Below are 55703 nucleotides of genomic sequence, written 5' to 3'. Positions count from 1 at the left end.
CGAGGTGCCGCGCGTCGGAACCCAGACGGCGCTTCGCGAGCTCGGCGTGCTCTCGGCCGCCTTCGGCTTCGCGCACCGGGAGCACAAGCTCCTCTATCCCGTGGTGGTCACGCTGCCCGACAAGGCACCGCCGCGCGATCGCTGGCTCACCCGATCCGAGGCCGCGCGCCTGCTCTGGGCGGCGCTCGGCTTTCGCCACGTCGCCTCGGATTTCAGGACGAGGCGGGAGATCTGGCGGCGCCCGCGGGATGCCGAGGGCGAGGCCTACGACAAGGCACGGCACGTCGCGCGCTTCGTCCTGACCGGCCTCTACACCGGCACCAGGCACCAGGCGATCCTGAGCCTGCGCTGGCTTCCAACCACGGACGGGGGATGGGTCAACCTGCGGGCCGGCATGGTCGCGCGCCGCGGTACCGGCGAAGATGAAAGCTCGAAGCGGCGCACGCCGGTCCCGCTCTCGCGCCGGCTACAGGCGCACATGGTCCGCTGGAAGAAGGACAGCGTGACCAACGTCATCGAGTTCGAGGGCCTGCCCGTCAAACAGGTGCGCCGGTCCTGGAAGACGATGCGGAAGGCGGCCGGCCTCGGGCCGGAGGTCACGCCCCACATCCTGCGCCACACCTTCGCGACCTGGGCCGTCCAGGACGGCGTGCCCTTCGGCCTGATCGCCGGCGCCATGGGCACCACGGAGAAGGTCATCGAGACGGTCTACGGGCACCACTCGCCGGAGCGGTTGCGCCGGGTGGTCGAGAGCGTCTCGCGCCAGCGCCGGTGAACAGGACGGCAACCGCCCCCAGATATCCCCCGGGTTGAACCCCGAAAATCCCTGGAAAACCCCGCCGATCCCAAGGTTTCACGAAGAGGATCGGGAGCGCGCCCGAGTAGGACATCTCTTTTACACGGAGAGGGTCGGCGGTTCGAGCCCGTCACCGCCCACCGGATTTTCAACAGCTTAGCCTCGGTCTCAGTTTGAACTGCACGCCGGGATCATCAGTGGAGGCGCACTGGGGGTGCATCCCATCTTGAGTGAAGCACGTAGGGATTGTAAGCACTGGAGCCCTCACCCGGCGTCACCGCCGCAAAACGTGAGGATTGAAGTCGGGGCTGTAAGGCGGGAGCTTGTGGCTTCGATCGCCACCCGCACGGCCGGACACTTGTGGCTGCCGAGGTTGTCCATGACGACGATGTCGCCGGCGATGAGTTCGAGCACCAGCACCCGATCAAAGGAAGCTTGGCGGACGCCCAATGCTTCGCTCCTCGTCCAGAGCGATCCGTGCTTCAGCCTGCAGCCCCTCCTGAACCCCACCCCCTCGACACAGCCCAAGAAGCCGCGCGCACGGATCTCGATTTCGAACGGACTCTAAGGCGCCTTGTCGTCAGCGAAAAAGGTTGGGAGGTACCGGCAGGCTCGCATTGAGCAGAGTGATCGTCACCCGTCGGTTCGGCGCGAGGTAGGGGTTGTCGGGAAACATCGGCTCGGTGTCGGCCTTGCCGGTGACCGAGGCGAAGCGGTCGTCGGGGACGCCGCTGCCCGCCAGGGTCTCGCGCACGCTGATCGCCCGGTTGGCCGAGAGCTCCCAGGGCGGGGCCGGCGGGCGCGTGCCGGGCCGCGGCGTGGCGGTGTAGCCCGTGACCGCGACGCGGTTCGGCATCTTGCGGATCACCGGCGCCAGGCGCTCCAGCAGGCGGCGGGTGCGGTCGTTCGGCCGGCTCGAGCCTTCGGGGAACATCGAGCTGCCGTCCTCGTCCACGAGGGAGACGTTCACGCCCTCATTGGTCGGCTCGATCCGGATGTTGCGCGACAGCTCGGCAATTTCGGGCATGTCCTGTATTGCCTGCCGGAGGCTAGCTATGGCGCTGTGGTTGGCCTGCGCGCCGGCGGCCGGGCGGCTGGCATCGAAATCGCTGGGCTGACCCGGACTGGTCGGGCGCGCTCGGTCTGCCTGCTCAGCAACTCCCCTCGCTGCGTCGCGCGGCGTGGACGACTTGTTGCCTGAAGTATCCAGGGCGGTGCCGTACAGCATTCCGCCAGCGCCACTGGTTGCAGGGCTCAAAGCCGCCGGCGCGAAGTATTCCGCCAAACCGTTCTTCTGCTCCTGCGTCGTCATGCTGATCAGCCACATCAGCAGGAAGAACGCCATCATGGCGGTCACGAAATCCGCATAGGCGATCTTCCAGGCCCCGCCGTGGTGTTCGTGAGCGGCCTTCTTGACCTTTTTGACGATGATCGGCCTGAGGGCCATAGCCATCGAGTCCTTGCTCGAGATTGCGTCAGATCTAGGCGGGCAGAGCGGCGGTTGCCGTCTCCACTTCGTCGAAGGTCGGGCGGACGTCGCTCATCAGAGCCTTGCGGGCAAATTCTACCGCCATCACCGGCGGCTGGCCGGCGATGTGGGCGAGGAGACCCGCCCTGAGTGACGTGTAATACTTGGATTCGGCCTCGAAGAGGCTCTTGAGCGACTGCGCCATGGGCCCGAAAAAGCCATAGGCGATGAAGACGCCGAAGAAGGTGCCTACAAGCGCGCCGCCGATGAGATGTCCCAGCACCTCAGGCGGCTCTTTGATCGCCCCCATCGTCTTGATCACGCCGAGCACGGCGGCGACGATGCCGAGCGCCGGCGTACCGTCGGCGAGTGCCTGCATGGACGAAACGACACGCGCCTGCTCCTGGTGGTGCGTCTCCAGTTCCGCATCCATGAGAGCTTCTATCTCGTAGGGGTTGTCGACGCCCATCGTCACCATGCGCATGTAATCGCAGACGAACTCAACCGCGTGATGGTTCGCCGCAAAGGTCGGAAAGGCGTTGAACAGGGTCGACTCGCTCGGATTTTCAATGTGCGGTTCGAGCGCCATCAAACCCTTCTGCTTCACGAGTTTGTACAGCGAATACTGCATCCCCAGCAGCTCGACATAGCATTGCTGCTTATATCTTGGACCCTTCATGAGCATGCCCAGCATGGCGGGCACGGCCTTGAGCACCGGCCCGGTGTTGGCGATGATGAAGGCACCGATCGCTGCACCGAGGATGATGACAAACTCCCACGGCTGCCAAAGAACATGCAGGTGGCCGCCCATTGCCGCGTAGCTGCCGAAGACGCAGGCGAAGACGATTATTGCGCCGATGATCAGCCGCATAATTTGCCATCCATGAGCGGCGGCAGGTACAGCCCGCGCCAAGCCACTAATGATCCGAAATTACTGATGAAGGTTAACGGCGAGTTTAGAGCTGCGGCCGGAGGATCATCACAGCGTTTTTCGTTTGAGCTGGTACCAAGCCTCGTTGAGTAGGACGCACGCTGGGTTAGCGATGGGGCACAGGCTGTCTTCCAGTCCTCGGGTTTGAAGCCTGAGGAAGGTAGTATGGCCGCTCCCGCACCGTTGCGATCGGACGTCGATGCAGGGGTCCTGCGGGCGCTGCAAAATGCTCGCGCGACCGAATCGGACTCGCCGCCTGCTTGCCTTGTCTGCGATCTACACGGGCAGCTCACGCGCGGAAGCTGCCGCGCTGGGCGGGGGTGGACTGCGGACGGTGCGGGACTAGGTCCTAGCTTTCGACGCCAACGGCGCGGACGTTGATCGGCGGCAAGGCCCCGTTTCGCGCCCGCGTCTGAATGCCGAGCAGTGCGAGGTGCTGCGTGCTCTCGTCGAGCAAGGGCCGATACCGGCGGCGCAAGGAGTGTTGCGCTGGCGGCTGGTCGATCTGGCTCAGATCCTGTTCGAGGGTCCCAGCGTCTCGGTTTCCGAGCGGACGTTGAGCCGGGTTCTGCGGATGATGAGCTACAAGAAGCTCTCGGCCAGTGCCCGCCATCATGCCCAGGGCGCAGTTCGGGGTGCAGAGCGTGCAACACACGCTCCCTCTTGCCCCATCCTGCATCAACCCGTGACAGGGTACTAGAGCGAGATGATCGCTCTAGGTGCACTCCCGACGTCCCTGTCGTTACAAGGCTTCTTTTACACGGAGCGGGTCGGCGGTTCGAGCCCGTCGGCCCAATAGGCCCTCCAGTGCAGGAGCCATGTGCGGCTGCGTGCCCCAGCGCGAAATCGCCTGCGTGACGGGGCCTTGGCCATGGCTGCCCGCTCGTGGCATAAGGGCGGGATGAGCGATACAATGACGAACACCTATCCCTACACTCTCGAGCTTCTGGCGCCGAGCGCGCCCGGGGGTCTCTACCATTGGGCGATCCGGAAGAACGGCAAGCTCGTGCAGCGTTCGGACCGCAACCACCCGACGGAGTCCAAGGCCCGAGAGAACGGCCTCGCTCAGATCGAGAAGCTTCTCTCGGGCGCGGGGGACCGCTGAGCGGGGCCTCGTCTCGGTAACCGATCGTTAACCACGTTCTGGGTATGTTTCCCTACAAGGAGAGGCCATGCCGAAACGTGATTTCGATCGCCTGAGCGAGGCTCAACTCATCGCCGGCCGCACGGAGACGCGCCGGGTTCATGTCGATCCGCTTGTGGAGAAGGCCAAACCCAAGCGGGTCGCCGACCTTCTGGACGCCATCGATCAGGTCGCCGAGGCCGCGGTGGGAGAGCGCAGCTTCCTGCACCTCAGGCCCGGAAGGATGGGAGGGTCCGGCCCCGTCCGGACCTGAGTGGAACTCAAAGCTTCCGGACACTGACGTCCGAGGCGGTCCGATCCCCGGGACCTCGTCCAGGCGAGCCCCTCAGCCGCCCGCCATCATCAGCGCCCAGAACCGCTTGTAGCGCGAGCCCGGCGCATCGACGCGGGCGATGCCGACCCGCTTCAGCTGCGGGATGAGCATGTTCTTGTTGTGCTCCGGCGAGGCCTTCCAGCGCGCCAGGGCCTCGTCGAAGGTGCTGGCGCCGGCACCGAGATTTTCCGAGCCGTGGACCCTGCCGTAGCCCGCCTCCGCCATGCGTGCGTTGAAGGTGCCGCCGATCTCGTGGCTGAGCCGGCCGGCCTGCGCGTTCGAGCGCGCCTGATAGGAGGCGGCCCGGACGAGGCTCGGATCGAGGATGACGGGGCCGAGCCCGTGCTGGGCGCGGTAGCGGGAGATCGCCGCGGCGGCAGCCTGCTCGTCGAGGACGACGGGGCTCGTCGGCAGGTCCGCCTCGCTCAGGATCGTCGGGGCGCCGCAGCCTGCGAGCGCGAGGAGCGTCAGCGCGACGGCGAGGAGGGGCAAGGTGCGGCGCGGGCGGGATGGCGACATCGGTGCGAGCTTGGGTTTCAGGATGGCGATCCTCACGCCATCCCGGCCCGATGCGGCGAAAACGCGGCATCACTTCACGTCGCGATAAGCCGGTGAACCGCTGTGCCCGCCAGGCAACGCTCAGATCCGCGTGCCCCGGTCCCGCGGGGGCGAGCCGCAGCGCCAGGCGGCGATGCGATACTCGGGATGATCCCCGATCCAGCGCGCAAGCTGCGGCTGGGCGACGTGGATGCAGCCATTGGCGTCCAGCACGTCGAGGGCCAGACGGCGCGCCTCGCAGGTGTCGGGCGAACTCGCCATGCAAACCGTGAAGTACAGGAAGTAGAAGCCGCTCATCCCGCGCCCTCGCAAGGTCGACGCGAACAGCGGGCCCGTCCGGGGTGCCGCCTCCTGCGCCGGCAAGGCAACAAGAAAGCCCACCCTTTTGTTTCGGCGGCCAAGTTTTGCGGAAAGTAAGACGGATTGAACCGTGGCGCGGGCGACGGGGCTCGAACCCGCGACCTCCGGCGTGACAGGCCGGCACTCTAACCAACTGAGCTACGCCCGCGTGGCGTTCCGCGCAAACGCGGTGTGGGCCGGGGTTTAGGATCGGGGCCGGGGGCTGTCAACCGGAAGATCGCGTTCGGCCCCCGATCAGTCGCAGGGCGCGAGGTCCCCGATGCGGAGCTGCGCCCGCTCGCTGCCGCGCCAGCTGTCGCAGCTGAGGGTGCCGGCGACATGGAAATCGCGCCCGATCCCGCTCAGGAGCGCCCGACCGACCGGACCTTCGGCCGAGCGGAAGGCGATGGCGGCGAGAACCTGCCCGTCGCGGCTGCGCAGCTTGGCGCTGACATGGCCGTTGCCGACGATCCGGGCATCGGCGATGCGGTGGCGGGGCAAGGCGAAGACGGGCTCGGGCGCGCCCTGGCCGAAGGGACCGGCGCGCTGGATGAGGCGCACCATCTCGGCCGTCGCGCCACCGGCATTGACCGTCCCGTCGATGAGGAGGGCCTCCACGGCAGTGGCCCGGGCGACGTCATCCGCCAGCCTGTGCGCCATGTCCTCGCCGAACCGCGCGAGGTCGATGCCGGCGAGGGTGGCGCCCGCGGCCATGGCATGGCCGCCCCCCTTGGCAATGAGGCCGGCCGCGACCGCCTCGCGGACGGCTCGGCCGATATCGGCACCCGGAATCGAGCGCCCGGAGCCGACGGCGCTGCCGTCCGGCCGCAGGGCGAAGGCGAAGGCAGGACGGCGGAACCGCTCCTTGAGCCGGGCCGCGATGAGTCCGACGATCCCGGGGTGCCAGTCGCCGGAGCCTGCAACCAGGACCGGGCGATCCGGGTCTCCCGCGAGCTCGCGATCCATCGCCGCCTCGGCCTCGGCGACCGCCTCCGCCTCGATGACCTGGCGCTCGCGATTGAGCCGGTCGAGCTCGGCCGCGATCCGCGCTGCCTCCGCCGGATCCTCCGTGCCGAGGAGGCGGGCACCGAGAGCGGCGTCGCCGATACGGCCGCCGGCATTGATGCGCGGGCCGACGAGATAGCCGAGGTGCCACGCCTCCGGCGGCTCGCTCAAGGATGCGGCGTCGAGGAGGGCGGCCAGCCCCTTGCGGCCCCGCGCCCGCATCACGGTGAGGCCCTGGACGACGAAGGCGCGGTTCAGGCCGACGAGCGGCACCACGTCGGCCACGGTGGCGAGCGCAACGAGGTCGAGGGCGCCGGTCAATTCAGGGAGGTCCAGCCGCCCTCGTGCGCGCAGGCGGCGGTTCAGTGCGACGAGGGTGAGGAAGACGACGCCCGCCGCGCAGAGATGGCCGAGGCCCGAGAGGTCGTCGAGGCGGTTCGGATTCACGATCGCCCGGGCGATGGGCAGGGCCTCGGGCGCGCCGTGATGGTCGAGCACGATGGTGTCGAGGCCGAGCGCCGCCGCGTGCGCCAGCGGCTCATGCCCGGCCGTCCCGCAATCGACGGTGACGAGGAGGGTCGCGCCCTCGCCCGCCAAGGCCGTCACGGCCGCGACGTTGGGCCCGTAGCCCTCCGTGATCCGGTCGGGGATGTGGACATGCACGGGCACGTCCAGCGCCCGCAGATGCCCGGCCAGGAGCGCGGCGCTGGCGGCGCCGTCGACGTCGTAATCGCCGAAGATCGCGACGGTCTCGCGGGTCTCGACGGCACGGGCCAGGCGCTCGGCGGCGGCCTCCATGTCGAGGAGGCAGGCGGGGTCCGGCATCAGCTCGCGCAAGCGCGGGCGCAGGTAGGCCTCGGCCTCGCCCGGACGGATGCCGCGGGCAGCGAGCACCCGGGCCAGGAGGTCCGGCAGACCATGGGCCTGGGTCATCGTGGCCGCGTAGGCCTGGGTCGCGGCATCCGCGCAACGGTCGCGCCAGGGGCGGCCGAGGATGGAGCGCTGCACGTCGAGGAAGGCGCGCGGGGAATCGAGGAGCGTGGCTGACACGAGGGCGAGTGTAGCCTGATCGGCGCCACGAGGCTGCTGCGCGATTGCGACAGGCGAGGCACCTTCCCTCCCCCTTGTGGGGAGGGACCGAGGGTGGGGGTGGCTGGGTGACCCTCGCGCGGAGGCTAGCGGAACCACCTCCAACTCCTCCCCACAAGGGGGAGGAGAGCATTAGTCTCAGAGGTTCTTGAGGATCGAGTCGACGACCTTCTTGGCGTCGCCGAACAGCATCATGGTGTTGTCGCGGAAGAAGACCTCGTTCTCGACGCCGGCATAGCCAGAGCCCATGCCGCGCTTGATGAAGAGCACGGTCTTGGCCCGCTCCACGTCGAGGATCGGCATGCCGTAGATCGGCGAGGCCTTGTCGGTCTTGGCGGCCGGGTTGGTGACGTCGTTGGCGCCGATCACGAAGGCGACGTCGGCCTGCGGGAACTCGCCGTTGATGTCCTCGAGCTCGAAGACCTCGTCGTAGGGCACGTTGGCTTCCGCCAGCAGCACGTTCATGTGGCCGGGCATACGGCCCGCCACGGGGTGGATAGCGTATTTCACATCCACGCCCTCCTTCTTGAGAAGGTCGGCCATCTCGCGCAGGCTGTGCTGAGCCTGGGCCACCGCCATGCCGTAGCCCGGCACGATGATGACGCGCTCGGCGTTCTTCATGATGTAGGCGGCATCGTCCGCCGAACCCTGCTTGACCGGCCGGGTCTCGACAGCGCCACCGGCTCCTGCGGCGGCACTGTCGCCGCCGAAGCCGCCGAGGATGACCGAGATGAACGACCGGTTCATCGCCTTGCACATGATGTAGGACAGGATCGCGCCGGACGAGCCGACGAGCGCGCCGGTGATGATCAGCGCGAGGTTGCCCAGGGTGAAGCCGATGCCGGCCGCGGCCCAACCCGAGTAGGAGTTCAGCATCGAGACGACGACGGGCATGTCGGCGCCGCCGATCGGGATGATGAGGAGCCCACCGAGCACGAAGGACAGGATCACGATCAGCCAGAACAGCGCCTTGCTCTCGGTGCCGATGAAGACGGCGATGAGGCCGACGAGCGCGATGCCGAGCGCGATGTTGATGGCGTGGCGCTGAGGCAGGATGATCGGCTTGCCCGACATCCGCCCGGAGAGCTTGGCGAAGGCGATGACCGAGCCCGTGAAGGTGATCGCGCCGATGGCGACGCCGAGCGCCATCTCGAACAGCGATTCCTTATGGATGTGCCCGTTCTCAAGGATGCCGACCGCCTGGGGGGCGTAGAGCGTGCCCGCCGCGCCGGCCACGGCCGCGAGGCCGACCAGCGAGTGGAAGGCCGCCACGAGCTCGGGCATGGCCGTCATCGGCACGCGCTTGGCGATGACGGCGCCCAAGCCGCCGCCGATCCCGAGCCCGAGAAGCACCAGGAACCAGGCGCCGATCCCCGCCGGCGGATGGCCGATCAGGGTGGTGAGCACGGCCAGGCCCATGCCGACCATGCCGTAGAGGTTGCCCTGCCGCGACGTCGTCGGGTGCGAGAGCCCCCGCAGCGCCATGATGAACAGGATGCCGGCGACGATGTAGAGCAGGGATGAGACGTTCTCGGACATCGTCTCAAGCCTTCTTCTTGTACATGGCGAGCATGCGTTGCGTGACGAGGAAGCCGCCGAAGATGTTCACGCTGGCGAAGACGATGCCGATGAACCCGAAGAACCGGGCCCAGCCCGTGCCCTTCTCGATGAGCGGAACGCCGGCCGCGAGGATCGCGCCGACGATGATCACGGAGGAGATCGCGTTCGTGACCGACATCAGAGGCGTGTGCAGCGCCGGGGTCACCGACCAGACGACGTAGTAGCCGACGAAGATCGCGAGGACGAAGATCGCGAGCTGGAAGACGACGGGATCGATGGCGCCGCCGGTGACCGCGGCGACGCCGTGGCCGAGGCTGTCGGCGAGGCTCTGGGCCTGGTCGGCATGACCCTTGGCGATGTCGGCGGCGGTGCGGGCCGCGGCCGCGGCGGCGCGCGCCTGCTCTGCCGCCAGATCGGATGGAAGCGTGGCCATTCTAGGTCCTCCGGCGGGGATCAGGCTTTGGGCTGGAAGGAGGGGTGGACCACCCCGCCGTCGCGGGTCAGGTTCGTGGCCTTGACGAGTTCGTCGTCCCACTTGATCGCCAGCGATTTCGTCTCCTTGTCCACCAGCGTCTCCACGAAGGCGTAGAGGTTGCGGGCATAGAGGCTCGACGCCGTCGCCGCGAGGCGGCCCGGGACGTTGAGATGGCCGACGATCTTGACGCCGTTCTCCGTCGTGACGACCTCGCCGGGCTTGGCGCCCTCGACGTTGCCGCCGCGCTCGACCGCGAGGTCGATCAGCACGGAGCCGGGCTTCATGGTGGCGACCATGGCCTCGGTCACGAGCTTGGGCGCGGGCCGGCCCGGGATCAGCGCCGTCGTGATGACGATGTCCTGCTTGGCGATATGGGTCGCGACGAGCTCGCCCTGCTTCTTCCGGTACTCGGCCGACATCTCCTTGGCGTAGCCGCCCGCGGTCTCGGCCTGCTTGAACTCGTCGTCCTCGACGGCGACGAACTTGGCGCCGAGCGACTCCACCTGCTCCTTGGTCGCCGGCCGCACGTCGGTGGCGGTGACGACCGCGCCGAGACGCCGGGCCGTGGCGATGGCCTGGAGTCCGGCGACGCCGACGCCCATCACGAAGACGCGGGCGGCGGGCACGGTGCCGGCGGCGGTCATCATCATCGGCATGGCGCGGCCGTACTCGGCGGCGCCGTCGACGACCGCCCGGTAACCGGCGAGGTTGGCCTGCGAGGAGAGCACATCCATCACCTGCGCGCGGGTGATGCGCGGCATCAACTCCATGGCGAAGGCGCTCAAGCCGGCCTCGGCGATCGCCGTCAGTTCGGCCTCGTGGCCGTAGGGATCCATGATCGCGACGACGGCCGCGCCGCGCTTGAGGGCGCCGAGCTCGGCCGCCTCGGGCCGGCGGACCTTCAGGACGAGGTCGGCGTCCCGGGCCGTCTCCTCGACGGAGACCGCGATGGTGGCGCCGGCCGCCTCGTATTCCGCGTCGGGCACTCCGGCCGCCTTGCCGGCGCCCGCCTGCACCACGACCTCCGCGCCGAGAGCTTTGAACTTCTTCACGGTCTCGGGCACCGCCGCGACCCGCGGCTCCGCGGAATCCGTCTCGGACAAGACAGCAACGCGCATTCAGGAACTCTCCCTCGGTCGGAACGGCTTCGCGCTGGACGGTCGTCTCAGCCGAAGAAGAGATACAGGAGCAGCAGAACGGCGACCGCGGTGGGCGCCTTCCATCCGATGGCCGGGGAAAGAGCGCCGAGCGCTCCGGCCGCGCCCGAGACGATCACGCCGAAGATGGCGGTGAGCCAAGCCTCATGGACGCCGCCGATCGCGAGGGCGAGCACCCAGCAGATCACAACGGTGGTGCCGATTTCGACGAAACGAACGAAGCCGCGATAGGTCTGCTCGTGAGTTTTCTGGTCCATCGCCGGGCTGTAGTTCAAACCGGACACGGTCTTCGTATCGGCCATTTCGTCGTCGTCCCCTGGGCACGCTCTTGATTGCTTCCCAGCGGACTTAGCGCAAGCATCGGCGGCTCGCAATCGAGATGCGCGCGAGACATGGGGCGGAGAAAATCGCTCAACGCCTTTTGTCAGACCGGCTGGGGAAGCCCCGCGACGGTCAGCGCTTCGGCCTGCCGGCCCGCCAGCGCGTCGAGGGAGAAGCGCTCGATCTCGGCCTCGAACAACCGGTGATAGTTCAGCTCCGAGCGCAAGTGCAGGAACACCGCGCCGAGGCCGACCGCCGCCCGGTCCATGAACACGAATTCCTGCGGCACCGTCACCGGCCCGCGCTCCTTGAGCGCCTGATGCACCTCGAAGGCCTGGCGGCGGCCGTAATCGCCGGGCTTGACCCCGTCCGCGACGGTGCGGGTGCGGTCCTCCAGCAGCGGGCCATAGATGAAGCGTGCCCAGATGTTGAGGATGTCGATCAGCTCGCCGTTGAGGTTCTTGAACCCCCAGGTTTCGTAGGCGTGAACGACGCGGTCGCGGTCGTCGTCGAGGAGGCCGCGGTAGAGGTCGACGACACCGCCGACGAAGCGCGGATGGAAGATGCGCACGCAGCCGTAATCGAGGAGATTGATGCCGCTCGGCTCCCCGCCCTCGGAGAACACGGTGTAATTGCCGAGATGGGGGTCGCCATGGATCACGGCGGCGCGGCTGAAGGGGTGCCACCAGGCCTTGAACATCGCCTGGGCGAGGCGGTTGCGCACTTCGATCGGCCCATCCGCGAAGGTCAGGATCTTCTCGCCCTCCAGCCAGCCCAGCGTCAGCAGGCGCTTCGTCGAAAGATCGTGGTGGATCGCCGGCACTCGAACGGCATCGATGTCGCGCAGGACGTTGCCGTAGAGGACGGCGTGCTTGGCCTCGCGCTCGTAGTCGAGTTCCTCGCGGACCCGGGCCCCGATCTCCTTGGCGATCTCGCGGGTGTCGAGCCATGAGCTGAGTCGGCGGTGCAGGGAGAAGGCGAGCTCAAGCTGCTTGAGGTCGGCCTCCACGGCCGATTGCATGTCCGGATACTGGAGCTTGCAGGCGAGCGCAGTCCCATCGAGGCTGGTCGCCTTGTGGACCTGACCGAGGGAGGCCGCAGCCGCGGGCTTCAGGTCGAAGCTCGCGAAACGGCCCTGCCAATCCGGGCCGAGCTCCGCCATCATCCGCCGCTTCACGAAGGCCGCCCCCATCGGAGGCGCGTCAGCCTGGAGCTTCTGCAGCTCGGCCGCGTATTCGGGCGGCAGCAGGTCGGGAACGGTGGCGAGGAGCTGCGCCACCTTCATGATCGGCCCCTTGAGGCCGCCGAGCGCCTGGGCCAGCGCGGCCGCATTCGTCGGCGTCTCGCCCTTGAAGCCGAACAGCTTGGCGCCCGCCATCCGTGCGGCCACGCCCCCGACATTGGCGCCCACTCGCGCGTAGCGGCTGGCGCGGGCGGAGAAGCGGTTGGCTTCGCTGTCGAAATCGGCCATCGGGCTCAACGGGTTCGCGTCGGGATGCTCCCGAGATAAGCCTTCGCTGCGCGCTTGCTAGGCCGTGGGTCCGTGGGTCGCGGCCCGGCTCAGGCCTTCGGCCAGTTGTCGCGAATCCAGCGGGTGAGGCCGGATTCGTCCACCTCGCCGGCAGCAAGCCCTCGGATCATCACGACGGCCTCCGCCTCCTCGACGAGGAAGTCGATATCGTTGAGGCCCAAGAATGTTACGAGTGCCAGCAGCGCCGCACGCTTGTTGCCGTCGACGAAGGGATGGTTCTTCGCGATCCCGAATGCGTAGGCTGCCGCGAGTTCCGCGAGATCGGGCTCACCGTAGGCCGCTCGATTCATAGGCCGCCCCAGCGCGGATTCTAGCGCGCCCGCGTCGCGCAGACCGGCGGGCCCGCCGAAAAGCTTGAGTTGATGCGCGTGGATGGCCTGGACCAGATCGCTCGTCAGCCAGACGATTTCGCTCATTTCGCGAGTTCGGCGAGGGCATTGCGATAGGTCTTCATCGCCTTCTCGGCGATCTTCATGCCTTTCTCGAAGGCAGGATCGTAGGGCGAGAGGCGCACCGAGCCGTCGGCGCTCTCCGTGACATACAGCCAATCGCCCTGTGCGAGGTTCAGGTTGGCAAGGAATTCCTTCGGCAAGATCAGCCCGGTGGAGTTGCCGATCTTCTTCACTTCAAGCTTCATGACGTCCCCACAGAATGTTGTACAGCGCGTATAACATCCCGTAGGCCGTCAGTCAGCAGTGACTTGCGAAGATCACCCCTCCATCGCCTCCAGCTCCACGATGATCCCCTCGATCATGTTGAGCCCGATCTGCCAGAAGGCCGGGTCGCGGGCATCCAGACCGAATGGCGCCAGCAACTCGCCGTAGGGCTTCGAGCCGCCGGCCGAGAGGAGCGCGAAGTAGCGGTCGACGAAGCCGTCCTCGGCCTGCGCGTAGACGCCGTAGAGCGAGTTCACGAGGCAATCGCCGAAGGCGTAGGCGTAGACGTAGAAGGGCGAGTGGATGAAGTGCGGGATATAGGCCCAGAACGGCTCGTAGCTCGGGTCGAGGGCGATCGCCGGGCCCAAGCTCTCGGCCTGTACCGACATCCAGAGCGCGTTGATCTGGTCGGCCGTCAGCTCGCCCTCGCCGCGCGCCAGATGGACCTTCCGCTCGAAGCTGTAGAAGGCGATCTGGCGCACGACCGTATTGATCATGTCCTCGACCTTGGCCGCGAGCATGGCGCGGCGCTGCTGCGGATCGGTGATCGCGGCGAGCAGGCGGCGGAAGGTCAGCATCTCGCCGAACACGCTCGCGGTCTCGGCGAGCGTCAGCGGCGTCGGCGCCATCAGGGCGCCATTGGGCGAGGCCAGCACCTGGTGGACGCCGTGGCCGAGCTCGTGCGCGAGCGTCATCACGTCGCGCGGCTTGCCCTGGTAGTTCACCAGCACGTAGGGGTGCGCGGACGGCACCGTCGGATGCGCGAAGGCGCCGGGCGCCTTGCCCGGGCGGGTCGGCGCATCGATCCAGCGCCGGTCGAAGAAGTCGCGGGCGATCGCGGCCATGCGCGGCGAGAAGGCGCCGTAGGCGTCGAGCACCATGTCGCGCGCCTCGGTCCAGGGGATCGTGCGCTGGTCGACCCGCGGCAGCGGCGCGTTGCGGTCCCAGTAGGGCAGCGATTCGACGCCGAACCAGCGCGCCTTCAGTCGGTAATAGCGGTGCGACAGGCGCGGGTAGGCGGTTTGCACCGCCTCGACGAGGGCCGCGACCACCTCGGGCTCGACCCGGTTGGCGAGGTGGCGGGCGTCGGCGACGTCCTGGAAGCCCCGCCAGCGGTCGGAGATCTCCTTGTCCTTGGCGAGCGTGTTGGTGATAAGCGTGAAGGTGCGCAAGTTCGCGCGAAACACCTCGCTCAGCGCGGTCGCAGCCTCCTTGCGCACGGCGCCGTCCGAATCCTGTAGACGGTTCAGGGTCGGCTCCAGGGTCAGCTGCTCGCCCTGGACCGGGAAGCGCAGGGCCGCGATGGTGCCGTCGAACAGGCGGTTCCAGGCGGCGCGGCCGGTCACCGACTTCTCGAGGAACAGCTTCTCGGTGCGGTCATCGAGCTGGAAAGGCTTCTCGCGGCGCAGATCCTTGATCCAGGGGCGGTAATGCGCGAGCGGTCCCCCGCTCATGGCGGCATCCATCACCGCATCGTCGACGCGGTTGAGTTCGAGGGTGAAGAACAGGAGGTGGCCCGAGGCCGTGGTCAGGCGCTCCTGCGTGTCGCCGTAGAACTTCTCGCGGGCCTCGTCCGTGGTGTCGCCCGAATAGACGAGGCCAGCGAAGGACATCAGCCGGCCGAGAAGGTCCTCGATCCCCTCGTAAATCTTGACCGCCGCCCCGAGCCGCTCCGAGGCATCGGGCGCAGCCGCGAGTTCGGCAACCTTGCCCGCGTAATCCTCGGCGAAGGCCGCGCAGGCGGTTACGGCCCGGGCGAGGTCGGCCTGGAAATCCGGCGCGTCGATCCCGGAGTAGAGGTCGCTCAGGTCCCATTCGGGCAGGGCGCCGAGGTCGACCGCACGGGCGGCGGCCCGGGCCGCACTGGGCACCTCCGAATTCCTGCCCTCGGCGACGCGGACGATGCGCGAAGGGCGAACGACGGCTCGGCTCGACATGGTGTCCTGATCCTCTGCGGCATCGATGCGCCGCGCCCCTGTTCCGGCGCGCCGGCGCCGAGGGCCATGATATCGAGCGCAAGGGGCTCGCGATCAACCGAGGCGACGCATTCCGGCGCCGATCATCGGGTCGCAGGAACGTGAAGCACGACGCGAGGGCTGCCCATCGTCGTTAAGCGGAGCTTTACGCTCTTTCGGCAACGTGCGGTTCGAAACGAAACAGTCACCGACCACGGCCATCTCGCGTCGAGACGGCCCGGCATCGGGCCGGCGAAACCCAAGGCGCACCGCATGTCGACAACCGTGCTCATCGTCGACGACGATCCGGTGCAGCGCCGCCTCGCGGAAGCGATGGTGCGCCGCCTCGGCTTCGAGGCGCGGGTCGCTGAGAACGGCGAGTCGGCCCTGGCGGCCCTGCGCGGCGGCGATGCGATCGACGTGGTGCTCCTCGACCTCGTCATGCCGGGCGGCCTCGACGGCCTCGGCGTCATGGCCGAGATGCGCAAGAGCGGCCTCGACACGCCCGTCATCGTCCAGACCTCGAACGGCTCCATCGACGCGGTGGTCACCGCCATGCGCGCCGGCGCCACGGATTTCGTGGTGAAGCCCGCCGGCGCCGAGCGGCTGCAGGTCTCGATCAAGAACGCGCTGAAGGTCGATCAGCTCGAGGAGGAGGTCCGGCGGATGCGCCGGCGCGCCTCGGGCTCGCTCACCTTCAAGGACCTCACCTCCAAGAGCCCCGACATGGAGCGGGTGATCCGCCTCGCGGAGCGCTCGGCCAAGTCGAACATCCCCGTCCTCATCGAGGGCGAGTCCGGCGTCGGCAAAGAGGTGCTGGCCCGCGCGATCCAGGGCTCGGGCGAGCGCCGCGGCAAGCCCTTCGTCACCGTCAATTGCGGGGCGATCCCCGACAACCTCGTCGAGTCGACCCTGTTCGGGCACGAGAAGGGCGCCTTCACCGGCGCCACCGAGCGCCACATGGGCAAGTTCGTCGAGGCGTCCGGCGGCACGCTCTTCCTCGATGAGATCGGCGAGTTGCCCCTCGATGCACAGGTGAAGCTCCTGCGCGCTCTCCAGGAGAGCGAGGTCGATCCCGTCGGCGCCAAGCGCAGCGTGCGCGTCGACATCCGCCTGATCTCGGCGACGAACCGCTCGCTCCTCGACCTCGTGAAACAGGGCCGCTTCCGCGAGGACCTCTACTACCGCCTCAACGTCTTCCCGATGACCCTGCCCCCACTGCGGGCGCGCCGCGAGGACATCCCCGACCTCGTGCGCTCGTTCTGCGCGCGCTTCGCGGCCGAGGAAGGCAAGCGGGTGCGGGCCATCGCGCCGGAGGCGATGGCGCTACTGACCCGCTACGGCTGGCCCGGCAACGTCCGCCAGCTGGAGAACGCCCTGTTCCGGGCGGTGGTGCTGGCCGATGGCGACGAGCTGACCGTGGCCGAGTTCCCGCAGATCGCGGCCCAGGTCGAGGGCTTCGACGTGCGCATCCCGGCAGCACCCAGTCAGCCGATGGTCTCCGCCGGCGCCCCGGAGCCGGTCCGCGAGATCGTTCGCGTCGAGGTGCGCGATCCCCACGCCATGTCGCTCGTCAATGACGAGACTGGCGAGATGAAGACGATGGAGGGTCTCGAGGCCGAGATCATCCGTTACGCGCTGCAATTCTACCGCGGCCGGATGTCCGAGGTGTCGCGCCGCCTCGGAATTGGCCGATCGACGCTCTATCGCAAGCTCAAGGACCTCGGCCTGGAGGGCGATGAGAAGCCCGACGAGGCCGCCGCCTGACGATTCGAGACCGGCGGGGCCGTGCTGTTGCGCACGGTCGCGCTTGAGCCGATGATCTTAGTCACAAGGGCAGGCTCTTCGAGCCGATCCTGGGAGTTTCGCCATGGGCGCTTCGCGCTCCGCCTCCGTCGCCATCGCCGCCCTTCTCGCGGGATGGGCGGGCCATGCCCTCCCGCTCCGCGCGCAAGTCGCGACCGAAGTGGCGAGTACGGCGCCTTCCGCGCCCGATCCGGTCGCGCAGACCGACGCGATCGCGCCCGCCGCCCAACCGATGCCGCAGGATGCGCCCGCTCCGCCCGAGGCGAGCGCTCCGAAAGCCGAGGCCCCGCCTTCGACGACCGAGACGACGGTCGCGGCACCGCCAGCGCCCGTGCCGACCGATCCGCTCGCCGCAGCCGTCGCGGCCCGCCTCGCCGACCCGGCCCCGCTGCTTCCCCGCCTCACGACGAAGGACCGGGAGGCGATGCAGGCCTTCTACGCGCTCGGCGCCTTCAAGCCGGTCTGGGTGCAGGACGGTGCCTTCACGCCAGCTGCCAAGGCCGCCGCGGCGCGGCTTGCCCGCGCCGGCGAGGACGGCCTCGACCCCTCGGCCTACCCTGTTCCCGTTCTCGGCACGACCAAGCTGAGCGAGGCCGACGTCGCCGCGGCCGACATCAAGATCTCGGCGGCCGTGGCACTCTATGCCCGCGACGCCCGCGGCGGGCGCATCAATCTCGCCAACCTCTCGCGCCTGATCACCCCGACCCTCGACCTGCCCGCTGCAGACGTGGTGCTCGGCCGGATCGCCTCGGCGGGACCGGGGGCCGGCGACCTGCTGCAGCGCTACAATCCGAGCCAGCCCGGCTACCTCGCCCTCAAGGCCCGCCTGAACCGGAACGAGGCGCCCGTCGCCGAGGCGGCAGCGCTGCGGCTTCCGGACGGGCCGGTGCTCAAGCTCGGGATGCGCGACCCGCGCGTGCCGCTGCTGCGCAACTATTTCAGCCTGGAGACCCGCACGGCGGGCACCCTCGACGCGCCGCCCGGCGAGCCGGACGCCTACGACGCGGAGGTGGCCGCGGCGGTCAAGGCGTTCCAGCGCCGGCGCGGCCTGCCGGCGACGGGCAACCTCACCGCGCCGACCGTCGTCGCGCTGGCGGCGCCCGAGACGGCGCCCCGCCACGAGGAATCCGACGGGACGCTCCTCGTCAACATGGAGCGCTGGCGCTGGTTGCCGGCCGACCTCGGCCGCGACTACGTGCTGGTCAACATCCCCGAGTTCCGCCTCCGGGTCGTGCGCGACGGCCGCCAGCGGGACGAGACCCGCGTCATCGTGGGCAAGACCGAGAGCCCGACGCCGATCTTCTCCGGGCTGATGGACCACGCCGTCGTCAACCCGTCCTGGAACGTGCCGCCCTCCATCCTCAAGAACGAGTTCCTGCCCGCCTTGGCCCGCGACCCCGGCTACGCCGCGCGGCGGGGCTACGAGGTCGTCTACCGCAACGGCAACATCTCGGTGCGCCAGCCGCCCGGCGAGCGCAACGCGCTCGGCTTCATCAAGTTCATGTTCCCCAACAACCACGCCGTCTACCTGCACGACACGCCGAACCGCTCGCTGTTCTCCGCCTCCCAGCGCGCGCTCAGCCACGGCTGCGTGCGCGTCGACGACCCCTTCCGGTTCGCCGATTCCGTGCTGCCGGCCGAATGGCCGAGCGAGCGCCTCAAGAAGATGATCGGCAAGGGCGAGCGCACGATCCGGCTCAACGAGAAGCTTCCCGTCCACCTCGCCTATTTCACGGCCACGACCGACGAGTTCGGCGGCTATCGCACTCTGCCGGACCTCTACGGCCACGACGCGCGCATGAAGGCGGCGCTCGGCCTGCCCGGCGGTGCCGCCGCGGTCGCCAAGCTGCCGCCCGAGCCCAAGCGCAAGCCCGTCCGCATCGCGCGCCCGGCCCTCGATCCGCTGCGCGCCACGGCGAGCCGGGCGCCGGCCGAGGCCTATGCGGAGCCGAACCCATGGTTCCCCCGCGAGACGCGCCAGTCGCGAGGCTGGTGGTAGGAAGCGATCTCCCCTCTGCGGGAGGGGTTCCCGCTCACACCTTCGCTCGTCTGAGCCGCAGCGCGTTGCCGATGACGAAGACGCTCGAAAGCGCCATGGCGCCGGCCGCGAGGACGGGCGAGAGCAGCGGCCCGCCGAAGGGGTAGAGCAGGCCCGCCGCGACCGGGATCAGCGCGACGTTGTAGGCGAAGGCCCAGAACAGGTTCTGCCCGATGTTGCGCATCACCGCCCGCGACAGGGTGATGGCCGCGACGACCCCTGAGAGCGCGCCGCCCATCAGGACGACGTCGGCGCTCTCGACGGCGATATCCGTGCCCGTTCCAATGGCGATCCCGCCATCGGCCTCGGCCAAGGCCGGGGCGTCGTTGATGCCGTCGCCGACGAAGGCGACGGGGCCGTACTTGCCGCGAAGCGCCCGGATCGCCTCGGTCTTGCCGCCGGGCAGCATCTCGGCCGCGACCTCCGCAATGCCGAGCTCCCGCGCGACGCCCCTGGCTGCGGCGACCCCATCGCCGGTCACCATCGCGACGATGAGCCCGCGGGCCTGAAGCGCCGCCACCGCCCCGGCGGCGCCTGCCTTGACCGGATCGGCGACGGCGATGAGCCCGGCCAAGCGCCCGTCGACGGCGACGAGGAGAGGATTGCGACCTTTCCCCTCCAATCGTTCGGCCTCCGCCGTCAGTGCGTCGGTCGCGATGCCGAGCCGGTCCATGTAGCGGCGCGCGCCGATCGCGACGGCGTGGCCCTCGACCCGGCCGGAGACACCGTAGCCCGGCGTCGCCTCGAAGGCGTCGACCAGGGCCACCCGCAGGCCCCGGTCGCGGGCGGCCTCGACGATCGCCAGGGCCAGGGGATGCTCGGAGCGCGCTTCGACCGATGCCGCCAGGGCGAGCACGGTGTCGCTCCCGAACCCCGGCGCGGGGACGAGGTCGGTGAGCGAGGGTCGGCCTTCGGTGAGGGTTCCCGTCTTGTCGAAGGCGACGACCCGCACGTCGCGCAGGGCCTGGAGGGCCGTGCCGTTGCGGAACAGGACGCCCGCCTCCGCGGCGCGGCCCGTGCCCACCATGATCGAGGTCGGCGTCGCGAGGCCCATTGCGCAGGGGCACGCGATGATGAGAACCGCGACGGCGTTCACGAGGGCAAGCCCGAGGGCGGGGCTCGGCCCCAGGACGAGCCAGGCGAGAAAGGTCAGGACGGCCGCCGCGATGACCGCGGGCACGAACCATTCCGTCATGCGGTCGACCAGGGCCTGGATCGGGAGCTTCGCCCCCTGCGCGGCCTGGACCATGCGCACGATCTGCGCGAGCACCGTGCCCGCGCCGACCTGCCCGACTCGCAGGTCGAAGCCACCCGTGGTGTTGAGCGTACCGCCGACCGTCGCGTCGCCGGGCGCCTTGCGCACCGGAACCGGCTCGCCCGTGATCATGCTCTCGTCGACGAAGCTCGACCCCGCGACCACCGTGCCGTCGGCGGCGACCCGCTCACCCGGCCTGACCCGAACGATGTCGCCGACCCGGAGGGCGGCGAGCGCCACCGCCTCCTCCCGGCCGTCGCGGATCACCCGTGCCATGCGCGGCGCGAGGCCGACGAGCCGGGTGATGGCCGCACCCGTCCGCCCTCGCGCCCTGGCCTCCAGGGCCCGCCCGACCAGGATCAGGGTGACGATCAGGACCGCCGCCTCGAAGTAGAGATGGGCCGTCCCCGGCGGCAGCGTGCCCGGCGCGAGGGCCGAGACCAGGGAATAGAGGTAGGCGGAGCCGGCGCCGAGCGCGACGAGGGCGTTCATGTCCGGGTGCCCGCCGAGCAGGGTCGGGAGCCCCTGGCGGAAGAAGCGCCGTCCTGGCCAGGCGAGGACGAGGGTCGCCAGCACCGCCTGAATGGCGACGTTCGCGGCAGGACCCAGCGCGTGATGAAGCGCCGCGCCGAAGCCGAGGATGAGATGCCCGCCCATGTCGAGGAGGACGATCGGCGCCGCGAGGGCAGCTGAGAGAACGGCGTCCCCGCGCAGGGCCGTGGCCTCCCGCTCGGCGCGCCCGTCGCGCTCCGTATCCGCCGCGTTGTCGGCCGCGCCGGCCTCATAGCCGGCCCCGCGCACGGCTTCCACGAGAGTGTCGGGCGGGACGACACCCTCCGGGTGACGGATGACGGCCCGCTTTGTGGCGAGGTTGACCGTGGCGCCGGTGACGCCGGGCACGCGGGCAAGCGCGCGCTCCACGCGTCCGACGCAGGAGGCGCAGGTCATGCCCGTGACCGCGAGCGTCGTATTCGCCTCAGGAACCGTGTAGCCCGCCTCCCCGATCGCTTGGGCCGCGAGGGGGATCGCACCGGGATCGCCAAGGGCGAGGCTCGCCCGGCCGGTCGCGAGGTTGACGGCGACCTCCGAGGCGCCGGGAACCGCCCTCAGCACCCGCTCGACCCGGCCGACGCAGGAGGCGCAGGTCATGCCCTCGACGGGTATGCTGAGCCGGACGGGTGAAGGTGCGGCAGGGGCGCGGAGGGCGGCAGTGGCGTCCATGCCGTCTGATATGGGTGCCGCCCGGCGCCCCGTCCTCCCCGAAAGAGAAGGTCGTTCAGGCGAAACGCCCGATCGACCCGCTACTTCTTGGTCTTCCCGCCCTTCTTGCCGAGCTCGGCCTGGGCGGAGGAGGACTGGCGCGGGTTGTCCTTGCCCTCCTTGCTGGCCTTGGCGTTCGCCTTCTGGGCGGTCGGACTGCCCTTACCCTTCGCCTCGGTCATGATGGCCCCCAAACGAATTCCGGAGCGGGAATGCCGGACACAGGGTTCCGTTCCTTCCCCATCCGAGGTGCTTCGCCCCAGGGGCGAGCGGTCGGACCAGCGCGCTACGCCATCCCGAGCGCCTGCATGTAGAGTTCCAGGATCGCCTCTTCCTCCTGGCGCTCGGCATGGTCCTTCTTGCGCAGCGACACGATCTTGCGCAGCGCCTTGATGTCGAAGCCGGTGCCCTTTGCTTCGGCGTAGACGTCCTTGATGTCGGAGGCGAGGCCCGCCTTCTCCTCTTCCAGGCGCTCGATGCGCTCGATGAAGCTCTTGAGTTGATCGGCGGCGACCGAGGAGGGGTCGACGGCGGGTGCGGCGGAGGCGGCCATGTCTTGCGGTGTCCCTGATCTGTTGGTTCGCGTCGCGAGCGGCTTCGTAATCGCTCAAGCTTACCGGATCATGAGTGCGGCTGCGCCTTGGCGAAGGCAGCCTGCTGCTCCGGGTTCGCCTCGGCCTGGTGCAGCCGCTTCCACGCCTCGTAGGGCATGCCGTAGACGTGCTCGCGGCTGGCGTCCTTGCTCAGCGGGATGCCCTTGGCGTCGGCGGCGTCCTTCAGCCAGTTCGAGAGGCAGTTCCGGCAGAAGCCGGCCATGTTCATCAGATCGATGTTCTGCACGTCGGTGCGCCCGCGCAGGTGCGACACGAGGCGGCGGAAGACGGCGGCCTCGAGTTCCGTGCGCGTGGTCTCGTCGATCTCGGTCATGATCCGCTCCTCAGGTTGGAGCCGAGAGGTCGTCGTCCGATCGGTCCGCGTCAAGCCGCCCGTCGGATCAGCGGCCGCAGCAGCTTGGCGAATCGCTCCGCCCACTCGGCCTGACCCGCCTCGGCCGCGATGAGGTCCTGCCGGATCTCGACGAGGGCGTTGGGCAGGCCGCGGACCCGCGCGTGCCGGTCGACCGTGTCGCCGGGCAGTCCGCCGCCATAGGGCTCGTTGTCCCCCACCGTGAAGCCGGCCGGGTCGGCGCGAAGGCCCGCGACTAGAGGCACGCTCATCCGGTCGTCCCGGTCGTAGAGGATGCCGACCTGCCAGGGCCGCGGGACGCCGCGCCAGTAAGGCGTGAAGCTGTGGATCGTCACGATGGCGGGCGGCGCGCCGGCCTCGTAGGCGGCCTCGACGGCGGCGTCGATCGCCCAATCGTAGGGGTCGTAGAAGCGGCGGATGCGCTCGGCGACACCGTCCGGGCCGATCCGCGCATTGCCCGGCACCACGGCGCCGTCGGAGAGGCGCATCACCAGTGTCGGGTCGTCGCGGCCTCGGTTCGGATCAATGATGAGGCGCGAGAAGGTGGTCAGGATGGCGGGCGCCTCGAGCAGCGCCGCGAGGCGCCGGGTCACGCCGGCCGCGCCGATGTCGTAGGCGATGTGCCGGGCGAATTCCGGGTCCGGCACGCCGAGACGCCCGAGATCCTCCGGCACGTGGTTCGAGGCGTGGTCGCAGAGCAGGAGGATGCCGCGGGCGGGATCGCCCTCGATGCGTTCGACGGGCTGCAGCGGCTTGTCGGTGCTCGGGACGAGCATGGGCTGGGGGACACTCCGGTTCCAGGGACGGCATGCAAGCGGCCGGCCGCTTGCATGCCGGCCTGGCGAAGCTCGCGCTTGCCCGCGCGGCGGGGCTCGGGCACAGCACGTATCGCGGATCGCGCCGCCGCAGCAACAATGGGCTGTCAGCCCGGCGCGATCGTCCAAGATTTCAGACGGACCCCGTATGACCGCGCCCTCCCCCGCCCTCGCGAATGCCCGCACCCTGCTCCTCGGCTTCCTCGACGAGGCGATCGCCGCGGCCCACCCCACGCGTTGCCTGGTGCCGCACCTGCCCGCTCCGGGGCCCGGCCGCCTCATCATTCTCGGGGCGGGCAAGGCCGGCGGCTCCATGGCCGCGGTGGCGAGCCGCTTCTACCGCGAGCAGCACGGGCTCGGCGCCGACCGCATCACCGGCCTCGCGGTGGCCCGCCACGGCTACGGCGAGGAGGCGCCCCTGATCCGCATGGTCGAGGCCGGCCATCCCGTGCCCGACCAGGCCGGCATCGACGCCACCATCGAGGCCCTGCGCATCGCGGGCGAGGCCGGCCCGGAGGACGACGTGCTCGTGCTCCTCTCCGGGGGCGGCTCAGCCAACTGGATCGCGCCGGCCGGCGACCTGACGCTGACCGAGAAGCAGGCGATCACCAAGGCGCTGCTGCGCTCCGGCGCGCCCATCGACGAGATCAACGCCGTGCGCAAGCACCTCTCGCGGATCAAGGGCGGCCGCCTCGCGATGATGGCGCGCAACGCCCGCTCCATCCTGACGCTGGCGATCTCCGACGTGCCCCGCGACGATCCCGCCGTCATCGCCTCCGGGCCGACCGTGCCGGATCCCTCGACGCTGGCCGAGGCCCGCGCCATCTGCGAGCGTCGCGGCGTTCTCCTGCCCGAGAGCGCCCGGGCCCTCCTGAACGATCCTGCCAACGAGACGCCAAAGGCGGGCGATCCTGCTTTCGCCCGGGCCGAGTACCGCATCATCGCCCGGCCGATCGACGCGCTCGAGGCCGCGGCGGCGGCAGCCCGAGGCGCCGGCTACGAGCCGGTGATGCTCGGGCCCGATGTCGAGGGCGAGGCGCGCGAGGTCGCGGCCGATCATGCCCGCATCGCACGTGAGATGCTGGAGGCGGGCCGGAAGGTTGCGATCATCTCCGGAGGCGAGCTCACCGTGACCATCCGCGGCGAGGGAAATGGGGGTCCGAACCAGGAATACGCGCTGGCGCTCGCCATCGCGCTGGACGGCCATCCCGGCATCCTCGGCATCGCGGCCGACACCGACGGCACCGATGGCGGCCGCGGCGAGGCGACGGACCCGGCCGGCGGCCTCGTCGACCCGACGACGCTCGCCCGCGCCCGGGAGGCGGGGCTCGATGCGGCCGGGATGCTCGCGGACAACGATTCGACGAAGTTCTTCGCGACGATCGGCGATCTCGTCCAGCCAGGCCCCACGCGCACCAATGTCAACGATTGCCGCATCATCCTTGTCGGTTGAGACGCCGCGGCGGGCGCTGTCCCCTCCCCGTTCTGAGGGGGGAGGGTTGAGGGTGGCGATGGCGGGGCTAGCCCTGCTCCTGCTCGCCGCCGTGCCCGCCCGGGCCGACCTGCGGATGTGCAATCAAACGAGCAGCAAGGTCGGCATCGCGCTGGGCTACCGCGACACCCAGGGCTGGGTCACGGAAGGATGGTGGGAGATCACGCCCAAGGGCTGCGAGACCCTGCTGAAGGGCGCGCTGTCGGCGCGGTTCTACTACGTCTTCGCGGTGGACTACACGCGCGGTGGCGAGTGGAGCGGCCGCTCGATGATGTGCACCAAGGACAACGAGTTCACGATCCGCGGCGTCGAGGATTGCCTCGCCCGCGGCTTCGACCGCAACGGCTTCTACGAGGTCGATACCGGCGAGCAGAAGAGCTGGACGATCCAGCTCACCGATCCGAGTCGCCCGACGGGCAACGGACCCTGATGCGAAGCGGGCGGCTCTGTCGCCCATGCGCGCTCAGGTTTGACGCGCCACGGTCCACGGACCGCGCCAGCTCATCCGGGCAGGAAGCCTGCGGCGTGGCAGCGTGACGGCGAGGAGGTTTGCCTCTCAGAAGTGGCTGAACGAGCCCGCCGCGAAACGCCGCTCGGTCCCGTCGCTCATCGTGAAAGCCGGCGCGTCGCCGTCCGCGGTGACCACGCCGATGGCGCTCAGGGACACCCCCGCCGCCCCTGCCTCGGCGAGGGCATCATCGACCCGGTCCGGCGGCACCGCGCAGAGAATTTCGTAATCGTCGCCGCCCGTGAGGATCGTGTCGATCAGGCCGGGTGCCTCCCGCAGGGCGGCGTGGGCCGCCTCGGACAAAGGTAGGATTGGGACGGAGACCCACGCGCCGCGCCCTCCGCCCCTGAGCATCTTGGCCAGGTCGCCGGCGAGCCCGTCGGACACGTCCATCGCCGCCCGGGCGTGGCGGCGCAGGATCGGCGCAAGGGCGAGGCGAGGCCGGGGATGGCGGTAGCGGTCGATGAGGTGGGCACGTGCCTCTTCATTGAGGCGCGCCGTCCAGGTGTCTACGCCCTGCAGCACCCGCAGGCCCAGCGCGCCGTCGCCGATCGTGCCGCTGACACAGATCCGGTCGCCGACCTGCGCCGCCATCCGGGGGACCATGCCACCCGCTGGCACCTCGCCCAGAGCCGTGACGCCGACGAGGGTGGCGCCCGCCGCCCGCACGGTGTCGCCGCCGAGGAGCGGGCAACCGAGGGCCGTGCTCGCCTGGCCGAGGCCTCGCGCGAACTCGGCAAGCCAGGCTTCGGTCCAGTCATCCTGCAGAGCGAGCGTGAGAAGAAACCCGCGCGGCGTCGCACCCTTGGCCGCGAGGTCGGAGAGGTTCACGCCGAGCGCCTTGCGCGCGATCGAGGCCGGAGGATCATCGGCGAGGTAATGGACGCCCGCGACGATGGCATCGGCGGTCAGAACGAGGTCGTGCCCGGGGCTCGGGCTCAGCTGCGCCGCGTCGTCGGCGAGGGCCAGACCGCCCGGGCCAGCCAGCGGCGCGAAGTAGCGCGCGATCAGCGCCTCCTCGGAGGCACGCGGCGCGGGTGCGCTCACCCCCGGATCGAGGCCGGAAGGCCGTCGAACTCGGCGGGCCTCACGCCGCGGGCCACCTTGTCGAGGACCCCGTTGATGAGGCCGGGCTCGTCGCCGCCGTAGAAGCTGCGCGCGACGTCGACATATTCGGAGATCGCGACCCGCGCCGGCACGTCGGGCCGGAACATCAGTTCGTAGGCGCCCGCCCGCAGGATGGCGCGCAGCACCGCCTCGATCCGCTTCAAGGGCCAGCCCTGGACCAGCGCCTTGTCGAGCTGAGGATCGATGGCGCGCTGTTCCTCGACGACGCCCCGGAGCAGGTCGCGGAAGAACGCGACCTCGGCGGGAGGATGGTCGATGCCCTCGACCTCGCGGCCGATCCAATGCGCCTCGAACTCGGCCAGCGCCTCGATCACGCCCTTGTCCGAAATCTCCATCTCGTAGAGGGCCTGGACCACCGAGAGCCGGGCCCCGCTCCGCTCGTTCGCCTTCGCCATGTCCGGGCTTAATCCTCTCCGACCGGCGCGGCCGAGGCCGCCCGCTTCAGCGCCAGCACCGTGAGCGCGGCCTCCACCGCGCCGCCGCCCTTGTCTCCCTCGGTGGTGCGGGCGCGGGCGAGCGCCTGCGCCTCGGTTTCGACGGTCAGGATGCCATTGCCCAAGGGAAGCCGCAGGGCGATCGAAAGGTCCATCAGGGCTCGCGCGCTCTCGCCGGCCACGATGTCGTAATGTCCGGTCTCGCCACGGATGACGCAGCCGAGCGCCAACGCGGCGTCGTAGGACTGGCCGGCGCGCGCCGCCGTCTCGACGAGAATGGCGATAGCGGTGGGGATCTCAAGCGCGCCGGGCACGGTGACGATTGTCGCCTCGGCGCCGACCCTGTCCAGAACGGCCCGAGCGCCGGCGAGCAGCTCGTCGGCGATCGTGTCGTAGTAGCGCGCTTCCACCACGAGCACGCGCGCGCCGCGCAGGGCGGCATAGTTCGTGGTGTGAGAGGTCGTGCTTCGTCCGGACATGGCGCCTATCGTCGAGGAAATCGTCGCGTGGGAGATCCCTCTTGCGAGAGACCGCGCCTTGTGCTTGAGGTCGCCACCCGGGGCCCGCCGGGTTCGCCGGCTCGTTGTCGGCGCCCGTACGGCAGTCGCCGCCGCTCCGGGCCACGAGCACTAGACCGAAGGGCGGAGCCGGATCAAGCGCCGCTGACGCGGCTCTCGCTGAGCCGGGCCGCGTAGCGCGCGATGAGGTCGACCTCCAGGTTCAACCGGTCGCCAGCGCGGCGTTCGCCCCAGGTCGTGACCGCCAGGGTGTGCGGGATGAGCAGCACCGAGAACAGGTCGCCATCCACGAAGTTGACCGTCAGCGAGGTGCCGTCGAGGCAGATCGAGCCCTTCTCCGCGATGAAGCGCGAGAGGCCCGGGGGCGCCCGCAGGACGAAGCGGTCGCTCGGGGCCCATTGCGGATCGCCGCTTCCGCCGGTCACGGCTTCGCGCGCCACGATCTCGGCGAGCCCGTCGACGTGCCCGGTGACGAGATGGCCGCCGAGCTCGTCGCCGATCTTCAGGGAGCGTTCGAGGTTGATACGCCGGCCTTCGATCCAATCGCCCACCGTGGTGCGGGCCAGGGTCTCGGCCGCCGCGTCGACGGAGAAGACGCAGCCCCCCTCCGCCGGCTCGACCGCGACGGCGGTGAGGCAAGGCCCCGAGCAGGCGATGGAGGCGCCGAGCGCGATGCCGGCGGGATCGTAGCCGGAGCGGATCGCGATGCGCTTCAGCTGCGGGCCGCCGCCGACCGCGACGACGCGCCCGACATCGGTGACGAGACCGGTGAACATCTAGGCGCTCCGCTCGTAGGTGACGGCGCGATCGGGGCCGAGATCGCGGGTCTCGATCGCCGTCAGATGGCCGCTCGCGATGCGTCCGCCAAGGTGCGGCCCGACCGCAGGCAGGCCGCCGCCCTCGCCCAAGGAGGTCGAGCCGGTGATGAGGGTGAGCACGTCGACGAGGTCGGCCTGCGCCAGCGCATCGGCGAGCCTGGGACCGCCCTCGCTGCAGATCCGCGTCAGGCCCCGTTCCGCCAGGGCTTCGAGGGCAGCGCGAAGGTCGACGCGGCCGGCGGGATCGGCCTCGACCGTGATGACCTCGACGCCGAAGGAGGCGAGCATTCTCTTGGTGTGGACCGGCGCGCTGCGGGTCGTCATCACCAGAGTCGGGATGTCGCGCGCGCCGCGCACGAGGTGGGCCGAGGGCTGCAGGCGGAGCTTGGAATCGAGCACGACGCGCAACGGCGAACGCTCGGAGAGGCCGGGCAGACGCACGGTGAGCGCGGGATCGTCGGCGCGGGCCGTGTCGATCCCGACCATGATCGCGTCGGCATGGGCCCGCCAGAGATGGACGGCGCCGTTGGCGATGGGACCGGTGATCTGCAGGCGCTGGTGGGGCGATCCGGCCGCGAAGCCGTCCTGGGTGCGGGCGAGCTTCAGGTGCAGGCTCGGCCGGCCGTGAAGGGTGCCGGTGACGTGGCCGATATGGTCGCGGGCGGCCTCAGCGCGCAGGATGCCGGTGGTCAGCCGGATGCCGGCCTCCGCCAAGCGTCGATGCCCCCGACCGGAGACGCGCGGGTCCGGGTCCTCCAGGGCGGTCACGACCCGGGCGATCCCGGCCCTGATGATCGCATCGGTGCAGGGCGGGGTCTGGCCGTGATGCGAGCAGGGCTCGAGGGTGACGTAGAGGGTCGCGCCCCGCGCCGCCCCGCCTGCCATGGCGAGTGCCTCGGGCTCGGCGTGCGGTCGCCCACCCGGGGCGGTGACGCCCTGCCCGACGATGCGCTCGCTCCCCGGCTCTCCGGCGACGACGACAGCCCCGACGGAGGGGTTCGGCCGGGCTCGTCCGAGGTTGCGCCGCCCGAGGGCCAGCGCGAGGCGCATGGCGCGGTGATCGGCCTCGCTCATTGGCGCGGCCGGGCCGCACGCTTGCCGCGGATCGGCGTCACCGTGTCGGACGCGGCTTCGTCCGGCGGCAACTCCTGCCCACCGCCGAGGGTGCCGAGCAGGGCCTTGAAGTCGCTGGCCTCGCGGAAGTTCTTGTAGACGGACGCGAAGCGGACATAGGCGACATCGTCGAGGCCCTTAAGGCCCTCCATGACCAGCTCGCCGATCGCCTCGCTCGCGACCTCGCCCTCGCCGCTGCTCTCGAGCTGGCGCGTGATGCCGCTCACCAGCCGCTCGATCCGCTCGGGATCGACGGGGCGCTTGCGGACCGCCACGTCGATAGAGCGCTCGAGCTTGTCGCGATCGAAGGGCACGCGCTTGCCCGACCGTTTCACGACGACGAGCTCGCGCAGCTGGACGCGCTCGAAGGTGGTGAAGCGTCCCCCACAATCGGGGCAGACGCGCCGCCGCCGGATCGCCGCGGAATCCTCGCTCGGGCGCGAATCCTTCACCTGGGTGTCGGGACCGCCGCAATAGGGACACCGCATCGGGTCGACTCGCCTCTGGCCATCAGGAAACACGAACGGCCACGGATCGATGATCCGCGGCCGTCGAATGGGTGTCGTCGGGGCCGGACGGGCGCAGCCCGACCGGATGGGGATCAGCCGTAGATCGGGAAGCGGTCCGTCAGGGCGTGGACCTTCTCCTTCACCCGCGCCTCCACCTCGGCATCGCCACCCTCGCCCTTGGCGACGAGGCCGTCGAGCACCTCGATGATGAGGCCGCCGATCTGCTTGAACTCTGCGACGCCGAAGCCGCGCGACGTTCCGGCAGGGGTGCCCAGGCGGATGCCCGAGGTGATGGTCGGCTTCTGCGTGTCGAAGGGCACGCCGTTCTTGTTGCAGGTGATGTCGGCCCGCGACAGCGCGGCCTCGGCCGCCTTGCCGGTGAGGCCCTTCCGCTGCAGGTCGACCAGCATCAGGTGGTTGTCGGTGCCGCCCGAGGTGATGTCGTAGCCACCCGAGATCAGGGTGTCGGCGAGCGCACGCGCGTTCTCGACGACCTGGCGGGCGTAGATCTTGAACTCGGGCTTCAGGGCCTCGCCGAAGGCCACCGCCTTGCCGGCGATGACATGCATGAGCGGGCCGCCCTGGAGGCCAGGGAAGATCGCGGAGTTGAACTTCTTGGCAAGCGCCTCGTCGTTGGTGAGGATCAGGCCACCGCGAGGACCGCGCAGGGTCTTGTGGGTCGTCGTGGTGGCGACATGGGCGTGCGGGAAGGGCGAGGGATGCACGCCCGCCGCGACGAGGCCGGCGAAGTGGGCCATGTCGACGAAGAAGTAGGCGCCGACCGCGTCGGCGATCTCGCGGAACTTCGCGAAGTCCCAATGGCGCGGATAGCCCGAGCCGCCCGCGATGATCACCTTGGGCTTGTGCTCGTGGGCGAGCGCCTCGACCTGCTCCATGTCGATGCGCTGGTCATCCCGGCGCACGGTGTAGGAGACGGGCTTGAACCACTTGCCCGAGATGTTCGGCGGGGCGCCGTGGGTGAGGTGGCCGCCGGCGGCGAGATCGAGGCCGAGGAAGGTGTCGCCCGGCTGCATGAGGGCGAGGAACACGCCCTGGTTCGCCTGAGAGCCGGAATTCGGCTGCACGTTGGCGAAACCGCAATCGAACAGGCGCTTGGCGCGCTCGATGGCGAGGTTCTCGGCGATGTCGACGAACTGGCAGCCGCCATAATAGCGCCGGCCCGGATAGCCTTCGGCGTACTTGTTGGTGAGCACCGAGCCCTGAGCCTCGAGCACCGCCCGGGAGACGATGTTCTCCGAGGCGATCAGCTCGATCTCGTGCTGCTGCCGGCCGAGCTCCTGGCTGACCGCGGCGGCGATCTCGGGATCGGCATCGGCAAGAGAAGCCGCGAAGAACGTGTTGGAGAAGTGCTTGTCGGCAGCGGTACCGGCGCTCATGGAAGCCCTCGATTGTTGTACGAGCAGACGCACCCGTTATCCGTCGGCGTGCACGGACGGGTGTTCGAAGGCCGAATTACTACACGGGGGCCAGCGCGAGGCCAAGCACAGCGATTTTTTCTGGCGGCGAACAAAAAATTTGATCGCTCTGCGCCGCGGTGGTTTCGAGAGTTGCGCCTGCCCGTGTCCTGAAGTCGCAGTTCGATCCCGACAAGAAAAGCCTGCGTCTCGGAAAGACGCAGGCTCCAGGACCGCTAGGCCGTTAGGGTTTTATCGCCCGTGGACCTTAGTTTTCCTCGTCTCCCGGCTCGAAAGTCCGTTGCGACATCGTGTCGGCGCTCGCCACCGGGGTCGGCTCCATCAGCGTCGAGGGCACGTTGACGCCGTCGCGCTTGTAGATGTCGTCGCGGAACTGCACGAGGCCGTCCGGGGTCGACCAAGCGGTGATGTAGGTCCAGTAGACCGGCACCGGGCTCGTCATCCGGGCGTCGATGCGCTTGCCGCTCTCGATGGCCTGCTCGACCTGCTCGCGGCCCCAGCCGGGCGTCTCCTTGAGCAGCCAGGTGATGTACTCGCGCACGTTCTGCACCCGCACGCAGCCCGACGAGATGAAGCGGAAATCGTCGCCGAACACGCCCTTCGTGTTGGTGTCGTGCATGAACACACCGTGGGGGTTCGGGATGTTGATGCGCACGATGCCCATCGAGTTGAAGTCGGCGCCGGAATCCTGGCGGTAGGTGTAGCGGGTGCCCTCGTCCGAGAACCAGTTGATCTGCTTGGGCGAGATCTCGCCGCTTCCTGAGAGGATGCGGATCTTGTTGTCCGTGAGGTAGTTCGGATCCTTCTGCATCTTCGGGATCAGGTCCTTCTTCACGATGGAAGCCGGGACCGTCCAGGTCGGGTTGAAATTGATCTCCACCGCCTTGGCGTTCATGATCGGCGACTGGCGGTCGATCTTGCCGACGCCCGCGGCGTGGAGCGTCACGACCTGCCCGTTCTCCACCGTCTGGACCAGCGCGGCGGGAATGTTGGTGATGACGAAGCGGTTGCCGAGGTTGCCCGAGTAGGAGCGCAGGCGCACCGCGTTGATCTCGAGCTGCTTCAGGCGCACGTCGGCCGCCACGTTCATGGCCTGCTGGGTCGTCATGCTCATCGCGCCGGTCTGGCTGAGGCCGTGCCGCGCCTGGAAGCGCTTCACCGCGGCCGCGACGTAGGAATCGTAGACGCCCGAGTTGCCGGAATTGGCGTCGATGTCGCCGGTCACCGCGAGGCGGGCGCGGAGCGCCGCGACCGCCGGCCCCTTCGAGCCGACGCGCAGCCGGTCGGCACCGGAGACCGGCCGCCAGCCGCCCCGGGCAACGATGTCGCGGTAGCGCTCGACCATCTGCTCGGTGGCCGCCGTCGTCTGGGGCGAGAGGATCGGCGTTGAGGAGCGCTGAACCTGCATCTGCGCGGGGGCAGCGTAGTCCTGCGCCCATTCGGCCTGGGCGAAGCCGGCATCGCGCGCCGCGGCAGGCCCTGAGGCGGCGACCGTGGCGAGGAGCGCGAGAGCGAGCGTGCGGGTGGAGACGGCCTGGTTCAGCATCGACGGGACTCTGACCTGCTCTTGTGGTGCGGCATGCGAGACCTGGGTACTCCGCGTTCCTAGCGGAGCATCCCCGATCGCTTCGGCCGCGAAATTGTCGGGCTACGGTTAAGAACTCATGCCCTCCGGGCCACAATGTGGCGCCCCTCGGGCGATGATGTGCCCGCGCGCACCTGCGGCGTGGGCGCAACAGCGCGCCGATGCCGCTTGGGGCCCTAATGGTCGGGACCCCGCGAATCGGCTATCGCCCTGGAATGGCTCGGATCGGCCCCTCGCGAAGCGTCCTGCGCGCGATCACTGCGGTGGTCGCGCTCTACGCATTCATGCTGCAGGCCTTTCTCGGTACAATGCTGCCGGCGGCGGCGATGGCCCATCCCGGCGTAATCTGCGCACCAGAGGCTGGGCTGGCCGAGGGCGAGGCGCCGGGCACGCCGCATCATGCCGACCACGCCCAGTGCTGCATCGCACCGTCATGGGCGGTGCAGGCCGAGGCGCCCGCATCCGCTGCGTCGGCCCTCGCCTGGCCCTCCCGCCCCGTCCTCCAGTTCGCCTGGGGAGTCGAAGCCGCCCATCCCGCTCGGTCGCCGCCGCGATCGATCGCCCATCCCAGAGGTCCGCCCGCAATCTGAACCGATCGCCTCTCCGATCCCTTCAGACATGCGGACCCTGATCCATGAATCCGATTCCCCGGGCCGAGCTCTTCGCCGCCCTCTTCCTCACCCTGTCAGCCACCGCCGCCCTCTCGCACGCCACCCTCGAGCGGGGGCAGGCGAGCCCGAACGCGAGCTACCGCGGTGTCGTGCAGATCCATCACGGCTGCAAGGGCGAGCCGACGACCCGCGTCAGCGTCACGATCCCCGAGGGTGTGATCGGCGCCAAGCCGATGCCGAAGGCGGGTTGGCAGGTCGCCGCCGAGCGGGGGCCCTATGCCCGCGCCTATCCCTACTTCCACGGCGACGTCAGCGAGGGCGTGAAGCGCATCACCTGGAGCGGCGGCAGCCTCGCCGACGATCAGGTCGACGAGTTCACCTTCCTCGCGCGGATCACCGACGCCTTCGCGCCGGGCAGCACCGTCTACTTCCCCGTCGAGCAGGATTGCACGAGCGGCAATCACCGCTGGACGGATATCCCGACGGCGGGGGCGGCCAAGCTGAAGTCGCCGGCGCCCGGCGTGACGATCGTGGCCGGCCCGGCTCCGAGCCCCGCTGCCAAGGCCGCCGACGTCAGGGCCGAGACGCCTTGGATGCGGGCGACGCCCGGCGGCGCCAAGGTCGCCGGCGGTTACGTGCGGATCGTGAATTCCGGTACTCAGGCCGACCGCCTGACCGGCGGCTCGGTCCCCTTCGCAGGCAGCGTGTCGATCCACTCGATGTCGATGGATGGCGGCGTCATGCGGATGGCGACCGTCGAGGGCGGCCTCGTCGTGAAGCCGGGTGAAACGGTCGAGCTGAAGCCCGGCGGCTACCACCTCATGTTCGAGGATCTGAAGGGCGCTACGCCCAAGGCCGGAGAGACGGTGCAGGGCACCCTCACCTTCGAGCGCGCTGGAACCGTGCCGGTGATCTTCACCGTCGCGCCGATCGGCGCCAGCGGCCCGGACGCGAAGTCGTCGGCCGCCCCGGCACCGGCCGGCGGGCACCACCACCACTGAACGCGCCTCCGGTCGATCGGGACCGGTCGCGGTTAGCGCGCGGCTCTCCCCATGCGGGGAGGGAGGCGTGTCCCGGCCCATCGATCCACCGGCAACGTCAACCTCCATGAGGACGCGCTGACGCGCCGCGAGAGACCGCGGCTGCGAGGCGCGAGCCGGAGCCCTGGACCATGCCCTCGTCCCTGATCCGTGGGAGCGCAGTCGCGCTCGTCCTGGTCCCCTTGCAAACGGCCTACGCCGAGAGCACGCCCTCCACGAGTCTCGCGGAACTCGCCGTCGAGGCGGCCGCGGGCTCCCTCACGGTGCCGAGCGTCGCCCGCCAGCGCGAGATCGTTCAAGCCACCGTGGGCTCGGTCGCCTTCGTCGATGCCAAGGACATCCAGGACCGCTACACCAACACCCTGCGCGACGTCCTCAGGGACACGCCCGGCGTCTTCGTCCAGCCGCGCTACGGCCAGGAGCTGCGCCTCTCGATCCGCGGCTCGGGGATCAGCCGCGGCTTCCACCTGCGCGGCATCGAGCTCCTGCAGGACGGCATTCCCCTCAACCTCGCCGATGGCAGCGGCGACTTCTACCAGGTCGACCCGCTCACCCTCCGTTCGATCGAGATCTACAAGGGCGGCAACGCCCTCACCTTCGGCGCGACCACGCTTGGCGGCGCGGTCAACGTCGTCACGCCGACGGCCTATACGGCGCTCAGCCCCACCATCCTGCGGATCGACGGCGGCAGCTTCAACACGCTGCGGGAGAGCTTCCAGGTCTCGCGGGTGATCGGGCCGCTCGACTTCTTCGTCGGCGGCACTCTGACCAATGCGGACAATTTCCGCGATCACGAGACGCAGATCACGCGCAACTTCAACGCCAATGTCGGCTACCGCATCGCGCCCGGCATCGAGACGCGCTTCTACGCGGGCGTCTACCTGACGAACCAGAAGCTGCCCGGCACGCTGAGCCTTTTCAACGCGCTCAACAACCCGACGCTCGCCAACCCGACCGCGATCACGGGCAACCAGTCCCGCAAGGTCGAGACGGAGCGGATCGCCAACCGCACCTCCTTCGCCCTCGACGTCGGCACCCTCGACATCGATTCCTGGGCCATCCACAAGTCGCTCTACCACCCGATCTTCCAGGTGATCGACCAGGACGGCTGGACCTACGGCATCGCCCCGCGCTGGTCTGGCAGCTTCGATGTCGCGGGCTTCCGCAACGACACGATCCTCGGGCTTCGCGCCTTCGCCGGCCAGAACTCGGCCCGGCAATATGTCAACGTCCGCGGCAATCGCGGCGCGCAGACGCTGGAGGCCCTGCAGAGCGCCGCGAACTACGAGGCCTATGGCGAGAACCGCCTCTGGTTCCTGCCGGACGTCGCCCTGATGACCGGAGCGAAGCTCTTTTCCGCCAACCGCACCTACAGCAACAAGGGCGGGTTCTCAGGAACCAACCGGCTCCCGTCCTTCGCCAACGAGACCTACACGGGCGTGAACCCGAAGGTCGGGCTTCTGTGGCAGCCCTTGCCCGAGATCCAGGTCTTCGGGGACGTGGCGCGCTCGCGCGACGTGCCGGACTTCTCCGACCTCGTCCAGACGAACACGCTCGGCACCACCTTCGTGCCCCTCCGGGCCCAGCGCGCCTGGACCTACGAGGCCGGCGCCCGCGGCCGGATCGACCGGGTCGCCTGGGACGTCACCCTCTACCGCGCGGAGATCCGGGACGAGCTCATCAACTTCGCGGTCAATCCGGCCCTCGCCATTCCGGCCGCCACCTTCAACGCGCCGCGCACCCGCCACCAGGGCGTCGAGGCAGCCCTCTCGGTCGAGATCCTGCGCGATCTCGGCACGACGGGCGACCGGCTCAGCCTCGCAGGAATCTGGACCCACAACGACTTCCGCTTCCGGTCCGACCCGGTCTTTCGGGACAACCGCATCGCCGGCGTCCCCGACGACGTGCTGCGGGCAAGCGTCACCTACGCTCACCCAAGCGGTCTGCGCCTGACGCCTTCCATCGACTGGGTGCCCACGGGCGCCTTCGCCGACCACGCCAACAACCTGCGGGTCCCCGGCTACGCGCTGATCAACCTTGAAGCGGGCATCGATTTCGCCCATGGCGTCACGCTCTTCCTCGACGCCCGCAACCTCGCGGACAAGCGCTACGTCTCCGACATCTCCGTCGTCACCGACGCCCGGACGGCTGGAGGATCTGGCCTCGCCGCCTTCTACCCAGGCGTCGGGCGGAGCTTCTTCGGCGGGGTTCGGGCATCGTTCTGAAGGCTGCTCGTCGCACGGTGCCAGCCGAGACCTTCGCCGGCGAGAGGGCTGCATCACCTGCGCTTTCCGTCTACCAAGCGCCCATGCGATCCGATGCTCCAGCCCCCGAGGCGCCCCATCCCGACGTTTATGTCGGGCGGGACGGCTGGCTGTTTCTGACCGGGGGGAGCAACCGGGTGCTCGCGCAATACGGAGTGCCCGGCTTCTCACGGGCGGCCCTGTGGCGCTGGCGGCGGCTTCTCGAAGATCGGGTTCGGCGCTGCAATCGGCTCGGCATCCGCTTCGCCCACGTCGTCGCGCCCGAGAAACTCTCGGTCCAGCTCGACGCTCTCGACGGGCTGGAGTTCGACCCCGACCGCGCCCCTGCCCTGCGGCTGGCGCGCTGGCTGCGCCTCTCGATCGCGCAGGGCGCCTGGATCGACCTTGTCGGTCCGTTCCGGGCGAGGGCCCGCGCGAGCGCGCTCTACCGGCGCACGGACTCGCACTGGACCTTCGCCGGCGGCCTGCTGGCCTACCAGGCGATCTGCCGGCATCTCGGCGTGGCTCCGCGCGAGGATTTCGAGGCACGCCGGACAGGCTCGGACGACCTCATGAACACGGGCGACCTCGGCCTGAAGCTCGACCCGCCGCGCGCCGAGGTCGCGGAGAGCTGCGTGTTCGCCTCTGAAGCGCGCCGTGTCCACGCCAACCGCCTCCTCCTGGAGCTGGAGGCCAAGGGCCGCGGCTACGACGCGCATATCGGGGCGCAGGCCGTGTTCCGGAACGCGGCCGCGCCAGACCCGCGGCGCCTCGTCCTGTTCGGCGATTCCTACGCGCACCACACGCCGAACCCGCGAACCGGCACCCTGACGCCGCTCCTCGCCGACACCTTCGCCGAAGTCCACATGCTGTGGTCGACGAGCGTCGACTGGGCCTACCTGGAACGGGTCCGGCCGGATTTCGTCGTCACCGAGATCGCCGAGCGCTTCATGATCGACCTGCCCCAGCGAAACTTCTCCATCGAGCGGCTGGCGGAACTGGCGATGGCGCGCAAGGGCGTCTGATCCGGGCCGGCGGGTCTTACGCGGCGCGGCTTTTCCCGGCGTGAATCTCTGTCGCGACGGTGTCGAGAACCTCGCGACAGGCGGCTGCGACGGCGCGATGCGCGAAATCCGCTGGGTCACCGGCTTCGATCGCCCGCTCCAGGTCCTTGCACAGGCTGGACAGCCTGGCGAAGCCGAGGAGGCCGGCGGAGGAGACGAGCGCGTGCGCCTCGCGTTTCAGGACGTTCGGCTCCCAGGGTCCGGGGCCGATCAGCGCGCCACCTTCGATCTGCTCGGCGAGGCGAAGGAGGAGGGAATGGACCGTGGAGGGCGAGAGCATCTCGGTGAGCTCGGCCAGCGTCTCGCGGTCGAGCACGGGTTCCGATGCGACACGGACCGCGTCCGTCGCGGCGCTCCGGTCGGTCAGACATGTCGCGGCACCCGGCTCCGCCGCGGCAAGCACCTGATCGACCGCGGCCAGAAGCTCCTCGCGCTTGAAGGGCTTGCCGACATGCCCGTTCATCCCGGCCTCCAGAAGCGCGGCGACCTGAGCCGGCAGCACGTTCGCCGTCATCGCGAGGACGGGCACGGTCCCGTAGGGCGACGGCAGGCTGCGGATCTGCCGCGTCGCCGTGATCCCGTCGATCACGGGCATCTGCACGTCCATCAGGACGAGGTCGTAGGCCGTGCGCTCGACCGCCGTGATGGCGTCGGTCCCGTCCGTCGCCTCGTCCACCGCGTGCCCCGCCGCCTCCAGCACCGCCCTGGCGATCTCGAGGTTCATGGCGATGTCATCCACGACGAGGATTCGTCCCCTCCGCCCCGTCCTCTGACCCGCCACGCGCTCCAATGCGGGCGGCGCGAGCGCCGCCGGCGGCAGCGGCACGGCGAAACGGAAGGTCGAGCCACGACCCTGGACGCTCTCGACGCCGATCTCGCCGCCCATCAGCTCGACGAGCTGCTTGCTGATGGCGAGGCCGAGCCCGGTGCCGCCGAACTCGCGCTGCACGGAGCTGTCGACCTGGCTGAAGCGCTGGAACAGCCGCCCGAGCTTGTCCTCGGGGATACCGACACCCGTATCGGCCACGGCGACGCGCAGGCTCGCGGCGCCCTCGACGACCGGGCAGCCGACGGTGACCGTGACTTGGCCGCGGCGGGTGAACTTCACGGCGTTGTTCAGCAGGTTCAGCAGCACCTGCCGCAGACGGTCGGCATCGCCCGACAGGCCCGGCGGGAGATCGGGGTCGAGGGCGACGGTGATCGTGGTGCCGTTGGAATCAGCATGCCTGCGCAGGATCGCCACCGCCTCCTCGACGAGGGAGGCAGGCGAGAAGGGTCGCGGCACAAGCTCGACCTCGCCCGCCTCGATCTTCGAGAAATCGAGGATGTCGTTGACGATCGTGAGCAGGGACGAGCCGGAGCTGCGGATCAGCTCGACCTGCCGGCGCAGGTCGGCCGGCAGATCGGTCCGGTCGAGGATCAGGCCCGTGAAGCCGATGACGCCGTTGAGCGGCGTGCGGATCTCGTGGCTCATCGTCGCCAGGAACTCAGTCTTGGCGCGGCTGGCCAGCTCCGCGGCATCCTTGGCGGCCTCGATCTCGGCCTGATGCCTGCGCCGCTCGCGGATGTCGCGGAAGGTCGCGACGATGGTCGGCGCGTCGCCCGTCGCACCCGGGATCCGCCGGAAATTGCCCTCCACCCAGCTCCAGCCGTCGATCTTGTGCAGGCTGCGGTAGGCAACCGCGACCTGTGTTTCGCCCCGGCCGAGCCGTGCCGTCGCTTCGTAGAGGATCTTCAGGTCGTCGGGATGGACGTAGTCGCGCAGGCGCATGGCGGCGAGTTCGTCCGGCGCGAAACCCAGCAGCCGCTCAGAGGCGGGCGAGATGTAGGAGCGCCGGCCGTCGTCGCGGCCGAGCATGATCAGCTCGCTGGTGTTCTCGGCGAGCACCCGGAACCGGGCCTCGCTCTCGGCAAGCGCCCGTTCCCGGCCCTTGCGCTCGGAGATGTCCTGGATGAAGGCGTTGAAGGCCCTGTCCGCACCGGTGCCGGTCGCGGAGACGGTGACCTCGACGGGGAACGCGGTGCCGTCGCGACGGCGGGCGATCCGTTCGACGCGCTTGCCGGCTGACTCGCCCTCTCCGTCCGGCAGGAACGAGCCGGCGTCCGAGGCTGAGAACGTCTCGGAGGCGGGCCGGCCGATCACCTCGGCCGCAGGCCAGCCGAACATCCGCTCGGCGGCCCGGTTCAGGGCCGTGACGAGGCCGGACCCGTCCAGGGAGACGAAGGCGTCGTTGGCCGAATCCAGGATCTCGCGCTGCTTGGCCGCAGCGGCCCGGATCGCCGCCTCGGCCGCCCGCATTCGCCGCTCACGCCGGGCGAGGCCGATCCCCAATCCCACCAGAGCCGCGGCCGCGGCGGCGAGGCCGGTCCCCTGCAGCAGCGCCTCCCGGCGCCAGGGCGCCAGGACCTCGTCGAAGCTCCGGGCGGCGAGCACGAGAACGGGATAGGCCTCGAGACGCTCGAAGGCGGCGATGCGTTCGACGCCGTCCACCGCCGAATGATAACGCATGATGCCTTCCCGCGCGCCCGGCTTGGCGTTGCGGAACAGGGGAGAGCGCGAGAGGTCACGGCTGGCGAGATCCGGATCGAAGGGATGCCGGATGAGGAACCGCTTCTCGTCGCTGATCAGGGCGATGGCGCCCTTCTCGCCGACGCCGACCCGCTCGTAGAAGGTGCTGAAATAATCCGGGTTGAGGGAGGCGACCACGACGCCGCCGAAGGACCCGTCCGGCCGGTTCCACCGCTTCGACAGCGGAACGATGGCCTTGCCGCTGATCCGTCCCCTCGTCAGGTTGTCGATGTGGAGGCCGCGGCCCTCATAGGCGCGGTGCAACCGGAAATACGGCCGATCGGTCGTACCGATGACGCCCTGGCGCTCGCTCGCCGCGGACGAGACGATCCACTCGCCGTCCGCATCCAGGACCGCGACGTTCCGCGCCGGAACGGCGGCCTTGGAACGTCCGACGAGGAAGGACTTGAAGGCGGCCGGGTCGGACAGGCCACCTTCTTCCAGCCGCTCGACGATGCCGCCGAGGATCAGATCAACGCCCTCGATGCTCCGCTCCATATGCTGGGCCAGGGAGCGGCTGAGATTGCGGACTTCGTTCAGGGCCTCAGCGACCGCCGTGCGGTAGGCGCGCTCGATCTGCCAGCCGCCGAACAGCAGGATAAGCGCCGCCGCGACGATCGCGACATTCGCCGGATTCCGGACGAGGAGCGATCGACGGTCGCCTCGCGGCGGGGCGGTATCAGCGGCCATCGGACACCGCTACCCGAGAGGCTTTGCTCTCTCCTTAACGGAACCGTATTCGTGATACCGCGACGGCGGAGAGATCGCCTCAGTACAGTCCGCCCGCCTGGGCGGCCCGGTCCGCATCCACCGGCACCGCGGCCGTGGCCGGTGCGACGTAGGCGTCGGGCGGGGCGGTGCCCGGCTTGAAGGCCTCCAGGATGGTGCCGCCGCCCTCGCCCGAGCCGGCGCGCATGCCGCTCGACGCGGCGACGCGGATCAGCTTGATCCCCGGCGGCACGCGGAACGGCGTCGGCGGCTTGTCCTTGAGCGCGTCCTTCAGGAAGCTGAGCACGATCGGCGCGGCGAGGCCGCCGCCGGTCGCCCGGTCGCCGAGCGAGCGCGGCTTGTCGAAGCCGACATAGACGCCCACCGCGAGGTCCGGCGAGAAGCCGACGAACCAGGCGTCCTTGGCGTCGTTCGTGGTACCGGTCTTGCCCGCGAGCGGCTTGCCGATCTGCTTCAGGATCGTCGCCGTGCCGCGCTGGACCACGCCCTCCATGATCGAGACCATCTGGTAGGCGGTCAGCGGATCGAGCACCTGCTCGGAATCGTCCACGAGCTTGGGCTCGTCCTGGCCCGACCATTTCTCGGCGTCGCAGCCGAGGCACTTGCGGTTGTCGTGCTTGTAGATGGTCTCGCCCACCCGGTCCTGGATGCGGTCGATCAAGGTCGGGCGGATGCGCCGGCCGCCATTGGCCAGCATCGAATAGGCCGTGACCATGCGCATGACGGTCGTCTCGCCGGCGCCCAGCGACATCGGCAGCACGGGGAGCATGTCGTCGTAGACGCCGAAGCGGCGGGCGTACTCGGCGATGAGCGGCATGCCGACGTCCTTGGCGAGCCGCACGGTCATCAGGTTCTTCGAATGCTCGATGCCGTAGCGCAGGGTGTGCGGGCCGCTCGCCTTGCCGTCGTAGTTCGAGGGCGACCACGCCTCCTGGCCGGGGCCGGCCTCGATGGTGATTGGCGAGTCCTGCACGATCGAGGACGGGGTGTAGCCGTTGTCGAGCGCCGCCGAGTAGACGAGCGGCTTGAAGGACGAGCCCGGCTGGCGCTGGGCCTGCGTCGCCCGGTTGAACTGGCTCTCGTCGAAGGAGAAGCCGCCGACCATGGCATGGACGCGGCCCGTATAGGGGTCCATCGCCACGATGGCACCGGAGACCTCGGGCCGCTGGCGCAGGCGGTAGGTGTTGCGCGCGCTGTCCAGCGCCTCGACGTAGACGACGTCGCCGGCGCTGAGGCCGTTCGCGGGGGTGCGCCCGGTCCAGCGCATCCCATCGGGGGCGATCGTGCCGGTCTCACGCTCCTTGGAAACCGCGCCGGACGCCTCGCGGCGCGGCTGCAGGCCGATCTGGACCTGGTTGCCGGTGGTGCTCAGGACGACGGCGAGCCGCCAGGGCGCCACGTCGCCGAGCGCCGGAACCTCGGAGACGGCGAGCCCCCAATCGCGACCGACGAGGTCGACCTTGGCCTGCGCCCCGCGCCAGCCCTGGCGCTGGTCGTAGGTGATGAGGCCGTCGAGCAGGGCGCGGCGCGCCCAGGCCTGCATCTTCGGGTCGAGGGTGGCGCGCACGGAGAGCCCGCCCTCGTAGAGCTTCTTCTCGCCGTATCGCTCGGTGATCTCGCGCCGGACCTCTTCGGTGAAGTAGTTGGCGTTGGCGGCGTTAGCGAAGGCGACGCGCGGGTTGACGCTCAAGCCCGTCTTGCGCGCGGCCTCGCTCTCTTCCTTCGTGATGTAGCCGTTCTGGGCCATCAGCCCGATGATCTCGTTGCGCCGGCTCAGCGCCTCCTGGGTCTTGCGATAGGGGTGGTAGTTGTTCGGCCCCTTCGGCAGGGCGGCGAGGTAGGCCGCCTCGTTGATCGTCAGCTCGTGCACGGACTTGCCGAAATAATCGAGCGCCGCCGCCGCGACCCCGTGCAGGTTGCGGCCCGGCACGATCGTGCCGAGGAAGATCTCGTTGAGGTAGAGCTCGAGGATCTTGTCCTTCGAGTAGGTCGCCTCGATCCGGAAGGCGATCAGCGCTTCCTTGACCTTGCGGTCGAAGGTCTGCTCGTTCGTGAGCAGGAAGTTCTTGGCGACCTGCTGGGTGATGGTCGAGGCGCCCTGCTTCTTGCCGCTGCGGGCGTTCGTCAGCACCGCGCGAACGATGCCCTCGGGATCGACGCCGCCATGCTTGTAGAAATTCTTGTCCTCGGCCGAGAGGAAGGCGGCGATCACGATCTTCGGCATCGCCTGGATCGGCAGGTAGAGCCGGCGCTCGTTGGCGTATTCGGCGAGCAGGGAGCCGTCGGAGGCGTGGACGCGGCTCATCACCGGCGGCTCGTAATTGGCGAGCGCTGCGTGGTCCGGCAGGTCCTGGCTGTAGATGTAATAGAAGTAGGCGCCGACCGCGGCGACCACCACGAACAGCATCGCGCCGATGCTGAACAGGAAGCCGAAGAAACGAAGGATGAAGCGCATCCGGGTCCCGTCCGTCGATGATCCGCAGCCAGCCGGAACCGCGGGGCTGCAAGCCGCGCGCTCAATCGATATGGCCTTTAGCGGCGTTCGCGTGTTCCCCGATTCGGGCGTCCACGCCGAATCGTCGGCGTCGGTCCGGCCGGGGCGTTCCGTCGCCCCGTTCTCACACCGCTTCTATGGTGAAACTGGGGCGATGGCCGCCGAACGCCGCGGCGCCGGCCGGGTCAGGCTGGTGCGATTGGCGAAGAAGGCATCGATCGCCTTGCCCATCGCGCCGGTGACCTCGGTGCGCCAAGTCTCGGATTGCAGAAGGTCGAGGTCGCGCTTGCTCGAGAGGTAGCCGAGCTCGACCAGGACCGAGGGCACGTCGGGCGAGCGCAGCACCACGAAGCCGGCCTCCCGGTGCGGCTTGGGGCTCAGCTCCATCACCGGCCCGAGCTGCGCCATCAGGCCCTTGGCGAAGCCCGACGAGAAGCTGCGGGTCTCCCGCAGCGTGAGCTCCTGCAGGATGTCGGCGACCTGGGCCGGCCCCTCCACGGTCTCCGTCCCTGCCGCCACGTCGGCGCGGTTCTCGCGCTCGGCGAGCTTGGCGGATTCGGCGTCGGTGGCCCGCTCCGATCCGGTATAGACCGTGGCGCCCCGCACTTGCGGCGCCGACGAGATCGAATCCGCGTGGATCGAGACGAGAAGGTCGGCGTTCGCCTCGCGGGCGAGCCGCACCCGCTCGGAGAGCGGCACGAACACGTCGCGGTCGCGGGTCATCCGCACGCGGTAGCGGCCCGAGCCCTCAAGACGGGCGACGAGGGCCCGGGCGAAGCCGAAGACGATGTCCTTCTCGAACACCCCGGTCGCCGCGATCGCGCCGGGATCGGTGCCGCCGTGGCCGGCATCGATCATGATGAGCGGGCGGGGATCGGCGGGCTCCGGCGCGGCCGCGGCCTTGCGCGAGGCCGGCGAGGGATCGCTGGCCACCGCCGCGCGGCGGAAGCCTTCGCGGTCGCTGCGCTGGAAATCGATCGAGAGCAGGACCGCGCCGTCGCGGGGCCGCGTCACGGTCTCGATCCCGCCGACGGTCGCGGGCTGCGCGAGATCGACCACGATCCGGGAGCGGCCGGGCGCGAACAGCCCGTAGCGGAACGAGGCGACCACGCCCTCGCGGCGGCGTCCGGCCTCCGGGCCGAGTTGGAAGTTGACCTCGGGCAGATCGATCACGGCGCGGTCCGGGCGCTCCATCACGAAGGCGCGGGCGTCGACCGCCTTCGAGAGGGTCAGGGTCAGGCGGGTCGTCCCGCCGGCGCCGGGCCCGAGTTCCGCGGCGATCGCCACGGCGGCGCTCCCCTGCGCGGTCGTGCGGCTGCGCCCGGCATCCTGCGCGAAAGCGGGCAAGCCGGCCGTTAGGGCGAGCGAGGCGAAGACCGTGAGAACGGGGGAGCAGAGGGCGCGTGGAAGCATCGGTCCGAGGGCGGTGCGTTGCTTTTCGTTAAGGCATACGGTCGGGATGGTTAACCGTTCCTCACCCTCTCGACCCTGTTCGCGGCCCGTTGTTGCTGCCCTGCGACAGAGTCCGGCCATGCATCCGCAGCATGGGGCAGCGGCGCCGGGATCACAGCGGACATCCAGAGGGCCGAAAAGGTCGCACGGGGACGCCTGACGCGGTGCCTACCGGCCGAACCGCGGGCTTCCCATCTACGGGATCGACGCCACCCGCCGCGATCGTCGCGCCGCCGAGAAATCGCCTCGCCGGTGCAGCCTCGGGGCGCCCTTGTCCTCCCGAGGGGCGTCGTCTAAGTCCCTGGTGCACAGTCTGACATTGGAGCAATTCCACGCGGCCCGCCGCGGCTCCGTGCACGTCCCACCGCGACCCATCGAGAGAGGTGTCGGATGACCGGCCTGCTGGCGGATTACCTGCCCCTCATCGTCTTCATCGGCGTGTCGCTCTTCATCGCGGTGGCGTTGCTCGTGGCGCCGTTCCTGGTCGCCTACAACAGCCCCGACCCGGAGAAGCTTTCGGCCTACGAGTGCGGCTTCAACGCCTTCGACGATGCGCGCATGAAGTTCGACGTGCGCTTCTACCTGGTGGCGATCCTGTTCATCATCTTCGACCTCGAAGTCGCCTTCCTGTTCCCCTGGGCCATCACCTTCGGCGAGCTCGGCTGGTTCGGGATGTGGTCGATGATGATCTTCCTCGGCGTGCTGACGGTCGGCTTCGTCTACGAGTGGCGCAAGGGCGCCCTCGAATGGGACTAGCCTACAACGCCGCCAGACCCGAAGCCTGATCCCGAGAAACCGATGGCCTTCACCCCCGAACTGTCCCGCGCCCGGGCGATCGCGCCCGCCCCCAAGGGGATCATCGATCCCAACACGGGCAAGCCGATCGGCGCGGACGACCCGACCTTCCTCGCCTTCAACGACGAGCTCGCCGACCGCGGCTTCCTCGTCACCTCGGCCGACGACCTCATCAACTGGGCGCGCACCGGCTCGCTGATGTGGATGACCTTCGGGCTCGCCTGCTGCGCAGTCGAGATGATGCAGATGTCGATGCCGCGCTACGATTGCGAGCGCTTCGGCTTCGCTCCGCGGGGCTCGCCGCGCCAGTCCGACGTGATGATCGTCGCGGGCACCCTGACGAACAAGATGGCGCCTGCCTTGCGCAAGGTCTACGACCAAATGCCGGAGCCCCGCTACGTCATCTCGATGGGCTCCTGCGCCAATGGCGGCGGCTACTATCACTATTCCTACTCGGTGGTGCGCGGCTGCGACCGGGTCGTGCCGGTCGACATCTATGTGCCTGGCTGCCCGCCGACAGCGGAGGCGCTGCTCTACGGCGTGCTTCTTCTTCAGAAGAAGATCCGCCGCACCGGCACGATCGAGCGGTGAGCGCATGACCAACGGCATCACCATCCTGCGCCATACCCAGCCGGCCTCCGGCGACGCGGCGCTGCAGGCGCTGTCCGACCATGTCGCCGGCGCTCTGGGACCCGCCATCGTCGAGCGGACCATCGCCCTCAGTGAGCTGACCCTCGTCGTCCAGGCCTCGGACATCGTCTACGCGCTGACCTACCTGCGCGACGACCCGGCCTGCGCCTTCCGCTGCTTCATCGACATCTGCGGTGCGGATTATCCGGGCCGCGAGAAGCGTTTCGACGTCGTCTACCACCTGCTCTCCCTGCGCCATAACCGGCGCATCCGGGTGAAGGTGCGCACGGACGAGCAGACGCCCGTCCCCTCCGCGATCGAGGTGTTTCCGGCCGCCAACTGGTACGAGCGCGAGGCCTACGACCTCTACGGCATCCTGTTTTCAGGGCATCCGGACCTGCGCCGGCTGCTGACCGATTACGGCTTCGAGGGTCATCCCCTGCGCAAGGACTTCCCGCTCACGGGCTTCGTCGAGGTCCGCTACGACCAGGACGAGGCGCGGGTCGTCTACGAGCCCGTGAAGCTCACGCAGGAATTCCGGAACTTCGACTTCCTGTCGCCGTGGGAGGGCACGGAATACGTGCTGCCCGGCGACGAGAAGAAGTCGGCTTGAGGTCCCCATGACCGAGCACAACATCCGCAACTTCGCGATCAACTTCGGCCCGCAGCATCCGGCGGCGCACGGCGTGCTGCGCCTCGTGCTGGAACTCGACGGCGAGATCGTCGAGCGGGTCGATCCGCATATCGGCCTGCTCCACCGCGGCACCGAGAAGCTGATCGAGTACAAGACCTACCTGCAGGTGACGCCCTATTTCGACCGGCTCGATTATGTCGCGCCCATGTGCCAGGAGCACGGCTTCTGCCTGGCGATGGAGAAACTGCTCGGGCTCGAGGTGCCGCGCCGCGGACAACTCATACGGGTCCTGTTCTCCGAGATCAGCCGCCTGCTCTCGCACCTCCTCAACGTTACGACGCAGGCCATGGATGTCGGCGCGCTGACGCCCCCGCTCTGGGGGTTCGAGGAGCGCGAGAAGCTGATGATCTTCTACGAGCGGGCGTCGGGCGCCCGGCTCCACGCCAACTACTTCCGTCCGGGCGGCGTCCACCAGGACCTGCCGCCGGCGCTGATCGACGACATCGAGGCCTTCTGCGATCCCTTCCTGCAGGTGGTCGACGACCTCGACGACCTCGTCATGGGCAACCGCATCTTCAAGCAACGCAACGTCGACATCGGCATCGTCACGGTGGACGAGGCCATGGCCTGGGGCTTCTCGGGCGTGATGGTCCGCGGCTCCGGCATCCCGTGGGATCTGCGCAAGTCGCAGCCCTACGAATGCTACGAGGAGATGGAATTCGACGTTCCCGTGGGGAAGAACGGCGACACCTACGACCGCCAGGTCATCCGCATGGAGGAGATGCGCCAGTCCGTGCGCATCATGAAGCAGTGCATCGCCAAGCTCCGTGAGCCTGCGGGCCAGGGGCCGGTCACGGCGCTCGACGGCAAGGTCGTGCCGCCGCCGCGCCGCGAGATGAAGCGCTCGATGGAGGCGCTGATCCGCCACTTCAAGCTCTACACGGAAGGCTTCCACGTGCCGGCGGGCGAGGTCTACGCCGCGGTCGAGGCGCCCAAGGGCGAGTTCGGCGTCTACCTGGTCTCGGACGGCACCAACAAGCCCTATCGCTGCAAGATCCGCGCACCCGGCTTCGCCCATCTGCAGGCGATGGACTGGATGTGCCGCGGCCACATGCTGGCCGACGTGTCCTGCGTGTTGGGGACGCTGGACATCGTGTTCGGTGAGGTGGACCGGTGAGGGAATTCAGGGTTTCGAACTGATGGCTAACCGCAGACTCGCCCCCGCCGCCGAGCAGCCCCAGAGCTTCGCCTTCTCCCCGGAGAACGCGGAATGGGCCAAGGGCCAGATCGCCAAGTACCCCGAGGGTCGGCAGGCCTCGGCGGTGATCCCGCTCCTGTGGAAGGCGCAGGAGCAGAATGGCGGCTGGCTGCCTCAGAAGGCCATCGAGGCGGTGGCCGACGAGCTCGGCATGCCGCATATCCGCGTGCTCGAAGTCGCGACCTTCTACACGATGTTCGCCCTGGAGCCGGTCGGCCGGTTCTGGATCCAGCTCTGCGGCACGGTGCCCTGCGATTCCTGCGGCGCGCGCGAGTTGAAGGACTATCTCCACAAGCGCCTCGGCGCCCCGGGCCATGTCAGCGCCGACGGCAACTTCTCCTGGCTCGAAGTCGAGTGCCTGGGCGCCTGCTGCAACGCGCCGATGGCCCAGATCAACCAGGACTACTACGAGGATCTGAATCCGGAGCTCCTCGGCAAGCTCATGGACGACCTCGCCGCGGGTCGTCCCGTCAAGGTGGGCTCGCAGATCGGCCGGACGTCGTCCGAGCCGAAGGATGCGGTGAACACGCTGACCGACCCGACGCTGTTCGACGGCTCGCGCGTCGGCGCCTGGCGCAAGCGCTTCGAGGAGACGGGCAGCGAGCCGGCTTCGACTGGCGAGGCGGCGTCGAGCGAGCAGCGCGCCGCCGCCGATCCGAAGCCGGCCCGGCCCAGTGCCGGCCGGGCGGTCGGGACCGCCGCGATGGATACGCCCGTACAGCGCAGCGCGGCCGGGCAGGCGCCGGTTTCGGCGGAGGACCGGAAGGCGGCCTCCGACGAAACCGTCTCCACGGCGAAGGAGGGCGAGGTCCGGCCGACCGATCCGCCCAAGCTCGACGCGCCGGCCGAGATCGTGGCGAAGGGCGAGGCGGCCGGCGCCGAAGCCGGCCACCAATCCGCTCTGACGCGCGGCGAAACTCCTCCGCAACCCGTCGTTTCGGGTGCCAGCGAGGGCGTCGAGGCTGCGGAAACCGAGGAGGCGCGGATCGCGAAGGCGCTCTCCGCCCTGCCCAAGGACGCGAGCCCCGAGCAGAAGGCCGATGCGGTCGGCCGCCGCCCTGCGGGTCTGGACGCCGCGCGTGCCGGCGGGCCGGACGCGCTCACCAAGGTCAAGGGCATCGGTCCGGGCAACGAGGCCCGGCTGCACGCTCTCGGCATCTACCATTTCGACCAGATCGCGGGCTGGAGTCGCGACGAAGTCGCCTGGGTCGGGACCTATCTGGCATTCCCGGGCCGCATCGATCGCGAGGGCTGGGTGGCGCAAGCTGCCGCGCTCGCTAGCCAGCCGAAACAGTGAGCCGCTGACATGCTCTCCGATCAGGATCGCATCTTCACGAACCTCTACGGGCTGCACTCCCCCGGCCTGGACGCCGCCAAGAAGCGCGGCGCCTGGGACGGCACCAAGTTCCTGCTCGAGATGGGCCGGGACTGGATCATCGAGGAGATGAAGGCCTCTGGTCTGCGCGGCCGCGGCGGCGCCGGCTTCCCGACGGGCCTGAAGTGGTCGTTCATGCCCAAGAAGTCGGATGGGCGGCCCCATTACCTCGTGGTCAACGCCGACGAATCGGAGCCCGGCACCTGCAAGGATCGGGAGATCATGCGGCACGATCCGCATCTCCTGATCGAGGGCTGCCTGCTGGCCTCGTTCTCGATGGGGGCGCATGCCTGCTACGTCTACATTCGCGGCGAGTACGTCGCGGAGAAGTACGCCCTGCAGCGCGCCGTCGACGAAGCCTACGAGGCCCGGCTCGTGGGCCAGGACAACGTCCACGGCTACCCGTTCGACATCTACGTCCACCACGGCGCCGGCGCCTATATCTGCGGCGAGGAGACGGCGCTGATCGAAAGCCTCGAGGGCAAGAAGGGGATGCCGCGGCTGAAGCCTCCCTTCCCGGCCAATATGGGCCTCTACGGCTGCCCCACGACTGTGAACAACGTCGAGTCGATCGCGGTCGCCGGCACGATCCTGCGCCGGGGCGGCGCTTGGTTCGCCGGTCTCGGCGGCAAGAACAACACCGGCACGAAGCTGTTCTGCGTCTCGGGCCACGTTAACAAGCCGGGCAACGTCGAGGAGGAACTCGGCATCACCTTCCGCGAACTCATCGACAAGCATTGCGGCGGCATGCGCGGCGGCTGGGAGAACCTCTTGTGTTCCATCCCCGGCGGATCGTCGGTCCCGCTGGTGCCGGCCGAGCAGATCATCGACGCCAAGATGGATTTCGACACCCTGCGCGGCCTCGGCTCGGGCTTAGGGACCGCCGCGGTGATCGTCCTGGACAAATCGACCGACATCGTGGCGGCGATCGCCCGCATCTCCTATTTCTACAAGCATGAGAGCTGCGGCCAGTGCACGCCCTGCCGGGAGGGCACCGGCTGGATGTGGCGGGTGATGCTGCGCATGGCGGAAGGCCGGGCGCAGCGCCGCGAGATCGACATGCTGCTCGACGTCACCAAGCAGATCGAAGGTCACACGATCTGTGCGCTGGGCGACGCCGCGGCCTGGCCGATCCAGGGGCTGATCCGCCACTTCCGCCCGGAGATCGAGCGCCGCATCGACCGCTACAGCGCCAACCCGCACAGCGACCCCCTGCCGATGGCGGCGGAGTGATCCGCGTCATCGCACCAAGGTTCGAGACCGAGAAGCACGAATGACCAAACTCCTCGTCGACGGCATTGAGGTCGATGTTCCGGCCGAGTACACCCTGCTCCAGGCCTGCGAGGTCGCGGGCGCGGAGATCCCGCGCTTCTGCTTCCACGAGCGGCTGTCCATCGCCGGCAATTGCCGGATGTGCCTTGTCGAGCTGAAGGGCGCGCCCAAGCCCGTGGCGAGCTGCGCCTACGCCGTGAAGGATTGCCGGCCCGGCCCCAACGGCGAGCCGCCGGAGATCCTGACGCGCTCAGGCACCACCAAGAAGGCCCGCGAGGGGGTCATGGAGTTCCTCCTCATCAACCACCCGCTCGACTGCCCGATCTGCGACCAGGGCGGCCATTGCGACCTGCAGGACCAGGCGATGGCCTACGGCGTCGACTCGACCCGCTACGGCGAGAACAAGCGCGCCGTCGAGGAGAAGTATATCGGCCCGCTGGTGCGCACGGCCATGAACCGCTGCATCCACTGCACCCGCTGCGTCCGCTTCCTCGCCGAGGTCGCCGGCGTGCCGGATCTCGGCGCCATCGGTCGCGGCGAGGACATGGAGATCACGAGCTACCTCGAATCCGCCATGGGCTCTGAGCTGCAGGGCAACGTCGCCGACCTCTGCCCCGTGGGCGCCCTCGTCCACAAGCCGCAGAGCTACAACATCCGCCCCTGGGAGCTCTCGAAGACGGAATCGATCGACGTCATGGACGCGGTCGGCTCGGCGATCCGGGTGGATGCCCGCGGCCGCGAGGTCCTGCAGATCGAGCCGCGCGTCCACGAGGGCATCAACGAGGAGTGGATCTCCGACAAGACGCGCCACGCCGTCGACGGTCTGAAGCTGCAGCGCCTCGACCGGCCGTATCTCCGCGAGAACGGGCGCCTGCGCCCGGCCTCCTGGGGCGAGGCCTTCTCGGCCATCGCGGCGCGGGTGAAGGGCGCGGATGCCCGGCGGATCGGTGCCATCGTCGGCGACCTCGCCGCCGTCGAGGAGACCTACGCCCTGAAGCGCCTGATGCAGGCGCTCGGCGTCAAGAACCTCGATGGCCGCCAGGCTGGCGAGACGATCGATCCGGCCTGGGGCCGGGCCGCCTACATCTTCAATCCGACCATCGCCGGCATCGAGGAGGCCGACGCGATCCTGCTCGTCGGGACGAACCCGCGGCTCGAGGCCTCCCTCCTCAACGTCCGCATCCGCAAGCGCTGGCGGATGGCGCCGCTCGCCGTCGGGCTCATCGGGGAACCGGCGGACCTCACCTATCCCCACACCTATCTCGGCGCCGGACCGGAGACCCTCTCGGACTTGGCCGCCGGGCGCCATAGCTTCGCGGAGGTGCTGAAGGGCGCCGAGCGGCCGCTGGTGATCGTCGGCGCCGGTGCGCTCGCGCGGCCCGACGGCGCGGCGATCCTCTCGGCGGCGGCCGCCCTCGCCTGGGAAATCGGTGCCGTCACGGCGGAGTGGAACGGCTTTGCCGTGCTCCAGAACGCGGCCGCGCGCGTCGGCGCCCTCGACCTCGGCTTCGTGCCCGCGGAAGGCGGGCTCGACCTCGCGGGCATGATCGCGCCGGGCGCGCTCGATGTGGTCTTCAATCTCGGCGCCGACGAGGTCGAGATCGGGCCGGGCGCCTTCGTGATCTACCAGGGCACGCACGGCGACCGCGGCGCCACCCGCGCCGACGTGATCCTGCCCGGCGCCGCCTACACCGAGAAGAGCGCGACCTACGTGAACCTCGAAGGCCGCGTTCAGACGACGAACCGCGCGGGTTTCCCGCCGGGCGACGCCCGCGAGGATTGGGCGGTGCTGCGCGCGCTCTCCGACGTGGTCGGCCAGCGCCTGCCCTTCGACTCGCTCAGCGCCCTGCGCCGCGCGCTCTACACCGATCACCCGCACTTCGCGGCCCTCGACGCGATCGAACCGGGCGATGTCGTCGCGACGGTGGGGCAACTGGCGGCCTTGAGCGGCGAGCCGGCGAAGGCGCCGTTCGCGGCGGCGATCCGAGATTTCTACCTGACCAATCCGATCGCCCGAGCCTCGCGCGTGCTCGCCGAATGTTCGGGGCTCGCCCGCGGGCAGGCGCTGGAAGCCGCGGAATAAGGGGCCGCCGCCATGAACTGGGACCTCCTCGGCACGGTGCTGCTCCTCGTCCTCAAGAGCTTCGTGCTGCTCTCGGCGCTGCTCGTCTTCATCGCCTACGCGCTGCTCGCCGACCGCAAGATCTGGGCGGCGGTGCAGCTCCGGCGCGGCCCGAACGTGGTCGGGCCCTGGGGCCTGCTGCAATCCTTCGCCGACCTGCTCAAGTTCGTGCTGAAGGAGCCGGTCATTCCGGCGGGCGCCAACAAGGGAATCTTCCTGCTGGCGCCGCTCGTCTTCGCGACCCTGGCGCTGGCGGCCTGGGCGGTGATCCCGCTGGCCGAGGGCTGGGCCATCGCCGACCTCAATGTCGGCATCACCTACATCTTCGCGATCTCGTCGCTGATGGTCTACGGCGTGATCATGGGCGGCTGGGCCTCGAACTCGAAATACGCCTTCCTCGGCGCGCTCCGCTCCACCGCCCAGATGATCTCCTACGAGGTCTCCCTCGGCTTCGTGATCATCTGCGTGTTGCTCTGCGCCGGCTCGCTCAACCTCTCGCGCATCGTGATGGCGCAGGACACCGGCCTCGGCCTGTTCGGCTGGTACTGGCTCTGGCTGTTCCCGATGTTCGTGGTGTTCTTCATCTCGGCCATGGCCGAGACGAACCGCCCGCCCTTCGACCTGCCGGAGGCCGAGTCGGAGCTCGTCGCGGGCTACATGGTCGAGTATTCCTCGACGCCCTACCTGCTGTTCATGCTGGGCGAGTACGTGGCGATCATGACCATGTGCGCGCTCGGCACCGTGCTCTTCCTCGGCGGCTGGCTCTCGCCGATCCCCTTCGCGCCCTTCACCTGGATCCCGGGCGTGATCTGGTTCGCGCTGAAGGCGAGCTTCCTGTTCTTCATGATCGCCATGGTGAAGGCCATGGTGCCCCGCTACCGCTACGACCAGCTCATGCGGCTCGGCTGGAAGGTGTTCCTGCCGATCTCCCTCGCCTCGGTGATCGTCGTGGCCTTCGTCCTGAAACTCACCGGCCTCGCGCCGGTGCCGCTTCCCACATAACGCATTGTTTTTTCGCGCCGTCTCACGGAAAACCGCACATACTTTTCCCGGACGGCGCTACAATGGACATCGCGCCATGCAGCTCGATCAAGTCGCCAAGAGCCTTCTGCTGAAGGAGTTCGTGTCGGGGTTCGTCCTCGCCATGAAGTACTTCTTCAAGCCGAAGGCCACGATCAACTATCCCTTCGAGATGGGCCATCGCGGCCCGCGCTTCCGGGGCGAGCACGCCCTGCGCCGCTATCCCAACGGCGAGGAGCGCTGCATCGCCTGCAAGCTCTGCGAGGCGATCTGCCCGGCCCAGGCCATCACGATCGAGGCGGGGCCGCGCCGCAACGACGGAACCCGGCGCACCACCCGCTACGACCTCGACATGGTGAAGTGCATCTATTGCGGCATGTGCCAGGAGGCTTGCCCCGTCGATGCCATCGTCGAGGGGCCAAACTTCGAGTTCTCGGTGGAGACCCGCGAGGAGCTGCTCTACGACAAGGAGAAGCTCCTCCTGAACGGCGATCGCTGGGAGCGGGAGATCGCGCGCAACCTCGCGGTGGATGCGCCTTATCGGTAGGGAGCGAACGGCCGGTGGGGCGGTCCTGGTTCCGCGATCCGGCCGAGCGACCGCAACCCTGCCATTCGCCACCGCGCAACGCAGACCTGTTGTGCCCCGCAAGACCGGGTTCTATAGACGGCTGGCGTTTCCGGCCCATCGCTAGGCTGAGGCAGAAGGGGCCGCCCTCGGGGCGGCTGATCCCGACCATCGCATGAGTGCAGCCGCCGCCTTCTTCTACCTGTTCGCGGGCATCACCATCGCCTCAGGCTTCATGGTGATCGCCTCGCGCAATCCCGTCGCCTCGGTGCTGTTCCTGATCCTCGCCTTCGTGAACGCGGCCGGCCTTTTCGTGCTGATGGGCGCCGAATTCCTCGCGATGATCCTCGTCGTCGTCTATGTCGGCGCCGTCGCCGTGCTGTTCCTGTTCGTCGTGATGATGCTCGACGTCGATTTCGCGCAGCTCCGCCAGGGCTTCCAGCAATACCTGCCGGTTGGCGGGCTGATCGGCGCGATCTTCCTCATCGAGCTCATCCTGGTGGTGGGCTCCTGGTCGATCGATCCGGGCCTGGTCCAGGCGCCGCTGGGCACGGTCGCGGGCACCGAATCCATGACGAACACGCAGGCGCTCGGCCGCGTGCTCTACACCGACTACGCCTTCTTCTTTCAGCTGGCCGGGCTGATCCTCCTCGTCGCGATGATCGGCGCCATCGTTCTCACCCTTCGCGACCGCCCGGGCGTCAAGCGCCAGAACATCTCGGTGCAGAACACGCGCACGCAAGGCATGGCGGTGGACACGATCAAGGTGCCTTCGCGCCAGGGCGTGGAGGTCTGATGATCGGCTTGAGCCACTACCTGACGGTCGCCGCGATCCTGTTCACGCTCGGCGT

Annotated in this window: 50 protein-coding genes, 1 tRNA gene and 2 pseudogenes (1 of these 53 running past the window's edge); 22 read left to right on the top strand and 31 right to left on the bottom strand. The window is 69.2% G+C overall.

Going from position 1 to position 55703, the window contains the following annotated elements:
* Positions 1 to 775 carry the 3' portion of a site-specific integrase gene (locus MFF55_RS00265; RefSeq protein WP_238241916.1) on the top strand. It extends 416 nt beyond the left edge of the window, so 775 of the gene's 1191 nt are visible here — the last part of the coding sequence; the start codon falls outside the window, past its left edge; it ends in the stop codon at positions 773 to 775.
* 313 nt (positions 776 to 1088) lie between these two features.
* On the opposite strand, the pseudogene MFF55_RS00260 reads toward MFF55_RS00265, so the two are convergent.
* From MFF55_RS00260 to motA, 3 genes and pseudogenes are all read right to left on the bottom strand, one after another.
* Positions 1089 to 1231 (bottom strand): annotated as a pseudogene (locus MFF55_RS00260) (transposase); the annotation flags it as partial.
* A 145-nt stretch (positions 1232 to 1376) separates the two neighbouring features.
* On the bottom strand, positions 1377 to 2249 hold the full coding sequence (locus tag MFF55_RS00255; RefSeq protein WP_238241913.1) for a flagellar motor protein MotB: 873 nt from the start codon (positions 2247 to 2249) through the stop codon (positions 1377 to 1379).
* A gap of 28 nt (positions 2250 to 2277) precedes the next feature.
* Positions 2278 to 3135, bottom strand: a complete 858-nt coding sequence (gene motA / locus MFF55_RS00250) for a flagellar motor stator protein MotA (protein ID WP_238241911.1) — start codon at positions 3133 to 3135, stop codon at positions 2278 to 2280.
* A 225-nt stretch (positions 3136 to 3360) separates the two neighbouring features.
* On the opposite strand from motA, the pseudogene MFF55_RS00245 reads away from it, so the two are divergent.
* The 3 genes and pseudogenes from MFF55_RS00245 to MFF55_RS00235 all read left to right on the top strand — a co-directional run.
* A pseudogene (locus MFF55_RS00245) lies at positions 3361 to 3817 on the top strand (COG3415 family protein); the annotation flags it as partial.
* Between the two features lie 291 nt (positions 3818 to 4108).
* Positions 4109 to 4300: a hypothetical protein gene (locus MFF55_RS00240; protein ID WP_238241910.1), complete on the top strand. Its 192-nt coding sequence runs from the start codon at positions 4109 to 4111 to the stop codon at positions 4298 to 4300.
* Positions 4301 to 4367: 67 nt separating this feature from the next.
* Positions 4368 to 4592, top strand: coding sequence for a hypothetical protein (locus MFF55_RS00235; RefSeq protein ID WP_238241908.1), 225 nt, complete (start codon positions 4368 to 4370; stop codon positions 4590 to 4592).
* Between the two features lie 72 nt (positions 4593 to 4664).
* On the opposite strand, the gene MFF55_RS00230 is transcribed toward MFF55_RS00235, so the two are convergent.
* The 12 genes from MFF55_RS00230 to MFF55_RS00175 form a co-directional block, all read right to left on the bottom strand.
* Positions 4665 to 5171, bottom strand: coding sequence for a CAP domain-containing protein (locus MFF55_RS00230; protein ID WP_238242093.1), 507 nt, complete (start codon positions 5169 to 5171; stop codon positions 4665 to 4667).
* A 120-nt stretch (positions 5172 to 5291) separates the two neighbouring features.
* Positions 5292 to 5507: a hypothetical protein gene (locus tag MFF55_RS00225; RefSeq protein WP_238241907.1), complete on the bottom strand. Its 216-nt coding sequence runs from the start codon at positions 5505 to 5507 to the stop codon at positions 5292 to 5294.
* 134 nt (positions 5508 to 5641) lie between these two features.
* Positions 5642 to 5718: transfer RNA gene (locus MFF55_RS00220), tRNA-Asp, on the bottom strand.
* An 86-nt stretch (positions 5719 to 5804) separates the two neighbouring features.
* A complete protein-coding gene (recJ, locus tag MFF55_RS00215) occupies positions 5805 to 7487 on the bottom strand; it encodes a single-stranded-DNA-specific exonuclease RecJ (RefSeq protein WP_238242092.1) in 1683 nt (560 codons plus the stop codon).
* Positions 7488 to 7781: 294 nt separating this feature from the next.
* The gene (locus MFF55_RS00210) at positions 7782 to 9182 is read right to left on the bottom strand and encodes an NAD(P)(+) transhydrogenase (Re/Si-specific) subunit beta (RefSeq protein WP_238241906.1); all 1401 of its coding nucleotides are present in this window, start codon (positions 9180 to 9182) and stop codon (positions 7782 to 7784) included.
* Between the two features lie 4 nt (positions 9183 to 9186).
* Positions 9187 to 9636 (bottom strand): NAD(P) transhydrogenase subunit alpha part 2, encoded by a 450-nt coding sequence (locus MFF55_RS00205; RefSeq protein WP_238241904.1) that lies wholly within the window; start codon positions 9634 to 9636, stop codon positions 9187 to 9189.
* 20 nt (positions 9637 to 9656) lie between these two features.
* A complete protein-coding gene (locus MFF55_RS00200) occupies positions 9657 to 10796 on the bottom strand; it encodes a Re/Si-specific NAD(P)(+) transhydrogenase subunit alpha (RefSeq protein ID WP_238241902.1) in 1140 nt (379 codons plus the stop codon).
* 47 nt (positions 10797 to 10843) lie between these two features.
* Entirely contained in the window at positions 10844 to 11137 is a 294-nt protein-coding gene (locus MFF55_RS00195; protein WP_238241900.1) for an aa3-type cytochrome c oxidase subunit IV, read from the bottom strand.
* Between the two features lie 122 nt (positions 11138 to 11259).
* On the bottom strand, positions 11260 to 12627 hold the full coding sequence (locus MFF55_RS00190) for an ABC1 kinase family protein (protein ID WP_238241892.1): 1368 nt from the start codon (positions 12625 to 12627) through the stop codon (positions 11260 to 11262).
* An 89-nt stretch (positions 12628 to 12716) separates the two neighbouring features.
* Positions 12717 to 13103 (bottom strand): type II toxin-antitoxin system death-on-curing family toxin, encoded by a 387-nt coding sequence (locus MFF55_RS00185; protein ID WP_238241889.1) that lies wholly within the window; start codon positions 13101 to 13103, stop codon positions 12717 to 12719.
* Positions 13100 to 13324 carry an AbrB/MazE/SpoVT family DNA-binding domain-containing protein gene (locus tag MFF55_RS00180; RefSeq protein WP_238241883.1) on the bottom strand — a complete coding sequence of 75 codons (225 nt, stop codon included), beginning with the start codon at positions 13322 to 13324 and terminating at the stop codon, positions 13100 to 13102. Before MFF55_RS00180 ends, MFF55_RS00185 begins: the two co-directional genes overlap by 4 nt.
* Positions 13325 to 13396: 72 nt before the next feature.
* Positions 13397 to 15280, bottom strand: coding sequence for a M3 family oligoendopeptidase (locus tag MFF55_RS00175; RefSeq protein WP_238241882.1), 1884 nt, complete (start codon positions 15278 to 15280; stop codon positions 13397 to 13399).
* A 291-nt stretch (positions 15281 to 15571) separates the two neighbouring features.
* On the opposite strand from MFF55_RS00175, the gene MFF55_RS00170 reads away from it, so the two are divergent.
* The gene (locus tag MFF55_RS00170) at positions 15572 to 17065 is read left to right on the top strand and encodes a sigma-54-dependent transcriptional regulator (protein ID WP_238241881.1); all 1494 of its coding nucleotides are present in this window, start codon (positions 15572 to 15574) and stop codon (positions 17063 to 17065) included.
* 103 nt (positions 17066 to 17168) lie between these two features.
* Entirely contained in the window at positions 17169 to 19103 is a 1935-nt protein-coding gene (locus tag MFF55_RS00165) for a L,D-transpeptidase family protein (RefSeq protein WP_238241879.1), read from the top strand.
* Positions 19104 to 19137: 34 nt separating this feature from the next.
* On the opposite strand, the gene MFF55_RS00160 is transcribed toward MFF55_RS00165, so the two are convergent.
* The 5 genes from MFF55_RS00160 to MFF55_RS00140 form a co-directional block, all read right to left on the bottom strand.
* The gene (locus MFF55_RS00160; RefSeq protein ID WP_238241875.1) at positions 19138 to 21618 is read right to left on the bottom strand and encodes a heavy metal translocating P-type ATPase; all 2481 of its coding nucleotides are present in this window, start codon (positions 21616 to 21618) and stop codon (positions 19138 to 19140) included.
* Positions 21619 to 21698: 80 nt separating this feature from the next.
* Positions 21699 to 21839, bottom strand: coding sequence for a hypothetical protein (locus MFF55_RS00155; RefSeq protein ID WP_238241873.1), 141 nt, complete (start codon positions 21837 to 21839; stop codon positions 21699 to 21701).
* A gap of 104 nt (positions 21840 to 21943) precedes the next feature.
* Complete coding sequence (locus tag MFF55_RS00150) at positions 21944 to 22210, bottom strand: DUF2312 domain-containing protein (RefSeq protein WP_238241872.1); 267 nt, start codon at positions 22208 to 22210, stop codon at positions 21944 to 21946.
* A 68-nt stretch (positions 22211 to 22278) separates the two neighbouring features.
* Complete coding sequence (locus MFF55_RS00145; protein WP_238241869.1) at positions 22279 to 22584, bottom strand: DUF1244 domain-containing protein; 306 nt, start codon at positions 22582 to 22584, stop codon at positions 22279 to 22281.
* 50 nt (positions 22585 to 22634) lie between these two features.
* On the bottom strand, positions 22635 to 23399 hold the full coding sequence (locus MFF55_RS00140) for an N-formylglutamate amidohydrolase (RefSeq protein WP_238241866.1): 765 nt from the start codon (positions 23397 to 23399) through the stop codon (positions 22635 to 22637).
* Between the two features lie 187 nt (positions 23400 to 23586).
* On the opposite strand from MFF55_RS00140, the gene MFF55_RS00135 reads away from it, so the two are divergent.
* A complete protein-coding gene (locus MFF55_RS00135) occupies positions 23587 to 24891 on the top strand; it encodes a glycerate kinase type-2 family protein (RefSeq protein ID WP_238241864.1) in 1305 nt (434 codons plus the stop codon).
* Between the two features lie 58 nt (positions 24892 to 24949).
* On the top strand, positions 24950 to 25360 hold the full coding sequence (locus MFF55_RS00130; protein ID WP_238241861.1) for a DUF1036 domain-containing protein: 411 nt from the start codon (positions 24950 to 24952) through the stop codon (positions 25358 to 25360).
* Between the two features lie 126 nt (positions 25361 to 25486).
* Here the strand turns inward: MFF55_RS00130 and thiL are convergent, their stop codons facing one another.
* From thiL to MFF55_RS00090, 8 genes are all read right to left on the bottom strand, one after another.
* Positions 25487 to 26485, bottom strand: coding sequence for a thiamine-phosphate kinase (gene thiL / locus MFF55_RS00125; protein WP_238241859.1), 999 nt, complete (start codon positions 26483 to 26485; stop codon positions 25487 to 25489).
* Positions 26482 to 26961, bottom strand: coding sequence for a transcription antitermination factor NusB (nusB, locus tag MFF55_RS00120; protein WP_238241853.1), 480 nt, complete (start codon positions 26959 to 26961; stop codon positions 26482 to 26484). Before nusB ends, thiL begins: the two co-directional genes overlap by 4 nt.
* 8 nt (positions 26962 to 26969) lie before the next feature.
* Positions 26970 to 27479: a 6,7-dimethyl-8-ribityllumazine synthase gene (ribH, locus tag MFF55_RS00115; RefSeq protein ID WP_238241847.1), complete on the bottom strand. Its 510-nt coding sequence runs from the start codon at positions 27477 to 27479 to the stop codon at positions 26970 to 26972.
* Positions 27480 to 27652: 173 nt separating this feature from the next.
* Positions 27653 to 28294 carry a riboflavin synthase gene (locus MFF55_RS00110; RefSeq protein WP_238241839.1) on the bottom strand — a complete coding sequence of 214 codons (642 nt, stop codon included), beginning with the start codon at positions 28292 to 28294 and terminating at the stop codon, positions 27653 to 27655.
* Entirely contained in the window at positions 28295 to 29410 is a 1116-nt protein-coding gene (gene ribD, locus MFF55_RS00105; protein ID WP_238241836.1) for a bifunctional diaminohydroxyphosphoribosylaminopyrimidine deaminase/5-amino-6-(5-phosphoribosylamino)uracil reductase RibD, read from the bottom strand. It abuts the gene before it with no gap.
* Positions 29407 to 29937 (bottom strand): transcriptional regulator NrdR, encoded by a 531-nt coding sequence (gene nrdR, locus MFF55_RS00100; protein ID WP_238241833.1) that lies wholly within the window; start codon positions 29935 to 29937, stop codon positions 29407 to 29409. Before nrdR ends, ribD begins: the two co-directional genes overlap by 4 nt.
* A 113-nt stretch (positions 29938 to 30050) precedes the next feature.
* Positions 30051 to 31355, bottom strand: a complete 1305-nt coding sequence (gene glyA, locus MFF55_RS00095; protein WP_238241827.1) for a serine hydroxymethyltransferase — start codon at positions 31353 to 31355, stop codon at positions 30051 to 30053.
* Between the two features lie 286 nt (positions 31356 to 31641).
* Positions 31642 to 32940, bottom strand: a complete 1299-nt coding sequence (locus tag MFF55_RS00090) for a L,D-transpeptidase family protein (RefSeq protein ID WP_238241821.1) — start codon at positions 32938 to 32940, stop codon at positions 31642 to 31644.
* Between the two features lie 254 nt (positions 32941 to 33194).
* Between MFF55_RS00090 and MFF55_RS00085 the strand changes: the two genes are divergently transcribed.
* The 4 genes from MFF55_RS00085 to MFF55_RS00070 all read left to right on the top strand — a co-directional run bounded on the left by MFF55_RS00085 (position 33195) and on the right by MFF55_RS00070 (position 37898).
* Positions 33195 to 33569, top strand: a complete 375-nt coding sequence (locus MFF55_RS00085) for a hypothetical protein (protein WP_238241819.1) — start codon at positions 33195 to 33197, stop codon at positions 33567 to 33569.
* Between the two features lie 44 nt (positions 33570 to 33613).
* A complete protein-coding gene (locus MFF55_RS00080; protein WP_238241818.1) occupies positions 33614 to 34591 on the top strand; it encodes a DUF1775 domain-containing protein in 978 nt (325 codons plus the stop codon).
* 170 nt (positions 34592 to 34761) lie between these two features.
* On the top strand, positions 34762 to 36855 hold the full coding sequence (locus tag MFF55_RS00075; protein WP_238241814.1) for a TonB-dependent receptor family protein: 2094 nt from the start codon (positions 34762 to 34764) through the stop codon (positions 36853 to 36855).
* Positions 36856 to 36938: 83 nt separating this feature from the next.
* Complete coding sequence (locus MFF55_RS00070) at positions 36939 to 37898, top strand: alginate O-acetyltransferase AlgX-related protein (protein WP_238241811.1); 960 nt, start codon at positions 36939 to 36941, stop codon at positions 37896 to 37898.
* Between the two features lie 16 nt (positions 37899 to 37914).
* Here the strand turns inward: MFF55_RS00070 and MFF55_RS00065 are convergent, their stop codons facing one another.
* The 3 genes from MFF55_RS00065 to MFF55_RS00055 all read right to left on the bottom strand — a co-directional run bounded on the left by MFF55_RS00065 (position 37915) and on the right by MFF55_RS00055 (position 45142).
* The gene (locus MFF55_RS00065) at positions 37915 to 41196 is read right to left on the bottom strand and encodes a PAS domain S-box protein (protein WP_238241804.1); all 3282 of its coding nucleotides are present in this window, start codon (positions 41194 to 41196) and stop codon (positions 37915 to 37917) included.
* A gap of 79 nt (positions 41197 to 41275) precedes the next feature.
* Entirely contained in the window at positions 41276 to 43690 is a 2415-nt protein-coding gene (locus MFF55_RS00060; RefSeq protein ID WP_238241800.1) for a penicillin-binding protein 1A, read from the bottom strand.
* Positions 43691 to 43864: 174 nt separating this feature from the next.
* Positions 43865 to 45142: an N-acetylmuramoyl-L-alanine amidase gene (locus MFF55_RS00055; RefSeq protein ID WP_238241798.1), complete on the bottom strand. Its 1278-nt coding sequence runs from the start codon at positions 45140 to 45142 to the stop codon at positions 43865 to 43867.
* A gap of 429 nt (positions 45143 to 45571) precedes the next feature.
* Between MFF55_RS00055 and MFF55_RS00050 the strand changes: the two genes are divergently transcribed.
* The 10 genes from MFF55_RS00050 to MFF55_RS00005 all read left to right on the top strand — a co-directional run bounded on the left by MFF55_RS00050 (position 45572) and on the right by MFF55_RS00005 (position 55648).
* Positions 45572 to 45937 (top strand): NADH-quinone oxidoreductase subunit A, encoded by a 366-nt coding sequence (locus MFF55_RS00050; RefSeq protein ID WP_238241796.1) that lies wholly within the window; start codon positions 45572 to 45574, stop codon positions 45935 to 45937.
* 42 nt (positions 45938 to 45979) lie between these two features.
* The gene (locus MFF55_RS00045) at positions 45980 to 46567 is read left to right on the top strand and encodes a NuoB/complex I 20 kDa subunit family protein (protein WP_238241795.1); all 588 of its coding nucleotides are present in this window, start codon (positions 45980 to 45982) and stop codon (positions 46565 to 46567) included.
* A 4-nt stretch (positions 46568 to 46571) separates the two neighbouring features.
* Entirely contained in the window at positions 46572 to 47219 is a 648-nt protein-coding gene (locus tag MFF55_RS00040) for an NADH-quinone oxidoreductase subunit C (RefSeq protein ID WP_238241793.1), read from the top strand.
* Positions 47220 to 47226: 7 nt separating this feature from the next.
* Positions 47227 to 48417: an NADH-quinone oxidoreductase subunit D gene (locus MFF55_RS00035; RefSeq protein WP_238241787.1), complete on the top strand. Its 1191-nt coding sequence runs from the start codon at positions 47227 to 47229 to the stop codon at positions 48415 to 48417.
* A 22-nt stretch (positions 48418 to 48439) separates the two neighbouring features.
* Positions 48440 to 49795 (top strand): NADH-quinone oxidoreductase subunit NuoE, encoded by a 1356-nt coding sequence (nuoE, locus tag MFF55_RS00030; RefSeq protein WP_238241783.1) that lies wholly within the window; start codon positions 48440 to 48442, stop codon positions 49793 to 49795.
* Between the two features lie 9 nt (positions 49796 to 49804).
* On the top strand, positions 49805 to 51106 hold the full coding sequence (nuoF, locus tag MFF55_RS00025) for an NADH-quinone oxidoreductase subunit NuoF (protein WP_238241780.1): 1302 nt from the start codon (positions 49805 to 49807) through the stop codon (positions 51104 to 51106).
* A 40-nt stretch (positions 51107 to 51146) separates the two neighbouring features.
* Complete coding sequence (nuoG, locus tag MFF55_RS00020; protein ID WP_238241779.1) at positions 51147 to 53228, top strand: NADH-quinone oxidoreductase subunit NuoG; 2082 nt, start codon at positions 51147 to 51149, stop codon at positions 53226 to 53228.
* A gap of 12 nt (positions 53229 to 53240) precedes the next feature.
* The gene (gene nuoH / locus MFF55_RS00015; protein ID WP_238241773.1) at positions 53241 to 54269 is read left to right on the top strand and encodes an NADH-quinone oxidoreductase subunit NuoH; all 1029 of its coding nucleotides are present in this window, start codon (positions 53241 to 53243) and stop codon (positions 54267 to 54269) included.
* 76 nt (positions 54270 to 54345) lie between these two features.
* Positions 54346 to 54834 carry an NADH-quinone oxidoreductase subunit NuoI gene (gene nuoI / locus MFF55_RS00010; RefSeq protein ID WP_238241771.1) on the top strand — a complete coding sequence of 163 codons (489 nt, stop codon included), beginning with the start codon at positions 54346 to 54348 and terminating at the stop codon, positions 54832 to 54834.
* 193 nt (positions 54835 to 55027) lie between these two features.
* Complete coding sequence (locus MFF55_RS00005; RefSeq protein ID WP_238241769.1) at positions 55028 to 55648, top strand: NADH-quinone oxidoreductase subunit J; 621 nt, start codon at positions 55028 to 55030, stop codon at positions 55646 to 55648.
* Positions 55649 to 55703 lie beyond the last annotated feature (55 nt).

Source organism: Methylobacterium iners (assembly GCF_022179305.1).
GTDB classification, from domain to species: Bacteria; Pseudomonadota; Alphaproteobacteria; order Rhizobiales; family Beijerinckiaceae; genus Methylobacterium; species Methylobacterium iners.
Note: the sequence above shows the minus strand (reverse complement) of the source record. Positions and strands in the feature narration are given on the sequence as shown.

What these genes read in the sequence shown, in the direction of transcription:
- nusB (WP_238241853.1), bottom strand. Translation starts at nt 26,961, where the DNA reads ATGGCGAAGGCGAACGAGCGGAGCGGGGCCCGGCTCTCGGTGGTCCAG.
- recJ (WP_238242092.1), bottom strand. Translation starts at nt 7,487, where the DNA reads ATGACCCAGGCCCATGGTCTGCCGGACCTCCTGGCCCGGGTGCTCGCT.
- MFF55_RS00085 (WP_238241819.1), top strand. Translation starts at nt 33,195, where the DNA reads ATGGCTCGGATCGGCCCCTCGCGAAGCGTCCTGCGCGCGATCACTGCG.
- MFF55_RS00205 (WP_238241904.1), bottom strand. Translation starts at nt 9,636, where the DNA reads ATGGCCACGCTTCCATCCGATCTGGCGGCAGAGCAGGCGCGCGCCGCC.
- MFF55_RS00165 (WP_238241879.1), top strand. Translation starts at nt 17,169, where the DNA reads ATGGGCGCTTCGCGCTCCGCCTCCGTCGCCATCGCCGCCCTTCTCGCG.
- MFF55_RS00065 (WP_238241804.1), bottom strand. Translation starts at nt 41,196, where the DNA reads ATGGCCGCTGATACCGCCCCGCCGCGAGGCGACCGTCGATCGCTCCTC.
- MFF55_RS00080 (WP_238241818.1), top strand. Translation starts at nt 33,614, where the DNA reads ATGAATCCGATTCCCCGGGCCGAGCTCTTCGCCGCCCTCTTCCTCACC.
- MFF55_RS00170 (WP_238241881.1), top strand. Translation starts at nt 15,572, where the DNA reads ATGTCGACAACCGTGCTCATCGTCGACGACGATCCGGTGCAGCGCCGC.
- MFF55_RS00070 (WP_238241811.1), top strand. Translation starts at nt 36,939, where the DNA reads ATGCGATCCGATGCTCCAGCCCCCGAGGCGCCCCATCCCGACGTTTAT.
- MFF55_RS00200 (WP_238241902.1), bottom strand. Translation starts at nt 10,796, where the DNA reads ATGCGCGTTGCTGTCTTGTCCGAGACGGATTCCGCGGAGCCGCGGGTC.
- MFF55_RS00155 (WP_238241873.1), bottom strand. Translation starts at nt 21,839, where the DNA reads ATGACCGAGGCGAAGGGTAAGGGCAGTCCGACCGCCCAGAAGGCGAAC.
- MFF55_RS00225 (WP_238241907.1), bottom strand. Translation starts at nt 5,507, where the DNA reads ATGAGCGGCTTCTACTTCCTGTACTTCACGGTTTGCATGGCGAGTTCG.
- glyA (WP_238241827.1), bottom strand. Translation starts at nt 31,355, where the DNA reads ATGAGCGCCGGTACCGCTGCCGACAAGCACTTCTCCAACACGTTCTTC.
- MFF55_RS00180 (WP_238241883.1), bottom strand. Translation starts at nt 13,324, where the DNA reads ATGAAGCTTGAAGTGAAGAAGATCGGCAACTCCACCGGGCTGATCTTG.
- MFF55_RS00060 (WP_238241800.1), bottom strand. Translation starts at nt 43,690, where the DNA reads ATGCGCTTCATCCTTCGTTTCTTCGGCTTCCTGTTCAGCATCGGCGCG.
- MFF55_RS00140 (WP_238241866.1), bottom strand. Translation starts at nt 23,399, where the DNA reads ATGCTCGTCCCGAGCACCGACAAGCCGCTGCAGCCCGTCGAACGCATC.
- MFF55_RS00035 (WP_238241787.1), top strand. Translation starts at nt 47,227, where the DNA reads ATGACCGAGCACAACATCCGCAACTTCGCGATCAACTTCGGCCCGCAG.
- MFF55_RS00235 (WP_238241908.1), top strand. Translation starts at nt 4,368, where the DNA reads ATGCCGAAACGTGATTTCGATCGCCTGAGCGAGGCTCAACTCATCGCC.
- MFF55_RS00195 (WP_238241900.1), bottom strand. Translation starts at nt 11,137, where the DNA reads ATGGCCGATACGAAGACCGTGTCCGGTTTGAACTACAGCCCGGCGATG.
- MFF55_RS00040 (WP_238241793.1), top strand. Translation starts at nt 46,572, where the DNA reads ATGACCAACGGCATCACCATCCTGCGCCATACCCAGCCGGCCTCCGGC.
- MFF55_RS00075 (WP_238241814.1), top strand. Translation starts at nt 34,762, where the DNA reads ATGCCCTCGTCCCTGATCCGTGGGAGCGCAGTCGCGCTCGTCCTGGTC.
- MFF55_RS00005 (WP_238241769.1), top strand. Translation starts at nt 55,028, where the DNA reads ATGAGTGCAGCCGCCGCCTTCTTCTACCTGTTCGCGGGCATCACCATC.
- MFF55_RS00255 (WP_238241913.1), bottom strand. Translation starts at nt 2,249, where the DNA reads ATGGCTATGGCCCTCAGGCCGATCATCGTCAAAAAGGTCAAGAAGGCC.
- nuoH (WP_238241773.1), top strand. Translation starts at nt 53,241, where the DNA reads ATGAACTGGGACCTCCTCGGCACGGTGCTGCTCCTCGTCCTCAAGAGC.
- nuoG (WP_238241779.1), top strand. Translation starts at nt 51,147, where the DNA reads ATGACCAAACTCCTCGTCGACGGCATTGAGGTCGATGTTCCGGCCGAG.
- MFF55_RS00210 (WP_238241906.1), bottom strand. Translation starts at nt 9,182, where the DNA reads ATGTCCGAGAACGTCTCATCCCTGCTCTACATCGTCGCCGGCATCCTG.
- MFF55_RS00145 (WP_238241869.1), bottom strand. Translation starts at nt 22,584, where the DNA reads ATGACCGAGATCGACGAGACCACGCGCACGGAACTCGAGGCCGCCGTC.
- MFF55_RS00135 (WP_238241864.1), top strand. Translation starts at nt 23,587, where the DNA reads ATGACCGCGCCCTCCCCCGCCCTCGCGAATGCCCGCACCCTGCTCCTC.
- ribD (WP_238241836.1), bottom strand. Translation starts at nt 29,410, where the DNA reads ATGAGCGAGGCCGATCACCGCGCCATGCGCCTCGCGCTGGCCCTCGGG.
- nrdR (WP_238241833.1), bottom strand. Translation starts at nt 29,937, where the DNA reads ATGCGGTGTCCCTATTGCGGCGGTCCCGACACCCAGGTGAAGGATTCG.
- ribH (WP_238241847.1), bottom strand. Translation starts at nt 27,479, where the DNA reads ATGTCCGGACGAAGCACGACCTCTCACACCACGAACTATGCCGCCCTG.
- MFF55_RS00050 (WP_238241796.1), top strand. Translation starts at nt 45,572, where the DNA reads ATGACCGGCCTGCTGGCGGATTACCTGCCCCTCATCGTCTTCATCGGC.
- MFF55_RS00055 (WP_238241798.1), bottom strand. Translation starts at nt 45,142, where the DNA reads ATGCTTCCACGCGCCCTCTGCTCCCCCGTTCTCACGGTCTTCGCCTCG.
- MFF55_RS00240 (WP_238241910.1), top strand. Translation starts at nt 4,109, where the DNA reads ATGACGAACACCTATCCCTACACTCTCGAGCTTCTGGCGCCGAGCGCG.
- MFF55_RS00175 (WP_238241882.1), bottom strand. Translation starts at nt 15,280, where the DNA reads ATGTCGAGCCGAGCCGTCGTTCGCCCTTCGCGCATCGTCCGCGTCGCC.
- MFF55_RS00190 (WP_238241892.1), bottom strand. Translation starts at nt 12,627, where the DNA reads ATGGCCGATTTCGACAGCGAAGCCAACCGCTTCTCCGCCCGCGCCAGC.
- MFF55_RS00045 (WP_238241795.1), top strand. Translation starts at nt 45,980, where the DNA reads ATGGCCTTCACCCCCGAACTGTCCCGCGCCCGGGCGATCGCGCCCGCC.
- nuoI (WP_238241771.1), top strand. Translation starts at nt 54,346, where the DNA reads ATGCAGCTCGATCAAGTCGCCAAGAGCCTTCTGCTGAAGGAGTTCGTG.
- MFF55_RS00150 (WP_238241872.1), bottom strand. Translation starts at nt 22,210, where the DNA reads ATGGCCGCCTCCGCCGCACCCGCCGTCGACCCCTCCTCGGTCGCCGCC.
- MFF55_RS00160 (WP_238241875.1), bottom strand. Translation starts at nt 21,618, where the DNA reads ATGGACGCCACTGCCGCCCTCCGCGCCCCTGCCGCACCTTCACCCGTC.
- MFF55_RS00090 (WP_238241821.1), bottom strand. Translation starts at nt 32,940, where the DNA reads ATGCTGAACCAGGCCGTCTCCACCCGCACGCTCGCTCTCGCGCTCCTC.
- MFF55_RS00185 (WP_238241889.1), bottom strand. Translation starts at nt 13,103, where the DNA reads ATGAGCGAAATCGTCTGGCTGACGAGCGATCTGGTCCAGGCCATCCAC.
- MFF55_RS00130 (WP_238241861.1), top strand. Translation starts at nt 24,950, where the DNA reads ATGGCGGGGCTAGCCCTGCTCCTGCTCGCCGCCGTGCCCGCCCGGGCC.
- motA (WP_238241911.1), bottom strand. Translation starts at nt 3,135, where the DNA reads ATGCGGCTGATCATCGGCGCAATAATCGTCTTCGCCTGCGTCTTCGGC.
- nuoE (WP_238241783.1), top strand. Translation starts at nt 48,440, where the DNA reads ATGGCTAACCGCAGACTCGCCCCCGCCGCCGAGCAGCCCCAGAGCTTC.
- MFF55_RS00230 (WP_238242093.1), bottom strand. Translation starts at nt 5,171, where the DNA reads ATGTCGCCATCCCGCCCGCGCCGCACCTTGCCCCTCCTCGCCGTCGCG.
- nuoF (WP_238241780.1), top strand. Translation starts at nt 49,805, where the DNA reads ATGCTCTCCGATCAGGATCGCATCTTCACGAACCTCTACGGGCTGCAC.
- MFF55_RS00110 (WP_238241839.1), bottom strand. Translation starts at nt 28,294, where the DNA reads ATGTTCACCGGTCTCGTCACCGATGTCGGGCGCGTCGTCGCGGTCGGC.